This is a genomic window from Frisingicoccus sp. (genome assembly GCF_048388605.1).
Taxonomy (GTDB): domain Bacteria; phylum Bacillota; class Clostridia; order Lachnospirales; family Lachnospiraceae; genus Frisingicoccus.
Window position 1 is genome coordinate 1 of record NZ_DBGCTU010000027.1, and the last position, 56,267, is coordinate 56,267.

Consider the following 56,267-nt stretch of genomic DNA (forward strand, 5'->3'; position numbering starts at 1 on the left):
ATTAAAAACTCAAAATTCCTAAAACCATTGATTTTGCAAGGCATTTCGCCTGCTCAATGCTCGGTTTTCATGTATTTTCCCTTGTTTTTGCCCTTACGAGCCGAAACAAGGGAAAGTTTTTATGCCCCGCCGACTACCTTGTCCAGCAGCCTTGCGGAAGTACGCTTCGCTTCCTTTGTAGCGTGAGCGTAAATGGACATTGTGGTATTGACATCGGAGTGCCCTAACAGCTCCTGCACATCGGTGGGCTTTGCCCCGCCCGACAGCAGGTTGCTCGTGTAGGTGTGCCGCAGCATATGGAAGTGGAAATCTTCAAGCCCCTCGACCTGTTTCCTCGCCTTCTGGCATACCTGACCGACCGCCCCGGCGCTTTCAAACATCCCGTCCGGCCTGACGCAGACAAAGGATAATTCCTTGTACCCTTCAGGGACTTCCGCCGTCCTCGGCAGGCTGTAAACCTCGTAGTAGCTGCGGTCTTTTTCCTTCACTGCGGTATAGTAGTTCAGGTGGTAAAGCTCGCCATATTTGAAACGGTTTTTGTGCTGCTCCACCTTCGCCGCCCGCAGGATTTCCGCCAGCGTGTCACAGAAGTCCACAGTGCGGACTTTGCTCCGCTTAGTCGTCCCTATCTCGGTCTTGTGCCTTGTGCCGTTGTACCGCATACTGCGGCGCACCGTCAGGTACTGCTCGTCCAGATTGATGTCCTGCCAAGTCAGGCCGCAGACCTCGCCAATGCGAAGCCCCGTGTAGTAGGCGATCTGTACGGGCAGCAGCGCAGGGTTTTTCCTGTCTTTCAGATAGCCGGTCAGCTTCAGGTATTGCCCGTGGGTAATGGTCGGTCGGGAAACCGCCTCGGCTTCCTCCCCGCAGAAGATGTCCGCTTCCTTTTTCCGTCCCCGCAGCCGTACATACTGCATCGGGTTGAAGGTAATCAGCCGTTTCGGGAACACCGCAAAGCGGAACGCCCCTTGCAGCACCGCAGAGAACTGGAGCATATATCCCTTGCTCATAGGGGGAGAGGCCGTCCCGTCCGGGTTTGTGCCGCCGTAGCTCATAAAGTCAATAAACGCCTGCAAATGGTCGGCTGTGACCGTTTTCAGCCTGCGGCTGCCTATCGGGTATTTCTTGATTTTTTTGACCGCCGCCGTGTATGCCATGACCGTCCCGTTGCTCAGGCTGCTGGGCTTTAAATCTTCCTCAATCCACAGATCCAGCATTTCGCCTACGGTAATGTTTTCCGCCTTGCCTACAAACCTTTTGGCTTCGTAATCTTCCATCGCCTTGCGGAGCAGGGCTTCCGTTTCGCTCTTGCTCTCCGTGCCCGCAAACTCCTTCTGTACCTGCCTGCCGCTTTCATCTTCGATATAAAAGCGGTAATACCACTTCCTGCCTTTTTTCCTTACAGAACCTTTTGCCATAGATAAAAATTCTCCTTCCTATCCGTGGCAATCGGGACTTATGACTATGGTGTGCGTAAAATAAGTTGTGTCACTTCCGCCGGTTGGTTTCAACCGGCATATTTTTTTGTCAAGGTGCCACGGAATTTTCTTTTTCGGACAGCCGTGCTTCGGCTTCCGCCACTATCCCGAAGAGGTCGCCCATGGATACCTTTGTGCGTCCCTCATCGTAGATATGTAAAATCCCGTCAAGAAATCGCTTCATATCTTCGATAGGCTGTTCCATTTCCTTGCGGTATACCCGCTCGGTAATCGCTCCAGACTCAATCGCATACCGCCTGAGCGATTGCTTCAAGCCTTCGTCCTCCGCCACACGGTCAACCTCTGCCATGGCGTCTGCGAAGTGGCAGGTCAGGACTGTGTAGAGGTCAATCAGCTTTCCGAGAAAGGTTGTCATAAGCTGTTGGTGCCCGTCCCCTTTGACGGCGAAAGTAACCGTATCCAGATACTTCCTGATGTGCTCTGTCAGCTCGTTTTCACAGAGCGTCGGGACGGAATACTCTTTTTCTTCCGAAAGGCCGGTCAGCCATTCGGGAGTGGTCAGCAGCGCTTCCGCAAGCCCGTTGATGACCATGCTTCTTGTGGGATTTACCCCGTCTGTTTCATACCGCTGAATGGTGGACTTGTTCACGCCTACACGCCTGCCGAGTTCGGGCATGGAGATTTTCAGTTCGTTTCTCCGTTCCTTGATCCGCAGCCCTACCTCTTTTGCGGTAAGCATTTTCCTGTCATTCAAGGCTTTCACCTCCTAACGAGTACTATCATAGCACAAACAGATTGAATTTGCAACCCTATTTTGCATATTTCTTTGTAAAAATTTATTGAATGGGCTTAAAACGAGTTGACAAACAATAGCAAAATAAGTATAATAACAATGCAGAAGTTGCAAAATGAGTATTTCAAGAAGGAGGTCGAGAGAATGAACACAGTCAAAATGGGATTTACCATAGAGGAAGCGGCGGAATGTACGGGTATCGGCAGGAACACCATGCGGAAGCTGGTGGAATGGGAAAAGCTGCCCGTACTGAAGGTCGGGCGCAAGACCATTATCCGCAGGGACACGCTGGAGCGGTTTATGACCGTCAATCAGGGGAGAAATCTTCTGAAGCCCGATGATGTCCGAAAGGTGGAGTAAACCCGTCCTCAAAGCCCTCGGCGTTTGAGAGCGAAATACACCCCTCGCACAAACCTGCGGTTTGTACTCCGGGTATTTCGCCCCTGCGGGGAGCCTGTATCACAGCTTGCAGGGCTGCCGCCGTCGCTGTGATACAGAGAAAATTGCGGTGCAATTTTCTTTGGCTGCTCCTTTGTCAAATGCCGTCGGAACAGCCGCAACCGGCAAGCCGGTTGCAAAATGAGAACGCATTTTACCAAACAGAAACGGAGATGATTTATGACACGCCACAGCTTTATCCAGATGTCAAAGCTGTCCAATGTCAGGGGAAGAATATCGTATATCACAAGCCACGCCAAGCAGGAAAACCTCTATGCCACCTACCGCACCGCAGACCATTCCTTTTGGAGCAACCTCGCAAGGGAAAGCCAGCAGGAGTTTCAGAGAAGCGGCGCAGAGGGGAAGTGTATTGAAGCAAGGGAACTGATTATCGCCCTGCCCGAAGCCTATACGCAATACGAGCCGCAGCAGGTGCTGGAAGATTTCACGGAGGAATTCCGCAGGCGGTATGATGTGGAATGTGTGTCGGCGCTCCACCACAACAAGCGAAAGACCAATTACCACATCCACCTCATCTTCAGCGAACGGCGGCTGCTTGCCGAGCCAGAGGTTAAGATTGCAACCCGTAGCGTATTCTTTGACGAAACGGGCAAACGGGTACGCACCAAAAAAGAAATCACGGGGGAGGACGGGCAGATACGGAAGGGCTGCACCGTTATCCCGAAAGGCGGTATTTACGAACAGCACCTTTTCACGGTAAAAGACGGGCGTTTCAAAAGCGAGCCGTTTTTAGAGGAAGTCAAGAGGAATTATACCGCCCTTATCAACCGGCATATCGCTGATCCTGAGCAGCATTTACGGGTGTTCAATCCCGACAGTATCTATCTCCCTACCAAGAAGATCGGCAAGAACAATCCCAAAGCAGCCGAGATAGAAGCGGACAACGCCGCAAGGCAGGAGTGGAACAGGACGGCGGATATGGCGCTCTTATCGGGAATAGCGGAGGCAAAGATACTGGAAGTCAAAAAAGAGGAAATCCACCAGAAAGCAAGCCAGTCCATTAAGGCACATGGTTGGCTGCCCAGCCTGTTCCGCAGTATCGTAAACAAAGCGAAGGAGTTTTTGCAGAACCTGATCCGCCAGACAGAGCTGCCGCCCAAGCCGGTGCTCAATCTGGATATGGCGGAGTTTCGCACCATGCAGAAACTGATGATACGGGTGCAGGACAGGGCAAGGGAAATCCGCAGCTTGCAGGAGGAAGTCCCCAAGCTGAAAACGCAGCTTGCCGAAACAAAGGGTATTTTCAAAGGCAGGGAGCGGAAAGAGCTGGAAACAAAAATCCAGAGGACGGAAGAAAAAATCTCCGCCATGCTGGAAGAACTGCCCGAAATCTTAAAAGAGGACGGCTATCCCGATGTACGGGCGTTCATGGCGACTTACCGCAAGGCGGAAGCCGTGGTGGAGCAGTACAACCGTGAGCTTGTCGAATGGGAGCGCAAAGTCAGGGAAAAAGGAAAACCCGCCGAAAAAGAACAGGCAGCGCCGCCCCGGCGGGAGAGCGTATTGAAGCGCCTGCGCCAGCTTCAGGCGGAGGGCAGAACGCAAAAGTCAAAGTGCAAAACCCACGACATGGAACGATAGCTTTCACATTGAAAACAACACCGCAGGCTTCCTGCGGTGCATACATAGAAAATGCGCCCCGTGGCTTCCTTCCACAGGGCGCATGGTTATATATGGATTTATTTGCTGTATTTTCTCTTGCGGCTGTAAACGGCTGTGCCGGTCAGGACAGCGCCCGCAGCAAGCATTACCGCAATCCAAAGGGCGATATTGCTGTCGTCGCCGGTCTGCGGAGAGCTTGTATCGGTATCTTTCGGCGGCTCGGCCGGAGTTTCAGGCTCGGATGGTTCCGGTTGCTCCTCTGGATCTGTTGATTCTTTTTCAACGGTAATGGTTTCTCCGGCCTCAACCGTGGTCCCGTTGATATTCATATTCTTTCCTGTGCTGTTTGTTACTTCCACACCTTCCGGAAGATTAACAACCGCATCCTCAGAAACGGACTGAAAATCTATCTTATCCCCGGTTTGGAGATTTGCTGCGGCCTTTTCCACAGTCTGCTTACCGATCACCACTTTTGTTTGACCGCCAGAGGTTACGGCAGCCTGTGTATCGCTGTCTATGATATCTGCCGCGATGCTGGAGGAGAAGCTTCCGCCGGTTACTCCAACAACATTCCCAGCTTCGGCCCATTCATCCTCCGTCTTATCCGTATTGTTAAACGAATACGCCTTGACCGCCGTTACATCAGCCGCGGCATTAAAATCGCCGCTTTCTATTTTTACTGTTCCCAATTCCTGGTACCCGTCACGATTGATGATGGACACAGCCGCACCATCCGCAACGGGGCCGTCACCCTCTGTTTTTTTCTGAGGCTGCCCTGTTACAGTGATCGCGCTCTCACCTGTTACCGTGAGATCACCTGCGCAAAGCTGTACGCCTACATGTTTCGCATTGATCGTCGAATTGTCGATTATTACCTTACCGTCCGACGGGAAGTAAATGCCAAAGCCGTTTTTCACATTGAGGACGGAATTGTTTTTAAGAGTCACCGTATTGCCTGTTTCCGTGCCGTTTGTAACAATGCCATACGCATTGCCGGGCACTGTCAGTTGCACATTGTCAAGCACAAGCCCTCTGTTGTTCATATTATCCGTGTCCGGCGCGCCGACCAGGACAGCTCCGTCCGCACTTTCATCCGTAACAACAACACTGCCGTTTTTTACCGTCAGTGTTACATTGGGGTAATTTACATCTATTGCCGCGTTGCTTCCCGTATAGGTGTATGTGTGACCGTTTAGATTCAGGGTTCCGTTTTTCTGACCGGAAGCTATTTGGTCAGAGCCTGCATAATCGTGCAGTAATGTGATGTTGCCGTCCGCTGAACGCCCTGCCGCATTTGCTAAATTTCCATAAATATAGCTGCTGCCGTCCGCTTCTTTTACGGAGAATCCGCCGTTCGGTATTAAAGTGCGTGCACTGTCAGTATCCAACAGTTTTGCTCCTGTTCCAAGTTCGATTCCAAGCGGTTCTTCTCCACTTATGTTCTGGAAAACAATATCTCCTTCAAATTTAACAACCTGATTATAGTTACTGTTTCCACTCCCGGTTACCACTTGATAATTACTGCTGCTCAGCACAGACTGCTTGCTACCGCTGTTTTTTATTGTCACCGTATTATCACATGCACTGCCATAGCTCTGTTTCAATTTAATCGCATACCCGTTTAAAGCACTTGTATTATTGGAAGTAACACTGTATCCGTTTAGATCGATGGTGATATTGTGTTCATCTAAGGATATTCCGTAATTATAATCCGATGTCGAAACATAGTCCTTTAAAAGCTTTAACGTATAGCCGTCCTGCATGGCATTACGTGCTTCCTGCACGGTTTTATACCCAGTTTCTTGTCCCTCTGGCGTGATGACCAGAAACGCATCACCCTCCGATGCGAAGGCCGTAAGGGGCAAACAGGAAAAAGCCAGCATAACAGCCAGCAACACCGCAAGCCCTTTCTTTGTTTTCATGTGTTTTACCTCCCTGATTTCTTAATTTTTACTGTCCGGCGACACACAAAAAAGGCGCATCCCACCCGTATGGAAACGGGCAGAATACGCCTTCTGTTTTTGTGCGGTTTTCAGCTTGGCAGGAAAAAAGGGCAGAGCTACGCTTTGCTTGCTTGCTTGCTTGCTTGCTTGCTAACATTGTCGCAATTGCCGCCATTTTTGTCAAGCCCCTTTCCGAACATAAATATGCATATAAAATTTTATCACAAATCTCGCTGAATTTCAACCTCTTTTTGAGAAAAAATGAGGTGTGCTATCAACAATTCAGGTCGAATCATCTATTCCGCCGTGTAGACATTTAGAGGTCAAAAAAGCGTGATTTTAAGCCGTTTCCAGAGCCTAAACTTTGAGGGGCAAGGTGTTTGTACCTTACCCCTCGTTTTTGCGTCTGAAAGCGTTACAGGCTCATTTTTGCAGCTTTATCATTACCTCGTCTATAAGGTCTGTATATCTGCCCTGCGCCAGCAGCTTATTGCGGTAAGCAAGCAGGGCGTTAAAAACATACCGTCTTTCTTCTGCCGTCAAATAAAGGTGGTATTTCTTCTTTCTCATACGAAGATCACCTCGGCATTGACGGTTTCCGTAACCGCCAACCGGAGGGCGTTCATTCTCTGCACCCACTCCATTTGATTGTCGGTTTTCAGCGTTTCGGTAATGCCCTCACGCTCTGCCCGCTGCTTCATAAGACGGTCAAACAGCTCCTGCACCTGTTCCTCAACATCGGCAAGGTAGGATTGCAGCTTGCCGTTTGTCAAAAGGCTGGTATAAAGTGCCTTTTTATGCTCACGGATATACCGCAAATGCCGCTGCCCCCATACGCCGATAGACCGTTCCTCTTTTTCGGCTGGTAATTCCAAGCAGGGGATATAATAATCGCCCCGCAGCTCATACCAAAGACCGTTTTGCTCGTTATAGATGTACTGTTCCATTTTGTAATCCTCCAAAATCATATATTCGCACATACATCACAGTTTCCCGATTGCCACATCTTGTTATATCGTGTTATCAGTTTTTCCTGCCCTTGCTTTTGCCCTTATAACTTCTCGGAGCAAGGGTAAAACGGTGTGAAATCGTATAAAGGGATAAGGCGAGCAGAGTGCGAAAAATCCTTTATTTTCAACGGTTTCGGAGGTCTTTATTAAATCCCTATGAGGTGGTATAACCACCTACATAATTTGAGGTTTCAAATTTGAATTGGCAGCGGTCCTTTGGATGAATATTATGTTCCTCAAATCGGAGAACGCAGAAAAGAAAATATGTCACCAGAGGAAGCGGAAGAATTTGAAAAGATTCTGCGGCAGTTAGAGAGTGGTTTCGGAGAAAAAGATGAATACCTGCAGCGATTAGGTGAAATATGTGATAAAGCGGACGGATATTATGAAGAGGAAGTTTTAAAGGACGAGGCAGACGTAAACGGAGATTTGTATGAAAAGGTTTGGAGGGAAGTTGCAGAGTTACGGAAATCCGGAAAACTGCTGGAAAGGCTTGGGAGAATTTCCTGTCCGTTGGTGCTGATTCAGGGAGCGGTTGATCCACATCCGGCGGAGGGTGTTATTCAACCATTAAAAGATCGCAATGTGGACATAAAATCCTATGTACTTGATAAATGCGGTCATACTCCGTGGAGAGAAAAATATGCCAGAGAAGAATTTGCAAGGGTTCTGTTTTCCGAACTGGAAGGATGATGAGGATGAGCCAAAAAGGAGATATTATTAATTTGCTGAAGAGTAATGGAACAATGACTCAGGGGGCTTTGGCTGAAACAATGTATGGAGATAAGAATCATGGCCCTAATATATATGCGGCGCTTATAGCGCTTGTCAATACAGGCGTTGTCCTTCGCACCGGAAGTAATCCGTCATATTATTCTCTATCGGGCGTTGAGGCAGTTATTCCTGAAAGGGTAAGTAAATCTGCAAAGAAGGAATATCGGGATGTTTCAGTGGATGTGATTACAAACGCTTCGATTGAAGAAGCCGAGAAGTTAGTGCAGAATACAGATAATTACGGGCCGGAAAATGATTTGATTTCCAGGTGCTTACATAAGTTTCCATTAAACACGGACCCGGACCTCGTGGCGATGAAGGTAGGACTGGTTGACATAACAAACTCAACTCATCTGTCACAGCATAAAAGTAAAATCAGTATGGTTGAGCTTGCATCCGTAATAGCGGCCATTCCGGATATGGATGAACGAATCGCGGTCGGCGATCCGGAGGTCGTGAATGAGATTGCAAGAAGTAATGGAAACATTAATCTGTTTTCATTTGCTTCAAAATACTGTTGCTATCACAATAGGAACCTTTATGGAAGAGACGACTACTCGATTTTAGATACGGTGCTCAAAGAATACCTGCCTCGTTATTTTTCCGATGTAACAAAGAATCAGATTCAGAAATGGCAGGATAGTTTTCAATATAAAGAGTACAATGATTACATTACAAGAAAGCTTGACGAGCTTGGAATTACTGTAGAAAATCGTAAAAGGAAATTCGACCATTTTGTTTGGTACAAAAATAGATGATTGCGAGGAGGGTATGCTTATGCAAAAGAGAAAGAATGATTTGAATTTTGATAAATTTATAAAATTCCCGATGCCGGAGAAGATATTTAACGGGCCGAAAATAAAAGTCAGGGAAGACGGACAGGTTTTCATCAGTCCATCAGTTATTGAATCTATAAGGAATAATGATGAAGAGATGTGGGCGGATTTCCGGCATACGGAGGATTATAAAACTGTTGCAATAAAACTGGATGGAGATAAAAGTTTTAAGTTTCCGAAAGGCGGTTCGATGAAATTTAAGAAATGGAAGGAGATTCTTCAGAAGTTTGGATATTCGATACCGGCCGTGTACTGGCTGGAATGGAATCCGGAAGAAAATCTCTGGCTTGGCCGGCTTCAGGAAGTATCCGAATCCCCGGATATCGGGAGAATAGGATGATAAAACGTCAGAAAGAGATGTCCGAGTACGAATATGCACAGCTGGACAAAATGGTATACCAGTTATATTTAGTCTATGGAAAGGGTCTGGAATTTGATGAGTGCCGAAGCATTGCATTTTTAAAATATGTTGAGGTGCGGAAGGAACTGCATGATTTTTACAATGAGGATCTGCTGTGGCTCTATTCTAAAAATCGGATTATAGATGCGTTCAAGGAGGCGCAAAGGGAGAAAAATCGTCAGATCCGCCTGGAAGCAAAGTTATCAATGAATCAGTTGATTGGCGAATCGGGAGAACCGGTTTATACAATTTTATTTCCTGCCAGGGGAAATTTTGTCAATTATGTTTGTTTGTGGCACGACATGCGGCAATTAGGAAAAATGTGTTATACGATTTTGCTCGCCTTATATTGGGGCAGTGAGGACTGGGAGATTGTGGATTGGCTGAAAATATCGGCTCAGGCTTATTTTAATATAAAAGATTTTCTCAGAATGAAATTGAAGGCGTACGTGGAAATATGAGGAAGATAACAAAGAAAAGTATCCGGGATGAAGATATCGATATCGGGCGGGTCTCGAAGCGTTTGGAAGAAATTGCGGATGCAATTAAAATGAATAATAAGAATAATCTGACCGATATCAATGTCATCTGCGAAGAGATTTTCGGTCAGATATTGAATCGATTGTATGATATCCATCTTGTGTCACTGTCCGCGAAGGTATCAGGAAATTTTATAGCAGTGGATTTGATCGATTATGAAAACAGAATCGCATTTCAGGTGACATCAAGGGATGATAGAGAAAAGATTGAGAAAACGATTGAAAAGTTTAACAGTTCTGATTTGGTCGGGCATATCGATATTCTGAATATTCTTGTGTTAAATTCCAATATTCATCATTATAGAGAACCGGGTATTATTCATTTGAAAAATGGAAAAGAATTTTCCTATTCGAAAAACATTTTGAATTTTAACAAACTGATTGAAGAGATAGCTAAGAAAAATGCGGAGAAAAACGGATTTATTGTGGATGTATATGATATCATCAATATGGTATACGATTCCGGGCGGCTGCGTTATTTCAGTATAAACAGGAAAACGGAAATGCTGATGCGATCGGAGAGTGATGACTTTGGTGAAACCAGATTGTGGAAGAAAGGGTACGGCGATATTCAGCTGACAGCCTATATCCCGCTGTCTTATGAGGAAGAGTTATGCTGTATGATGGAAAATCGCCGGCATAATATATCCGGCGTATATCCCACATTTAATCAGGATAAGCTGCTTGAAGATTATTTTGTTTCGGAAGAAGAATTTGAAAATAAGCATAATGTCGGCCGTTTTGAGGATGAAGAAGATATTTTTATGCAGATTGAGAACATGCGCATATGTGTCAATGCCCATACGGCCCATCACATCTATAAATTATTTGAAGAACTAAAAGATGAATATATCGAGGCTCAGAATCAGATTGCTTCTGTTTTAGGCGCTGAAGGGCTGAAAAAAGTTGGAAAGAAGTACCTGCTTATGACCATCGATGGAACGGCGTGGAGAGAAATACTGTTTTTTGCGGAAAATCATACCCATTCGGGCACCCCGCATGTCAGATTCCCCGCATGGGCGCGCTTCGTCAAGCTCCACGCGATAAGGAATAGTTGTTTTAAAGAGGATGGCGAAGAGGAATGGAATATATTTAATCATTGCACGAGAGACAGAGTAACATTGTCCCCGAATGTCTATGGAAAAATTCGCGGGGATATATTGGCAGAAATCTCTGTCGATTTATCTGAATTTGAGAATGATAAGCTGAATTTATATTGGGCACCGGGGTACAAGTTTGATACAAATTGCATGGATTGTTTCGACAATGTTGTCAAATGGAAAGCGGATTATACGAAAGAGTGGATTGAAAACAAACTGTTAAAAAAGGCCCATGATTTTTGGGTCGAATATCATAGTGGCCTTGTATGACGAGGCGCAGATATTGCCGCTGCCGGATATGTATGGGAAAAATTGATACAACGCCTTTGATTACCCATACATATCCTCTTGAGCATATTGCAGAGGCCTATGATTTGTTTGAAAACAGGCGGGACAATGTGATCAAAGTGGCTATTAAATAAAATTTTTTCTAATTTAAAAGCCAGATGAAAAAGTTTAAGTACCCTGCGAAGGCTACCCATAGCAGGTATGGCAGCATCAGATATTCGGTGGATCTTGATATTTGGCGGAAGAGAACGGTTGTTTTGAGAATCAGCAGCCACAATAAAATCAGCCAGATAAATGCAAACAGGTACAGCTTCAGATTAAAGAAGATCATCGGCCAGAAAAAATTAAATACAAGCTGAATACCGTATGCAGTTAAAGCTGCGGTGTTTGGCTTCCCGGATGTAAGCACCAGATAGGATGCGATTCCCATAAGGATATATAGAATCGTCCATACTACAGGGAACAGCCAGCCGGGAGGGGCCAGAAACGGTTGATTAAGAGATTCAAACATTTCCATGCTGTTTCGGGTTAAAAGCGCAGATAAGCCTCCGATTGCAAGCGGTATGGCAAGACAGGCAATCAGTTTTTTCCATTGAATTTTCAAAAAATCACCCCTTACTACGGTTATGATTCGTGAGAGCTTTTTATTCGATTTTATTATGAAGATTGTGTTTGCGAAAAATACGCGAATGAGGTTATAAAATATGAGAGAAATTGTGTATCAGGAATTTCAGCTGTATTATCCACACCTGGTGGTGCTGCTATGGCGGCAACAATTCCAGCAGATATTGCCCAATATTACGGTTATATGTTGCGAGTTACACAAAAGTTATTGTATTTGTATGGTTTTCCAGAAATTGATGTTATGGAAAAAGGAAAGAAGTTTGATACAGAGACATTGAATATACTTACCCTTTGTTTGGGAGTAATGTATGGTGTGGCAGGGGCAAATAATGCTCTCAAAGCAGTAGCGAAAGCACTTGGTAATGGCGTGCAAAAGCAGTTAATGAAAAAAGCTTTAACTAAAGGAACAATTTATCCGGTGGTAAGGAATGTCGCAAAATGGTTTGGGGTTCGGATGACGAAAGAGGTTTTCACAGGCTTTTTTAAACATGCAATACCTGTTGTTGGTGGAGTTATTGGAGGTGGCTTGACCTATATGTCATTCAAACCATGTTGTGATAAGTTGAAAGCATTTTTGCAGGATACTCTTTTGAGCAATCCGAATCATGAGTATACAGAAGAAGAGAATGAGATTATTATTGATGCTACAGATACAGAGATGACAGAAAGTACAGAGAGAGTCGAGGAATAAATTGAAAAGAAGAGCTGTAAAATTTTAAGTTGAATTTTACAGCTTTTCTTCGTATAATAAATTTGAGAAGATGCAAATTTGCAAATTAAGTAAGGAGATTGATGTATATGGCTAATATTCTACCAGTTTCTGATTTGAGAAATTATAATGAAGTTTTGAAAAATTGTCGGATAGGTGAACCTGTGTTTCTTACCAAAAATGGAAGAGGACGTTTTGTAGTTCTTGATATCGAAGATTATGAGCGGGGGCGGGAAGAGAAGAAATTACTCATGAAACTGCAGGAAGCAGAGGAAGCAGTGAAAGATGGGGAAGGCTGGTTGAGCTTAGATGAATTGAAAGCAATTATGGGAGAATAAAAAGTATGTTGAAATTACGGATTAACCCGTTAGTCGTAGTTGATTTAAAAGGGATACGTGATTATATTGCAGAAGATAATGAAGAATACGCAGCAAAGACGATTAATGAGATTTATGGTAAGTTTGAAAATATTCAGATGTTTCCGGGAATAGGTGCGGATCTTTCTCAAAGGCTTAGTTTCAAGACAAATTACAAGTATGCAGTCTGGAAAGATTATGTCATTATTTACAAAGTAGGGAAAGAATATGTGGAGATTTATCGGGTGATAAATCGGTATCAGGATATTATGCGAATTTTTGAGTAGTATTTTAATATTTAGAGGAAGAAGTGAGAAAATGACTTTGCGGAAAGAAGTACTTGCGTTTATAAAAAAGGAATATGGTGTGGAAGCCGAGTATCCCTGGGCCAGATATCCGGAGAATGAGGTATTCCGCCATGAGGATAATCAAAAATGGTTTGCGCTTATCATGCCTGTTAAGAAAAAGCACCTGGGGATGAAGGGCGAGGGTTATGTGGATATTATCAATGTGAAACTTGATTCGATGCTGATCGATATGCTGAGGCAGCAGGAAGGGTTCCTTCCGGCCTATCATATGAATAAATCTAACTGGATAAGTATCCGGTTGGACGGAAGTGTCGGCTTGGAGCAGATATACAATCTGATCTCTCAGAGTTATATTGCAACGGCCGGTAAGAAAAATAAGGCAAAATTGTAAGATAATTCCATAAAAACATGAAAATGTAAATATACAATAATTGGAATATGAGGCAATTTGACCTAAATTTAACGAAAAATTAACCAAAATCTTTTTTTCGAATCTGAAAAAATTATTGAAATGGCCAAAAATAAATTTGAAGAAAATCAGAGGGTTGACTTTAAAAAATCAGGTTGCTATAATGTCCACAACAAAAGCGATGGAGCGAAGGGAGAAAACCTTCGTTCTTTTTTTAGGAATGCAATGGAGCATCGAGAGATCGGGGCTCCATTTTTTTTTAATAAAATTAAAGAGAGGGATGGGATGGATGGAAAATACTTTTTTAAGGATTGAGCATATTTCCAAACATTATGGAGAATTTCATGCGCTTGAGGATATTAATGTTGAAATCGAAGAAGGCGAATTTGTATGTCTTCTCGGCCCGTCCGGCTGTGGCAAGACAACACTTTTGCGAATTATCGCCGGATTGGAAAAACCGACGGAAGGAAGAATTTATCTGAAGGGCCGGGATGCGACGGATTTTCATCCGAGTAAACGTAATTTCGGTATTGTTTTTCAATCCTATGCCCTCTTTCCCAATATGACCGTGGGACAAAATGTGGCCTTTGGCTTAAAAGGAAAGGGATTGAAAAAGGATGAAATACAGTTAAAGGTTCTGGATGCCCTTGAAAAAGTAAATATGAAAAATCAGATAAAGAAATATCCCGGCCAGTTATCCGGGGGCCAGCAGCAGAGGATAGCGTTGGCCAGAGCATTAGTCCTTTCTCCGGATTTTCTTCTTTTAGACGAGCCTCTGTCTGCTTTGGATGCGAAGGTACGGCAGAAGGTTCGGAAGGAGATTAAAAATATTCAGACAAGCCTTGGCATTACGACAATTATGGTAACCCATGATCAGGAAGAGGCTTTGACAATGGCGGACAAAATTGTTGTTATGAACAATGCCTGTATACGTCAGATCGGAACGCCGGAGGAGGTTTACAATCATCCGAACAGTCCGTTTGTGGCAGACTTTGTGGGAACCATTAATTTCCTTAGAAATGATTTAAGTATGATGGGTGAAAAGTTTGCTGAGGACATGGCATCAAAACGGTTTATGGTTCAGGCTGTGCGGCCGGAATATATCTCCGTGCTGCCCGGGGAGCGTAAGGACGGGATTTCAGGCCGGGTACAGTTTATAGAGTTTCATGGAAACAACTACCGGGTGATGTTTGAAATACAGTCAGAAGAGGAAAAAGGATTTCGAAAGAATTTGATCCAGGTGGATGTCACCGGTGAAGTTTATGCGAGATTAAACATACGCCCGGGGGATATATATTGTCTTAAATTCCATGAAGACCGGGTTTTTTATTACTTAACAAATCAGGATGTTCAAATCGCACAGGAATTGTTGGGCATTTCTGATGCTATGGATTAAATAGCAGAAGGGAGAACGTGAACATGTCAAATGATCAGGTGCGTAAGGAGAGAACAATTTCATCGGAAACGATTTTAAAAGTATTGACGATGGTCATGCTGTTATCCTTTCTTGTTTTTTTATTGTTTCCGCTGATCACTGTTTTTTCAAAGGTATTTCAGAGCAATTCGGGAGAATTTGTAGGATTTGCTAATTTTGCTAAATATTTTTCGACGCCGTCACTGATGAGGTCCATAGGAAATTCAATTCACGTTTCACTTGTTACGACGGTTATCAGTGTGGGACTGGCTTTTGGCGTGGCTTATGCCATCAGCCGGACCAATATGCCTTTTAAAAAAGGATTTCAGTATATTGCCATGCTGCCCCAGTTTGTTCCGACAATGGTTCATGGCATGGCGCTGGTTTATCTTTTCGGACGCCAGGGGCTTATTACAAAAATGGGTATAGATATCGGACTTTATGGGGAACTGGGTGTGGTTATTGCGGAGGTTCTCTATACATTCCCGCAGGTTTTGATGGTTTTGGTTGTCGCCATGAGCAGTGCGGATAATCGGCTTTATGAGGCGGCTTCCTGCATGGGCGCCGGGCCGGGACGTGTTTTTTTCAGAGTAACGCTTCCGGGAATGAAATACGGATTGATCAGCGCGGTGACCATCGCCTTCACAAAATGTTTTACCGATTTCGGTGCGCCTCAGGTTGTCGGCGGTAATTTCAGTGTTGTGGCAACGGATATTTACAAGCAGGTGCTTGGTCAGCAAAATATGTCTATGGGAGCAGTTGTCGGTGTGATCCTCACCATTCCCGCGATCGTGGCCTTTATTATTGATTCCATATCAAAATCAAAAGCGGACTCAGAGTCGATATCCTCGAAGGCCGTGGCATTTAAGCCGGTGGAGAATAAAAAGAGAGATATCGGATATTTCATATATTCACTGTTTGTTACAGCCTTGATCGCAGTTATGTTTGTTGTGATTGCTCTGGCTGCTTTTGCAAAACGGTGGCCGTATGATCTGACCTTTACCTTGGAGCATTTTGACTTTGATTCAGTTCTCTTAAACAGCGGAATGAAAGCAATTTGGGTCAGCGTTAAAATGTCGCTGCTCACGGCGGTGATTGGAGGCATATTAACATTTTTGTTTGCTTACTTAATTGAAAAAAGTAAACCAATGGCTTTAGTACGTTCGATATGCCGCTTTTTTGCCATGATGCCGATGGCGCTTCCGGGCATGGTTATTGGCCTGGCCTATGTTATGTTTTTTAATAAGACCGGGTTCACTATACCGCTGATTGGGCTGGTTATTCCGAATCCGTTCCATTCATTGTATCGGACTTTGGCGATTATGGTAATTTCCAATATTGTACATATGTTTTCCGTAACATATATTACGGCGACAACCGCATTGAAAAAACTGGATTCGGAATATGAAAATGTGGCGGATTCTATGGCGGTTCCTTTTTATCAGGTGTTTTTGCACGTAAGTATGCCAATGTCCCTGCCGGCGATTTTAGAGATTATTATGTACTATTTCGTTAATACGATGGTAACGATTTCAGCCCTTGTATTTTTGTATACAGTCCGGAATCAGCCGATGGCTCTGGCTATCCTGAATATGGATGAAAATGGTGACTATGCAGCGGCGGCTGCCATGTCGCTGGTTATTTTATTGATCAATGTGATTGTTCGCTCCATCTATGAAATCTTTAATTACATATGCAGGCGGCGCGCAGAAAAATTCAGCAGACCATAATCGAAAGATTGTGATAGATATCATTTCAATATGAGGAGGATAAGATTATGACAAAAAGAATGACAGCTTTGATTTTAGGTGTAGTGTTAAGCCTGACCGCTTTGGCCGGATGCAGCTCCGGCAGCGCTTCCGCAGAAAAATCCGGCACATCTGAGGCTGCAGATGCAGCGGCGGAATCGTCAGCGGAGCCGGGGGAGGTAGCAAAAAGCGAGAGTGGTTCCCTTGTTATCTATACGGCCCTGGAGGATGATCAGATTGAGCCTTATCTCACATCCTTTAGAGAGCAGTATCCGGATATTGAATTGGAAGTCAGCCGTATTTCCACAAGTACACTGATAAGTAAGGTGATCGCGGAAAAGGACAATCCGGTTGCGGATGTACTTTGGGGTGTTGCGGCTTCGAGCCTTTTGTCATTGGATGAATACGATGGAGTGATTCAGCCGTATACGCCGGAAGGTGCAGATCGGATCTTGCCTCAGTTTAAGGATACGGAGGAAGAACTTCGCTGGTGCGGCATTGATGCCTATGAAGGGGCAATGCTCGTCAATACAAAGCTTTGTGAAGAACTGAATCTGGATGTCCCTGAAAGCTGGGAAGACCTTTTGGATCCGCAGTATGAAGGACATATCGTTATGCCTGACCCGGCGGCTTCGGGAACCGGCCTTTTAATTGTAAACGGCTGGCTGCAGATGTTTGACGATGGTTGGGATTATATTGAACAGTTGAATAAAAATATGGCTGAATATACGGATTCCGGTTCCAAACCGGCAAAAATGGCGGCAGCCGGTGAAGCGGTTATCGGCTTATCCTTTGGCTATAGATGTATTCTTCTCCAGGAGGAAAATCCGGATGAAACGGTTGTCGTATTTCCAAGTGAGGGAAGCGGATGGGATGTTGAAGCAAACTGTCTTCTGGCCAAGAAAGAAATGAATCCGTGCGCATATACCTTCATGGATTGGGCCATCAGTGATGAGGCTATGGCAGCCTATGCCAAAGAGATGCCGATCGTAGCCATTGGAACAAACGGCGAAGTTCCGGAGGGTTATAATCAGGATCCGTCCCTGAATCTGTATGCAGACCTTGATTTGTATGCAGCGGCAGCGGATCGCCAGGACATTCTGGATAAATTTATAAACGAGATCACCTCCGGAAACTAAATGTAAGCATGTGAGTATCCCTTTTTCTAAAAAATGAAACGACCTCCTGTGTTTGATGTAAGAATTATATCATGCAGGAGGTTGTTTTCTTTACGTTATTTTTTCCCGAGTTCCCAGAAAGCTACGGCGCTGGCGGCGGCAACATTTAAGGAGTCTACGCCGTGGGACATGGGGATGCGGACCGTATAATCGCAGTCTGCGATGGTGGATGGGGCCAGCCCGTCGCCCTCTGCGCCGAGAAGGATGGCAAGTTTATCTTCAGCTCTCAGCCGGGCGTCGTCAATAGGGACGGAATCATCCCTTAATGCCATCGCTGCGGTTTTAAAGCCAAGTTTTTGCAAAAGCTTCATGCCGGTGTCCGGCCACTCGGAGTCTTCGCTGCCGAGAAAAGTCCACGGTATCTGAAAGACGGTTCCCATGCTGACACGGATAGCCCGGCGGTACAGCGGATTGCTGCATCCGGGTGTGAGCAGCACGGCGTCGATATTGAGGGCCGCGGCCGAGCGGAAAATGGCGCCGACATTTGTGGGATTCATGATATTTTCGAGAATGGCAATACGGCGGGCCCGGCTGCATATATTTTCAACAGAGGGCAGGGCCGGACGACGCATGGCGCAGAGAACGCCGCGGGTCAGCTTAAACCCGGTCAGCTGCGTCAGAATTTCAAATTCCGAGGTGAAAATAGGGATGTCTCCGCATCGGGCGATCACATCGCGGGCCTGTCCTTCAATATGTTTGCGCTCCAGCAGGAGAGAAATCGGCTGACAGCCTGCATCCAGGGCGCGTTCGATAACCTTCGGGCTTTCAGCGATGAAAATACCTTTTTCGGGTTCATGGCGGTTAAGTAATTGATTTTCGTTCAGGCGGGCATAGATATCCAGCTCGGGAGCTTCAAAGTCCGTAACTTCGATAATGTTTGGCGTAGACATTATTTCATTCCTCCGGTTTTCCGTTTCTTTTTTAAAACATTTTATCACATCTTAAATGATACGGCCATGGCCGTGTTCGGAAATACGTAGAAAAAATCCGGTGGATATGCTAAAATGAAGAAGCATTTTTCTAAAAAACTTGACTATAAACCCGGTTGATACTTTATTCTGTATAAAAATGACAGAAGGTGATGAGATGACAATTAAAGAGGTTGAGGAGAAGACGGGACTTGCCCGTTCAAATATCCGCTTTTATGAAAAGGAGAAACTGATTCAGCCGACAAGAAATACGGGCAATGGCTACAGAGAGTATTCGGAAGAGGATGTGGAAACCATCAAAAAGATTGCGTACCTGCGGACGCTGGGAATTCCAATTGAGGCGATCCACCGGCTGATCCTCGGAGAAATTTCTTTGCATGAGACGCTTTGCATCCAGATGGAGAAGCTGGATGAGCAGATGGCGGATTTGGAGCAGGCGAAGGTAATATGTGGTAAAATGCTGCAGGACGAGACAGTCAGTTTCGATAATCTGGATGTGGGGGCCTATGTGCCGGAGGTGAAAGCGTACTGGCAGTCGAATTCGAAAATTTTCAGATTGGATTCGGTGGGCTTTCTCTATATGTGGAGCGGTTCCCTTACCTGGGGGATTTTAACTGCTGTGGTGCTGGCCATTGCTCTTTTAGTCTGGCCGAAGCTGCCGGACAAGATTCCGGTTCAATGGAGCGATGGAGAGGTGAGCAGGGCGGTCAGCCGAATCTTTATCTTTGTTTATCCGCTGGCCTGCGGGATCATCCGTTTTCTTTTCAGACCCCTGTGGCAGAATAATCTGAGAATGTACGTTTGGTTTCACAGTGATCTGGTTGCGGATTATCTGGCAAACTTTTTTTGCTTTGTTATTTTGTCCGTGGAAATATTTTCCGTGTTATATATTTATGGCATAGTGAAGTACGTGCAAACTTTATTGGCCATTGATTGTGCCGTGTTTGCGGTTTTATTGGCTTTGGGGATGTACAAGTTGAGGAATAAGCGTTAAAATAAGTTGAAAATAAACATATTGCGGCGATAATGATGAATAGACTGTTGGGGATTTGAATGGAACAGAATAGACAATACACGGTAAAAGAATTGATCGGGAGATTTCTTCCTTATTTTAAACCATATTATAAGACTTTATGTCTGGACTTATTTTGCGCGGCGCTGACCACAATTTGTGAAATGATATTGCCGCTGATCATCAGGCAGATTACCAATACTGCTTTGCAGGATATTGCTTTATTGACAGTAAGAATGATACTTGGTCTGGGATTTCTTTATTTTGTACTGCGGGTGATAGACAGTATTGCCAATTTTTATATGGCAGATATGGGACATGTTATGGGTGCGAAGATAGAGACTGATATGAGACGCAATGCGTACGCGCATTTACAGCAATTGTCAAATACGTATTTTAATAATACAAAAGTCGGTCAGATCATGGGACGTATTACCAACGATCTGTTTGAGGTTACGGAGTTTGCCCATCATTGTCCGGAGGAATTTTTTATAGCGGGAATTAAGATAATTGTATCTTTTATCATACTTGCGGGCATCCATTTGCCGCTTACGGTGATGGTATTTGTCTTTGTTCCGATTATGACGGTCGTATGCCGGATAATCAACAAGAAGATGCGTTCTGCCTTTATTGACCAGCGTCATCAGATTGGTGAATTAAATGCCAAAATTGAGGATAGTTTACTGGGGCAGAAGGTAGTAAAGGCATTTACCAATGAAGATATTGAAACGCAAAAGTTTGAAGAAGGTAATCAGAAATTTTTAGGGATCAAGTCATATACCTATCGGTTGATGGGGCTTTTTTCCACCTCTACCAGGGTGTTTGACGGGTTGATGTATCTGACAGTCATTATAGGCGGCGGTTTTTTCATGAAGTATGGCGTGATTCTTCCCGGCGATATGGTAGCTTATGTTATGTATGTTTCTGCCCTGATTGCTACGGTGAGAAGAATCATTGAGTTTGCGGAACAGTTTCAGAGGGGAATTACAGGTATTGAGCGATTCGTGCAGATTATGGATGCGGATGTGGAGATTTTTGATGAGCCGGATGCGCAGGATTTGGAGAATCCGAAGGGAGAAATTGTGTTTGACCATGTCAGTTTTGAATATCCGGATGACCATAATACGGTATTCCATAATTTGAATTTGAAGATACGCGCAGGAGAAAAGGTTGCTATTGTAGGACCTTCCGGCGGAGGGAAGACGACACTTTGTAATTTGATCCCAAGATTTTATGATGTATCGGGTGGTAAAATTATACTGGATGGAAAAGATATAAAGAAGCTTACTTTGAAGAGTCTGCGCAGGAGTATCGGTATGGTACAGCAGGAGGTTTATCTGTTTTCAGGAACAGTATTTGAGAATATTGCTTATGGTAAACCGGGTGCGACCTATGAAGAAGTAAGGGAAGCGGCAAAGCGTGCCGGAGCAGACGAGTTTATTCAGAATTTAAAGGATGGGTATGACACATATGTCGGTGAGCGCGGCGTGAAGCTATCCGGTGGACAGAAGCAGAGAATCAGTATTGCCAGAGTGTTTTTAAAGAATCCGCCGATTATTATTCTGGATGAGGCAACCTCTGCTCTGGACAATGAAAGTGAGTACGCAGTTGCCAGATCTCTGAATGAGTTGGCAAAGGGACGTACAACACTTACCATAGCACATAGATTGTCCAGCATCAAAAATTCAGACAGGATTCTGGTGTTGACAGAGGAAGGGATCGTGGAGGAAGGAAATCACGATCAGCTTATGGAACGCGGGGGAATCTATTGTCAGTTTTACAGAATGGCAAATGAAATAAAATAGCAAGGAAATCCTGGAACAGGAGGACATTGCCTTGTTTTTGCGGGAGGTTTAATTAAGAATGATTCTTTATTTTACAGGTACAGGCAACAGTGAATTTGTGGCGAAGCGGATTGGGGAAAAGACCGGGGATGAAATCCTGAATTTGTTTGAGAAGATTCGGGATGGGGATTATTCCAGAATAAAATCGGCGAGGCCCTTTGTGTTTGTTGTACCCACCTATGCGTGGCAGATTCCTCATATTGTCAGAGATTGGATTCGGCGCACAAAGTTTGGCGGAAACCGTAAGGCTTATTTTGTGATGACCTGTGGAGACAGCATCGGCAATGCGGGTGAATATATTGAAAAGCTGTGTGCGAAAAAGGGCTTTCAATACATGGGTTGTGCAAAAATCATTATGCCGGAAAACTATATTGCCATGTTTCAGGCCCCGGAGAGGGATGAAGCACTTCGGATTATAGACAGGGCGCTCCCGGCAATCGATGATGTTATCGAGGTCATTAAAAAAGGCGAAGGGATTCCACAGAAAAAAATCACTGTGGCCGGGAAGATCAGTACTGCCCTGGTAAATAAAATATTTTACCCTGCATTTGTCCACGCAAAGCCCTTTTATACGACGGAGGCCTGCATCGGCTGTGGAAAATGCGAAACTGTCTGTCCGATGAATAATATTGATATCATCGATGGCCGTCCGGTTTGGGATGATCATTGCACCCAGTGTATGGCCTGCATCTGCGGCTGCCCGGAAAAGGCGATCGAATACGGCAAAAAAAGTAAGGGAAAGCCGAGATATCAATGTCCGATGTAGATGAAGGGATTGTTATCCTGCGGACTTTAGTTTATAATAATCAGGTAATATAAAGAATAAGAGAGGTTATTCAGATGATAAATGTCAGAGAGTACAGAGGACATATTCGAAATTGGAAAGCACTCTGCGGAGAGCTTGGCATTGATCCGGCATTGTCCAGAGAAGAGCGTGAGGAACAGATTCTTATAAAGGCCTATGAGACCTGGGGATACGATATGGCAAATCATATGCACGGCATGTTTGCCTTTGCATTGTGGGATGAGGAAGAGCAGAAGCTTTTCTGTCTGCGGGATCAGTTTGGAACGAAACCGTTTTATTATTATGAAACCGAAGAAGGCCATCTTCTCTATGGGACGACCATTCGTAAGATCATGGAGCAGCCGGGCTTTGTGAAAAAGCTGAATGAAGAAATGCTCCAGTTATATTTGAGCCTGACCTATGTGGCCGGGGAAAATACATTTTTCCGGGGAGTGAAAAAACTTATGCCCGGCAGGTATCTCATCTGGCAGGATGGCAAACTTAAAATTGAGCGCTATTGGACGCCGGAGTTTCATCCGGATGAAAGCAAAACGCTGGAAGACTGGGCCGATGAGATTCATACAACCATTCAGGAGATTATGCCGGAGGTGAAATCCGAAGATGAGACGGCGGAATCCTTCCTGTCCGGCGGCGTGGATTCCTCCTATGTGCTGGCGATGTCGGATGTGAAGCTGACCGATTCCTGCGGTTATGAAGAGGCCCGCTTTGATGAATCGGGGATGGCCCGGCAGACGGCGGAGATTCTCGGGAGAGAGAATGCCAGATGTCTGATCACGCCGGAGGAATATTTTGAAATTGTTCCTTATGTAATGTACCATATGGAGCAGCCCCTTGGAGATGCTTCAGCCATAGCCTTTGCCATAGCCTGCAGGGCGACGGCGGAACATACAAAGCTGTGTTATTCCGGCGAGGGCGCCGATGAATTTTTCGGCGGTTATAATATGTACCGCAATGCGGAGCGGTATGGGGAGAATCTGAAAACATTTTATGTGGGCAACACCAATATTATGAAGGAGGATGAGAAAAAGCGGATTCTCAAAAAATATGACCCGGATGTCCTTCCGATTGAGTTGGTGGAACGGATCTATGAGGAAACCGAAGGTTTGGACCCGCTGGCTAAGATGTCTGACGTGGATATTCAGATCTGGCTTGAAGGAGACATTTATTTAAATGTGGACAAAATGAGTACAGCCGCTGGGCTGGAGATCCGTATGCCTCTGACGGACAGGCGGATTTTTGATATTGCTTCTCGGATGCCGTCAAGATTTAAAGTCAATGCGGAGCAGAATAAGGTGGCTTTCCGCACGGCTGCGGCCAAAGTTCTCCCGGAAAAGATTGCATTCCGCAAGAAGCTTGGATTTATCGTGCCGATCCGTATATGGATGGCGGATGAACGGTATAATCAGGATGTGCAGGCGAAGTTCCACAGCGATATGGCGGCACAGTTTTTTAATATGGATGAAATCAATGCGATTTTTGACGATTATGTCGGCGGAAATTCGGATAACTGGCGGAAAGTATGGACCATCTATACCTTCCTTGTTTGGTATGAAGAATATTTCGTAAAACGTTGATCGGATAGAGTAAATGAACAGGGTAAAATGTGACAGGTGTTTGGTTGGAGCGCCTGTCATATTTCTATGTACTGTACATGAGAGAAGGACATGGGGCAGAAAGCAGGAGGCAGAAGAAATGTCAGAGAAAAAAATAGTGTTTTTTGATATTGATGGGACGTTGTGGAATTGGCATAATGAGATCCCGGAAAGTACCATTCGGGCGATTCGGAATCTGCGGCAAAACGGGCATCGGGCTTTTTTGTGCAGCGGGCGCAGCCGGGCCTATATTCAGAATCCGGATTTGTTTGCCATTGGGTTTGACGGCGTTGTGTCGGGATGCGGAACGATGATTGAGTATGGCGGCGAGACCATTTTCTATAAAAAACTGGATGTGGATTTGGTAGAACACACGGTAAATACCGTAAGAAAATATGGGATGCGGCCCATATTGGAAGGCCGGGAGTATCTGTATATGGATGAGAGAGAATTTGCCAAGGATAACTATGGAAAAAAGCTGAAAGCGGAGATAGGTCCCCGGCTGCTGACTATTGCGGACGAATGGGGACGGTGGGAGATATCCAAGTTATCCTGCGCAACGGAAACAGCGGACCGGGAAAAGTGTTATGAGGAATTAAAAGACTGTTTTGATTTTATTATACATGATATACCGGTGACAGAATTTGTTCCGAAGGGATATCATAAGGGGACCGGAATAGCGAAGGTGTGTGAAATGCTGGACACGGATATTAAAGATACGATTGCCTTCGGGGACAGCGCCAATGATATTGGAATGTTCCGGGCGGCCGGCATCGGGGTAGCCATGGGCAACAGTTCCGAAGATGTCAAATTGGAAGCGGATTATGTGACAACGCCGGTGATGGAAGACGGCATATGGAAGGCATGTAAACATCTGGAGCTGATATAAAGGGTGACAATTTTGTCACGGAAGGATTCACGGAAGAGTCATGTTGCTCATTTATACTGAAAGAAGATAAGGAGGAATGTGACATGGAAATATTGCGATGTGAAAATCTGACAAAGATATATGGCACGGAGAATACGGAGATCCGGGCCCTTGACAATGTGTCCTTTTCTGTGGAAAAGGGAGAGTTTGTTTCAATTGTAGGGCCTTCGGGCAGCGGAAAATCAACACTTTTGCATATCCTTGGCGGTGTGGACAGGCCGACTTCCGGGAAGGTGTTTATCAATGGAACGGATATCCACGGGCTCAGCGAGGATAAGCTGGCGATTTTCCGGCGGCGTCAGATCGGATTGATCTATCAGTTTTATAATCTGCTGCCGGTGCTCAATGTGGACGAAAATATTGCCCTTCCCCATTTGCTGGATGGGCGTAAACTGGATAAACAGCGGTTGGATGATATTGTGGAGCGTATGGGTTTGTCTGAACGGAGAAATAATCTTCCGAGTCAGCTTTCCGGAGGGCAGCAGCAGAGAGTTTCCATAGGGCGGGCCTTATTCAATCATCCGACAATTATCCTGGCGGATGAGCCGACGGGCAATTTAGACAGGCATACGGGGGCTGAAATTATTCATCTTTTAAGAGAATCCAATCGAAGCCAGAAGCAGACGCTGCTGCTCATTACCCACGATGAGAGCATTGCCCTGCAGGCGGACCGGATGCTCTGTATTGAGGATGGAAAAATCACCAGGGATGAGCGCATCCGGGTATTGGGAGGTGGGACCTTATGAAAAATCATGTGGTGCATTATGTGACTTTCCAATACATGAAGCAGAATCTCCGGCGGACGGTCACCGCTTTTTTAGGCATTGTTTTTATGGTGCTTTTGATGACTTGTGTGTTTGTGGGGAAGGATACGGGAATTTCCTATCTCGAAGATGTGGGTGAGGCAAGGGACGGAAAATGGCATGCCAGTATTTATGATATTAACAGCGAGGAACTTTCGGAAATCGAGTCGATGGAACATGTATCGGACCTGGCAATTTCAAAAAGTATGGGGATGACTGCCTTTAACCGGTCGCAGAATCCGGAAAAGCCTTATCTCAATATCCGGGCATACTCGGAGAAATGTTTTGACTGGATGAATATTGAACTTTCCGAAGGCCGTTTTCCAACGGGCACAAATGAGATCATTCTCAGTGAAAGTGTGCGGGAAGACGGCTCTTCGATTCAAATCGGCGATGAAATTTCGGCGGAATATCTTACGCGGAGTATCACGGGGATCGCCGAGGGCGTCGAATCGACGTTTCCTTTTCAGGATATTACAGTCAAATATGGGGAATCTGTAGAGATACCGAAGGATTTTCCCTATTACATGGAAAATGACAGTTTCAGGGAAGATATCAATTATACGGGAGAAAAGCAGAGTTACCGGGTTGTGGGTTTTATGAAGGCACCCGGATTTGAAAGCGCAGGCTCAGCCTGTTATGAAGCGCTGACATGGATCAGCCCGGAAATTGCAGCGGAAAACGGCGGTTTGTTTAATGTTTCTTTAATGTTTGATCTGGAGGATTCGATGACGGCGCCGTCACGGGAACTGAAAAAGTACAATGAGAACAAAACCGTCGCATATAATGATTATGTGCTGGCATTTTCAGGAAATTCTTCCGATTCCACGATCAATGTTATCGTGCGGGCGATGACGCTTTTCTTTTTGACGGTTATTATCATAGCTTCCATTATTTTGATTTATAATCTTTTCAATATGTCCTTCGAGGAAAGAAGCCGTTACCTCGGAATGCTCTGTTCCGTCGGAGCTACGGGTCGGCAGAAGCGAAGCAGTGTTTATTTTGAAGCCTTTTTTCTGCTTTTGCCGGCATTGCCGACCGGTTTTTTGCTGGGGCTGGCGGTGATACAGGGCGGCATGATGATGCTTCAGCCATTTGTCGGGAAAATTTATGGAATTTATGGGGCGCCGCAGGATGTGCCGGTATCTTTAAATATTTTGCCGGGGAGTGTTTTGCTGGTACTGATTGTCAGCATAGTCACAGTATTCGTGTCGGCTTATCTTCCGGCGCGCAAGATCAGTAAGATCGGCCCGATTGAATGTATACGCGGAAATGAACAACATTCGAAAAAGCTTCATTCTATGGATATGCGTCTCATTCGGCGGCGCGGTGTGGAAGGCATGTTAGCCCGGAATTCGCTGCGGGTTCAGCATAGAAAGACACGGGGAATTGTGCGTTCTATCGTTGTATTTGCGGTGATTCTTGTTGTAACCTCCTTTGGGGTTCGAAATGTGACTCGGATTGTATCTTATCGCATGCAGGATGATTCTTCGATTAATTATAAAATGGATGATTGGGATTACATTTTTGGAACGATGAACGGAGATTTTGCAGATTATGAAGCGGTAAAGGCTGAAATTGAAGCAGACGAAGGTGTGGAATCGGTTTGCGAATGGGGAACGGGCACTTTTATCGGCACTGTTCCAAATGAAGTATTCAGCCGGGAATATTGGGAGGCTCTTCACAAAGTGTTTAATCTGTATTATCATAAAGAATTAACAGATGAAGAATTTAATGAACATCATTCCGGAGGAAGAGGGCTGCTGAATGTGGTTGCCGTGAATGATGAGATGTTCGGTCAGATCGCGGAGGCGGCGGATGTTGATGAAAAAATCATCCGGGATGCGGAGTATCCGGCTATCGTGGTGCAGGACGGCGAAGTTTCAACGGAAAACTGGAGAGTCGGCGGCATGGATGCGGAAAGATATCAGTTTTATCAAATTGAACGGATGACAGATTTGGAAAAAGGTGAAATTATTCCGATGATGCTTTATTGCCCGGATGAAAAGAAGAATGAGGATTTTTCGTTGACGGTAGCAGGATATGCGTCCAATGAGCAGCTTGAAATGTTTCAGTTTCATTCGGAGCAGATGTGGGCCATAATTCGGATGGATACGGGTAAGGCAATCAATGAGATTTTAATGTCGTCGGATGTTGATGATGATAATTATCAGCTTATCCAGAAGCACCTTATGATAAAAATGAATGAGAATGTCACGGATCTTCCTGAGAAGCTCCGGAATATGCCGATGGTTGCACAAGGAAAGTATTTTTTCATGGATGCTGATTATACGAAAACTCTGGCGGATTCTCTGAATGCGATGATCCGTATTTTGCTGTACAGTTTTGTGATTTTAGCTTCGGTGATTTCCATGTTAAGCCTGTACAATTCCATCCGGGGAAGAATTCTCGGAAGGCGGCAGGAGTTTGCTGTATTGAAATCCATGGGGGCAACGAACGGTCAGATACGAAGGATGCTTTACCATGAATGTCGGACGATCATGGGCCGGAGCATTTTGTGGTCGGCAGTGATTGCCGTACCGCTGATTTTCCTTATTCGGGAGTTTCTCATAAAAGTTTTAGGATATATGCGGATTTCCTTTCCATGGGTTATATGTGGGGCGGCGGTGATGCTGGCGGCGGTGATTCTTACGGCGATGACTCAGCGATGTTTTGCTCAGATGAATCAAAGGAATGTGGCTGAAGATATCCGGGAAGAAAGAGGATAGAATTTATGAAAGTTTTACTTGTCGAGGATGATGCGATCATCTCAGAGGGGCTGCAGTATTCTCTCCGGCAGGAAGGATATGAGGTGGCGGCGGCAGTCAGCCAGAAAGAGGCATTGGCGTTGATACAGTCGGAAATCCATTGGGATTTTTGCCTGTTGGATGTCATGCTTCCGGATGGTGACGGTTTTGCCATCTGTCGGGAAATACGAAAGAATAGTCAGACGCCGATACTGTTTCTCACGGCCTGCGATGACGAGGTTCATACAGTGATGGCTTTAGAGCAGGGGGCCGACGATTATATCACAAAGCCCTTTCGTATTCGGGAGCTGATGGCACGGATGAAAGCGATTCTTCGGCGTACAGAGCAGAAAGGACGGCCGGATGCGGCTGTCTGTATCGTAGGAAAAAATCAGGTGAATCTGCAGACGGGAAAGATTTATTGCGGTAATGAGGAAATCATTCTCACAGCCATGGAATATAAGCTGCTGCTTATTTTTCTGAATCACCGGGGACAGACATTGACACGCCGGCAGATTTTAAACAATATCTGGGACGACGTGGGAGATTATGTCAATGATAATACACTCAGCGTTTATATCAAACGGCTTCGGAAAAAACTGGGAGACAGCCCGGAAGGCCAGATTATTAAAACGGTGAGAGGCACCGGATACCGAATGGAGAAATAGGAGGCTGAGAAAGTGTCGGAGAAGATTTTTATGGCCCTGCTTGTCGGGGCCTTTTTCCTGATGGCGGCTGTCTTTCTTTATCAGAGAAAAAAGCGGGAAAAACAAATTGAAGAATTGATCATGTATTTGATGCGTATTCAGGATGGGCCGGAACTGCCGGAATGGACCAGTTACCGGGAAGGGCAGCTTGGTATTTTGCAGAGCGAAATTTATAAGCTGGTGATGCTTCTCCATGAAAAATCCAGCCAGGCGGTAAAAGAGCGGGAATATCTCTCAAAAATGCTTTCAGATATTTCCCATCAGATCAAAACGCCGCTGACATCCATTACGATTATGGCCGATCTGTTGAGAGAGCCGGATTTGCCGGAGGAAAGGCGGATGGAATTTGCCGGGAAAATTGACCAGCAGGTGAACCGGATGACCTGGCTTGTGCGGAATCTGCTGACACTCTCTCAGTTGGAGGCCGATATGCTGAAGCTGAAAAAAGAAGATGTCGAAGTGAGAAGGCTGGTTCAGCGAGCGGCGGAGCCCCTGAGGCTCATGGCAGATGTAAAAAATGTGGAGATTTCCTTGGATATGGACGAGGATATCCATTTAATATGCGATGAACATTGGACCGTGGAAGCGATTTCAAATATCATAAAAAATTGTCTGGAACACACGCCGGAGGGCGGCCGGGTGACTATCCGCGTCGAAGAGAACAATTTTTCCGTCAATATCTATATTCGTGATAATGGCGAGGGCATCGAAAAAGAAGATATTGCCCATATTTTCGAACGCTTCTACAAAGGAAAAAATGCGTCAGAAAACAGTGTGGGTATCGGTCTGGCATTGTCGCGGCAGATCATGGTGCAGCAAAACGGGACAATTGATGTGAAAAGTGAGCCGGGCGTCGGAACCGAATTTCATTTGAAGTGGTATAATATTTAAGTTAGGATCTTAAAAAATCCCTTATTGGATTATTATAAATAGTATTTGGGGAGGAAGTAACTACATGGATAGAAAAGCAATTAATTCCATTCTTAAAATTGGGGAAACCGCAGCAGTTGAATTTAAGCGTTGTGGCAACGGCATCGAATCAGATGTTTATGAAACAGTATGCTCTTTCCTAAATCATTTTGGCGGAGATATTTTTATGGGCGTTCTGGATGATGGAACTGTAGCAGGTGTACCGGAAAAGGCAGCTCCGGATATGGTAAGGAATTTCATAAAGGTTGTGAGTAATCCATTGTTGTTTTCTCCTACGATATATTTGGCACCTGAAATTATTTCATATGATGAAAAGCATACTATCATTCACGTGCATATTCCGCCAAGTGCCGAGGTTCACAGTTATAAGAAGGTGATATATGATCGTGTAGATGATGCGGATGTAAAGGTTACAGCTACTAGTGTGATTGCTCAGATGTATATACGCAAGCAAAATATTTTTACGGAAAAGAGGATTTATCCATATGCGAAGATGAGCGATTTACGTTTGGATTTGCTTCCAAAGATTCGTATGATGGCGAGGAATAATGCTCCTAATGGAAAACATTCATGGACAAGCATGGGAGACGAAGAATTGCTGAAAAGTGCAGGGTTATATGGTTATGATATTGCCACCGGAGAAGAAGGATTTAATTTGGCTGCAATTATGTTACTGGGCAGGGATGATGTCATTCTGAATGTGGCTCCGGCCTATGTAACAGATGCCATTGTTCGCAAAGTAAATGTGGACAGATATGATGACCGTGAAATTATAAAAACTAATTTAATTGAGAGTTATGACATGCTCTTTGAGTTTGGGAGGAAGCATTTGTCGGACAAGTTCTTTTTAGAGGATACAGTGAGAAAAAGTCTGAGGAATATGATTGTGCGCGAAATGGTTGGTAATACATTGATGCATAGGGAGTTTACTAGTAGTTTTACTTCTAAATTTGTGATTGAGCAGGAGCGAATGTATGTGGAGAATGCAAATCGTGCATTGAAAGATGGCTATATAACGGTAGACAACTTGGAGCCAAATCCCAAAAACCCGATTATTGCAGCGTTCTTTCGGAATATAGGTTATGCTGACCAGTTGGGGTCTGGGGTAAGGAATTTATTTAAATATACTAAATTTTATTCTGGACAAGAGCCGGAATTTAAAGAAGGTGATGTATTCCGAATTACAGTACCGTTGAATGATACCTATTCATTTGACTATGGTTTGATTGGTCAAATAAATGAGACTAGTGCGACTAAAAATGAGACCAATGAGACTAAAGTTGAATTAAATGAAGATGAAAAGAAGGTGATATCCTTGATAAAGAAAAATCCAGAAATCACACAAAAGAAACTTCATGAAGAATCAGGAATTTCTTTAGGGACTATCAAGAGGATACTTCCAAGGTTACAGGAAAAGGGCATTATTGAGAGGATAGGAAATAAACGTTCTGGGAAATGGAATATAAAGTAATAGAGTAGTGAAAAAGAGGGAATATGTTATGACTAAAGATAAGGCAAAGCGGTTATTTTTAACAGCGATTATTTTGTTGACGGTGGCGCAGGGGTTGAGTTCATCGGTTTTTTCTAATTATTTTAAAGAGGTCTATCAGATCAATTCGGTGCAGAGGGGATTTCTGGAAATTCCGAGGGAAATGCCGGGCGTGCTGTGTGTTGTTGTCATATCCTTGCTCGGCAGTCTGGGGAATGTTTCGATGGCTTTTATCGCTTATGGGTTGTCCTGCATTGGATTGCTGGTTTTGGGTCTGCTCTCCCCATCCTATGGGTGGATGATGGTCTTTTTGTTTATCGCTTCGCTGGGAGAACATATGATGATGCCGTTGAGAGACAGTATTGCTATTGATTTGTCCCAGGAGGGAAAGACGGGTACTTTTCTGGGCAAACTTAAGGGGCGGATGCTTTTGGCATCAATGCTGACGTCTGTGGCTGTGTTTATCGGTTTTCGCGCCGGTTTTTTCTGGTTTGGCAAAGGCGTGATCCCGTCATTTTGCCTGGCGCTGGCTATTGCTGCTGTGGGAGCGGGATTTATTCTGAAACTGCGGAAGGAATGTCCGGAATTAAATGTACCGCAGCGTCATAAGCAGATTTCAGAAAAAAAATCGAAACATTCATTTAAAAAGAAATATTTGCCCTATTATGTGGTAACTGCGGTGTATGGTTGTCAGAAACGGGTTCGGCTTGTGTTCGGCCCATGGATAATTATTGAGCTACTGGCAAAGGGGGCGGATACCCTGGCCCTTCTCGGCATTGTTTCCCATTTTGCCGGGAGTCTTTTTGCACCGCTCATCGGCCGTTTTTTGGATAAATACGGTGTGAAAAAGTCCCTTGTGCTGGAGGGCTGCGGTATTGCGGCTATTTTTGCGTTTTCCGGATGGGTGGCCGGGAGTATTGTCGGAGTGCCTTTATTTGTTGCCTATCTGGTGTATGTTTTAATTAATCTGACGGATCATTTTAATACGGTACATACATTTTTAATGAAAAAGTTAGCGGATGACCCGGCGGATGTCATGGAAAATCTTTCCTTTGGACTGAGTGTGGACCATGTGATCGCCGTTGTACTTTCCGGTATCCTTGGCATTATCTGGCAGGCGATGGGACCTCAATATGTTTTTTATATTGCGGCCGCGGCGTCCATGGTACAGGTTTGTGTTGCCGGATGGCTGAAAAAGATAGGGGAATAGGGCATGGAGGATAAGCGCATGATTAAAATGCAGACAGATTATTTCAGCCTTTCGCAGATATGTCTGTCCGGCCAGTGTTTTCGCATGAAACAGGAAGATGAGGATGCGGGGCGGTACAGCTTGATTGCCGGGGATAAATATCTGGAGATTGAGCAGCAGGGAAATGAATGTATTTTTTATTGCACTTCGGAAGTTTTTGAAAATTTCTGGAAGAGTTACTTTGATTTGGAAAGAGATTATGCGGATTGCATTGCCCGGATTAATCCGCGGGATACCTATCTGATGAATGCGGCGGAATTTGGTTCCGGCATACGGATTTTGCGGCAGGATTTATGGGAAATGATCGTTACTTTTCTCATTTCTCAGCAGAATAATATCGTGAGAATCCGCCGGTGTATTCAAAATATCTGTGAGGCTTACGGGGAAGAAAAAGAGGATAACCATGGAAGGATTTATTATGCCTTCCCAAAGCCGGGAGCTCTGGCTGGACTGGATGAGGATGCTTTGAAAGCCTGCAATCTGGGGTATCGCAGTAAATATGTGGTTCGGGCCGCGAGAAGCGTTGTTTCCGGGGAAATAGATCTGGAAGCAGTTAAGCAAATGCCCTATAAAAAGGCAAGAGAAGAACTTCTGAGCCTTTTCGGCGTGGGTGAGAAGGTAGCGGACTGTATCTGCCTGTTTGCCCTGCATCATTTGCAGGCATTTCCGATGGATACCCATATGATTCAGGCGTTAAACGCCCACTATAAAAGAGGATTTCCAAACCGGAGGTATAAAGACATTAAGGGCATTATGCAGCAATATATATTTTATTTTGAATTATTTGGGAACAAATAGATGCATTTAGGAGCCAGACCGGTGGAAGGTTTGGCTCCTAAATTGTTACAGGTAGTAGCGCAAATCCCGGCGCAGTGTTTCTTCAATAGAAATCAGTCGTTTGCAGATATCTTTTGAGGTGTCATCTGCGGCGGCATATTGATTCATATATTTGTAGAGGGATTTGATACCCATATTGCAGCCGTCGGTGATCAGGTCTGCGATGGTGGCATCGCTTTTATCCATTCCCATTTTCATGTTGGTTTTCAGCCAGGACATGCTTTTTGCCATCGGTGCGGGCTCCTGATCTTTACTTCCGTGTTTAATGAGCAGTGAGTGAATCTCATTTCCGAGTTTTTCATGATGCTCTTTCGTTTCGGACAATAATTGTTTTAATTCAGACGCTTCAACCCGGTCTAATACTTCATCAATGGATGCGACGGCCATTTTTGTGCCCGAGTCACATTCTTTAAGCAAGCATAACGTATCTTTATTTGTCATGAAATAGCCTCCTCTAAATATTTTTTATTTTTCATGTTTTAGTTTTTGACGATTTGTCCAAAAATATTCCTGCTTGACAAAACGACACAAATGTCGCATAATAAACAAAACGACATGCGTGTCGCATAAAAGAGGTATGAGCACCAAAAAAAATGTGAGGATGGTGCAAAAATAGATGGGGATATAGAAGTATGGGACGTAAAGGAATTCAAACAAAAGCGTTGATAAAAAGTAAGGCATATCAGCTATTTGCGGATAAAGGTTTTTCAAAGATAACTATGAAAGATATATGCGAAGCCTGTAATCTTAGCCGGGGTGGCCTTTATCGGCATTATGGGAGTACACAGGAGATTTTTGAAGAAATTTTAGATGGGGTTGCGGCTGAAACGAATGTCGTTGTTCAGGATGGAATTCAGGGTGGTGTTTCTGCTGTGGAACTTTTGGATAATTTGCTGGAGAGAATGCAGCGGGAAATGCTGGATAAAACACGGTCGTTGAGCTATGCCGTTTATGAGTATTCCTGTACCTGCAAAAGTGATTTTATGTTGAGGATGAATTATGAAGCAGAGCAGAAATGGCAGTCATTGATCATCTACGGTATTCAGCGCGGAGAGTTTCTGGCGGTGGATGCAAAAACAATGGCGGATATGATTTTATACGTGTATCAGGGCATCCGAATGTGGAGCCGGGTTATACCGATGGATGAGGAAACTGTCGGGAATATTATAAAAAAAATTCGAAAGGATTTGGTGAGGGAAGATGAAACAATTTGATTTGAGAAAATGGTCGATGGCGGACGTTGAGGATGTCGCTCATTATGCCAATAATGAGCATATTGCTGCGAATCTGAGAAATATTTTTCCATATCCTTATACTTTGGAAGATGCGGAAGCGTACGTAGGTTCCTGCGTGGAAAACATCGAAGAAGGGCAGATATGCCGGGCCATCGTTGTGGATGGACATGCGGTGGGCAGTATTGGCATATTCTGCGGTTCGGATGTTTATGAAAAGAGTGGAGAGCTGGGCTATTGGCTGGCTGAGGAATACTGGGGACAGGGAATTATGACCGAAGCTGTAAAACGCATCTGCCGTGAAGCATTTGAGAAATTTGACATTGTACGGATTTATGCAGAGCCTTATGCTTATAATATCGGTTCCAGAAGTGTATTGGAGAAGGCAGGTTTCTCACTGGAGGGCATCATGAAAAAGGCTGTCTGCAAGTGGGGAAAATTATATGACTGCTGTATTTATGCCCTGCTTAAATGACGATAAACAGACAGGTAAGCGCACAGAAAGTCAGGCAAAAGGGTTCTGATTTCGATATACTGAGTTTACGGAAGGAGGGAAAAGTATGGAATGGGTGGATAATTTGCAGCGGGCGATTGATTATATCGAGGAGCATTTGGAAGATGAAATTGATTATAATGAGATTGCCAGGCGGGCTTATTCTTCCAGCTTTCATTTTCAGCGGGTGTTTCATGTAATCAGCGGATATACCGTTGGCGAATATATTCGAAACCGCAGATTGACGCTGGCCGGAGTGGAACTGTCGACAGAGAATGCGAAAGTTATTGATGTTGCGCTGAAATATGGATATAACAGCCCGGAAAGTTTCAGCAGGGCATTTACAAAATTCCATGGAATTACGCCTGCGCAGGCAAAGATTGGAAATGTCAATCTGAAATCCTTTTCCAGAATTTCCGTAAAACTCATATTAGAAGGAGGAACGGCGATGGATTACAGAATTGAGAAACGGGAGGCATTTAAAGTAATTGCGAAAAAGGCAAGATATGGGGGCGGCGGCGAAATTGCATCGCAGCATATTCATAAAACATGGGAGAGCTGTATAAAGGATGGAACGATTCAGACGTTGGCCGGCTACATAAATCCCCAAAATATTTTTGGCGGTGCTATTGTGGGAATCAGTTTTGCAAATCCGAATGCGGGAGATTTTGACTATGCGATTGCAGCGGCTTATACTGATGGGCCGGTAGCTGAAGGACTGACAATTGAAGAGATTCCGGCTCATACATGGGCGATTTTTCCGTGTACGGGGAAAATGCCGGAAGCATTTACTCAACTCCTGAAAAAGATTTATACCGAATTTTTCCCGTCCAGCAAATATCAGCTGGCAGAAGGATTTTGCATAGAGGTTTATCCGAGTGATGAAGTTTGTCGGAATGATTTTCATTGTGAAGTCTGGTTTTCGGTAGAAGAAAAATAAATGATAAGAAGACCACCGGTTGAAGTAGCTGAGCGGCTGCAGGACGGTGGTCTTATTTGCATAGAGTAGGACTTCCACGGATTTTGATGACATGATATAATAAAGCTATATGAGAAAATTTCAGAGAGGTAATGATAATGACAAAAGAGGAATTGACTTTAGAGGTCATTGAGCGGCTTCGAAAGGAATACCCGGATGCGGGCTGTACCCTGGATTATGATCAGGCATGGAAATTGCTGGTGAGTGTCCGTCTGGCTGCCCAGTGTACGGATGCCAGAGTGAATGTGGTTGTGGAAGGCTTATATGCAAAGTATCCGGATGTAAATGCGCTGGCGGAAGCCGATGTGGACGATATAGAAAAGATTGTCCGGCCATGCGGTCTTGGGCGGAGCAAAGCACGGGATATCAGTGCCTGTATGAAGGTGCTGCGGGACACTTATGATGGCAAGATTCCAAAGGATTTTGATGCTATTTTAAAACTTCCGGGGGTGGGAAGAAAAAGCGCCAATCTGATCATGGGCGATGTTTTTGGAGAACCGGCGATCGTTACCGATACTCATTGTATACGGCTGGTGAATCGGATCGGGCTGGTGGATGGCATTAAGGATCCGAAAAAGGTGGAAATGGCCCTGTGGAAGCTGGTTCCGCCGGAAGAAGGCAGCGATTTCTGCCACCGCCTGGTATTTCATGGGCGGGATGTATGCACGGCCCGGACAAAGCCTCATTGCGAGCGGTGCTGTCTGAAGGATATTTGCGGAAAACATGGTGTTGAGTAAGAAAATCAGGAGGATGAAGATATGTTAGAAATAGGAACGAAAGCGCCGGCCTTTGAGCTGCCGGATCAGAATGGACAGGTACATACATTGGAAGAGTTTCAAGGGAAGAAAGTTGTATTGTATTTTTATCCGAAGGATAATACCGCCGGATGTACAAAACAGGCCTGCGGCTTCGGGGAATTGTATCCTCATTTTGAGGAAAAGGGCGCAGTGGTTATCGGCATCAGCAAAGACAGCGTGGCCTCTCATAAGAAGTTTGAGACAAAGTATAATCTGCCGTTTATTTTGCTGTCGGATACAGAATTGTCGGCGATTCAGGCTTATGATGTATGGAAAGAGAAAAACATGTATGGAAAGAAAACAATGGGCGTTGTGCGGACAACCTATTTGATCGACGAAGAGGGGATGATCGTCAAAGCCTTTGGAAAGGTGAAAGCGGTGGATAATCCGCAGCAGATGCTGGACCTTTTGTGAATCATGGTTAATAAATTTAAAAAATAATTAATTACAGCTCAATTGCGGGCGGCTTTCTTGTTTGGTATGATGATAGCAGCAGAGGCCAATGCGTAAAAAACGATTGGAGGGCTTAAAAATGAAAATAGGCGAAGTCATACGAAAATACAGAAAAGAAAATCATTTGACCCAGGAAGAAATGGCAAATGATCTGGGGGTAACCGTGCCCGCTGTGAGTAAATGGGAAACGGGAAATTCTTATCCGGATATTGCGCTTTTGGCGCCGATTGCCCGCCTGCTTGGGATTACCACGGATATGCTGCTTTCCTATAAGGAAGATTTGAGCGATAAGGAAATTAATCGATTGCTTGAAACAGTCATTCAGAAAATCAAATCCGAGGGATATGCCGCGGCCTATTTGTGGGCGGAAAAGAAAATACAGGAATATCCCAATTGCGGGAAGTTTATCCTTATGATGGTTCAGACTTTAGATAATTACCGGTATATCGTGCGGGTTGAGGAACCGGAGCAGTATGACAAAAAGATATATGATATTTACATGCGGTTCCTGGACAGCAGCAATGATTCATTTTCCCAGACAGCGGCGATGTCCTTGTTTTACTTTGCTATGCAGAGGCAAAACTATGATGTGGCCCAGAAATGTATTGATAAAATTCCAAAGAAATCCGTGAATCCGAAGCAAATGCAGGCCATGCTTTTTCAGGCCCGGGGAGAACGGGAGAAAGCCTATAAAAGTTTTGAGGAGCTGGCCTATTCGGGTTATGGGGATATCAGTATAGGGTTAAACGGTATTCAGGGACTGTCAAGAGCCGACGGGAATCCGGAAAAGGCGGAACGTATGGAGCAAAAGCTGAAAGCTCTGATGGAGATTATGGAAATCGGCGTCTATATTGATACGTCAGGCATGAAAGAAGCCATTGAGACGAAGGATAAAGAGGTCATTTTTGATATTTTATCAAAGCTGGTGCTTAATATAAAAAATAAATATTTCCTGGAGGAATCCGAATTATATTCTCATATGTCGTTTTCTGAAAGAGCCCCTGAGAATGTGGGCCTGATGCTCCAAAAAAGTTTTGATGAGGATAAAGAACTGGATTTTATCAAAGAGGATATACGGTATAAAGAGCTGATGGAGGAACTGAAAAACATTAAAGGAAAAGCCTGAGCATGCACCTTGGTATAAACTTCCGATATATTAAATATAGAAATGTATCGGGAGTGTATGATAATGGAAGAAAAAAAGAAGCTGTTAATGAATTCCTGTGATTTTATGGGCGTAAAACCGATTATGATGGATTTGCCCTATCCGCCGATCCAGGTGAAAGAGAAAAATCCGGCATATGCGAATCTGCTCAGTATTGACTGCTGCGGCTCTGTGTCGGAGATGACGGCGATCACCCAATATATCAACAATGAGAATCGACTGTCCTGTGAAAAATGTCCTGTGGCCCGGACAATTTTGGGGATTGCTATTGCAGAGATGCTTCATCTTCAGAAGCTGTCCGAATTGATTTTCCTGCTGGGAGGTTCTATTGATTTTGTAGCGAAATATCAGGATGGCCGGAAACGGATGTGGTCGCCGGAATATTTATCAATTCCGGAAAATATGGAACGAATGTTGACGGCGGATATTGAAGCCGAAAAAGCCGCGATTCATCAATACCGGATGCACATGAAAATGATAAAGGACCCTTACATTTATGCAGTGCTGGCAAGAATCATTAAAGATGAAGAATATCACATCATGCTTCTTCAGTCTTTTTAAGGGCGCGGCGGACATTTGGCTGACTGCTTTTAAAATCTCTCATATTTGTGCATGAAAAGAGAGGAAAATCACGGAGGCTTTGACTATAATGATAGTCACAGGGAGGACAAATTTATGGAATGGATCGAAAGATTAAATGAAACGATTGATTACATCGAGGAACATTTGACGGAAGAAATTGACTATGAAGAACTTGCAAAAATAGCCGGCTGTTCGACCTATCATTTTCAGCGAATGTTTGCTTTTATGGCAGATGTTTCATTGTCCGAATATATCCGGCGGCGGAAATTGTCTTTGGCTGCGGTTGATCTGCAGGGAAGCGATGTGAAGATTATCGATATCGCTTTAAAATATGGTTATAATTCGCCGACGGCTTTTAATCGGGCTTTTCAATCGATTCATGGAATTGCGCCATCCCTTGTGCGCAGCGAGGGGATTTCTGTGAAATCTTTCCCGCCGTTGAAGTTTAAGCTTACTGTGAAGGGAGTCGAAGAAATGAATTATCGTATTGAGAAGAAGGATGCATTTCGGGTTGTCGGTGTGTCGAGGCCGTTGTACAAGGAGATTGAAAAGAACTTTGCTATTGTTCCGAAAATGTGGCAGGATGTAGCCGTGGATGGAACGATTAACCGGCTGGCAGGAATGATGGATATGCCGCTCAAGGGTATTCTGGGTGTATGTGGTTATAATACGGATGAAAGCATGAAATATATTATCGGTGTTGCGAGTTCTATGGACGCGTCGGACGGACTGGAAGAATATGCAATTCCGGCGTTTACCTGGGCCGTTTTTCCGGGGGAGGGTGTTTGCCCGCAGGCTATCCAGGAATTGGAACAGCGGGTTGTCACCGAATGGCTGCCAACCTCCGGCTATGAGTATGACAATGGGCCGGATGTTGAGCTGTATATCAGTCCGGATCCTCAGAACGCTAAGTTTGAAGTGTGGATTCCGGTGGTGAAAAAACAGTAAAACAGAAGAATGGGATAAGTGTGCCGCCACATCCGGAGTTTGATCAACCCCGGATGTGGCGGACTTTTTGTATCATAAAAGTGTTTTTGCCAGGTGACAACGGCTGTATGAAATGGTATAATTTAATGATATGACAAAGACAGGGAAACTTAGAATTCTGAGAAAGAAATACATTGAGAAAGGCGGAAAAGATATGCAGACAGTAATTATCGGAGTACTTGTTATTGTGGTTCCTATGATCGCTTATTGCGTGGGAACGGTAATGAGAGATAATATGTATGCCAAAGAGGCTGGCAGCAACGGGGATGGTGTGCAGGTGCATAAAAATATTCCTGTGACAAAGGATACAAAAATGGGCGAGATTCTTAAGATGGATAAGGGGATGGGAGATTTTTTGATGCAGGCCGGTCTGCATTGCGTGACCTGTGCCTCATCAACGGCAGAATCGCTGGAGGTTGCCTGTACGGTGCACGGCCTTAATGTGGATAAGATGCTGGATTCCATCAATGCCTATCTGGCGGAAGAAGAATAACGGATATTTGGTGTTCAGAGTTAAGAAAATCGTAACATTTCGGGATGTAAAACTACTTGCGAAAATTCCTGTAAGATGATATATTAATAGTAAGCAAAAAAGGGAGTAGCTGAACACCCGAAAGGGTGGGTTTGAAATCGTCAACCGATACTTAACCGTATCCGTATCAAATGAGATAGCAAGACTTTTATTGTGGCAGACGTCATGATAAGAGTCTTTTTTTATCAGACTAGTGAGAATATAGAGACGGACTGCCGCAGGAGCTTGCGCAGAAAGTGAGGAGTAAAATGAGTAACGAATTAATGAATCAGGAAATCAGGGAAGCAATTGAAGCCGGTGAAACAGCCCTTATAAGTCTCAGGGAAGCACAGGCACGGCTAAACAGTGCGAGAAACTGGGGTATTTTTGATATGTTTGGCGGCGGCTTTTTCTCAAGTATGATCAAACGTTCCAAAATGGATGACGCCGGTCAGTGCATGGAAAGAGCGAAGCAGGATTTAATGAGACTTCAAAAAGAACTTCGGGATATTCAGGTTCCGATGGATTTAAAGCTTGAGGTCAGCGAATTCCTTTCATTTGCGGACATATTTTTTGATAACATCTTTGTGGATTATATGGTGCAGAGCAAAATTGCCGAAGCCAGGGCCCAGGTGGATGACGCTGTTTTTCGGGTGGAGAGCATATTGATGGATCTGAAAAATCTGCAAAATAATCCGTGGTAACAGGGGCAGTATGTGCTAATATAAGAAAGGTGGTCATTTCATGGGATGTTTAGGTAATATTTTATGGTTCCTTTGTGGCGGCGCTATTTCCGGTTTGAGCTGGTGTCTGGCCGGATGCCTTTTGGAAGTGAGGTATATTAAAATATATTTTTGAAAAGAGTGGATAAAATTATGAAAACGGGAATGGTATTAGAGGGCGGCGCCATGCGGGGCATGTATACCGCCGGAGTACTGGATGTTATGATGGAGAATCAGATGGAGGTGGACGGTGTTGTCGGTGTGTCCGCCGGGGCTGTTTTTGGTTGTAATTATAAATCAAAGCAGATTGGAAGGGTCATCCGATATAATACAAAATACTGTTCGGATGAGCGCTATGTCAGTCTGAAGTCGCTCATTAAAACAGGGGACCTGTATGGCGCGGAGTTTTGTTATAATGAGCTTCCGAATCATTTGGATCCTTTTGATGTAAAAACTTATCAGGAAAATCCGATAGATTTTTATGTGACCTGTACCGATGTACATACGGGGCAGCCGGTGTATCATTTATGCAGCCGGGGAGACGCGGAGGATATTCAGTGGATGCGGGCCTCGGCTTCCATGCCGCTGGTGTCCCGGGTGGTGTCTGTCGGCGGTTATGACTTGCTGGACGGCGGTATATCCGATTCGATTCCCGTTCGCTGGTTTTATAAACAGGGTTATGATAAAATGATTGTCATTTTAACTCAGCCGGAGGGCTACAGGAAAAAGCCGAACCGAATTCTTCCGGTGTTTAAATTATTTTTAAGAAAATATCCGGCGGTCGCGGAGGCGATGGAGCGGCGGCATCGAAATTATAACGGTTCTTTGAGGGCTGTAAAGAAACTGGAAGAAATGGGAAAAGTATTTTTAGTGCAGCCGAGTGAGCCGATCACCATCGGCCGGACGGAGAAAGATCCGGAGAAGCTGAGGGCGGTGTATGAACTGGGACGGCGGGACGCTGCGGCCCGTCTCCCGGAAATGAAAAAATTTCTGGCGCCTGACGGCTTAAAATAAAAATCCTGTATTTCCAAGAACCTGCTTTGTGTGATATACTGTGAAGAGATTTAAACAAGGGAGGAAAATTAATGGAAAGCAGAAGGATTATTCAGGTGGAAGAAAAGGTACCTTTTAATTTATTGGTTCCGCTGAGCATACAGCATATGTTCGCCATGTTCGGGGCTTCTGTGCTTGTACCGTTTTTATTTGGAATCAGTCCGGCCATTGTACTGTTTATGAATGGCGTGGGGACGCTGCTGTTTATTGCGATCACGAAGGGAAAGGCGCCGGCTTATCTGGGTTCAAGCTTTGCTTTCCTTGCGCCGGCCGGAATCGTTATCAGCAAAATGGGATACCAGTATGCGCTGGGCGGTTTTGTGGTTGTCGGTTTCTGCGGCTGTGTGCTGGCGCTGATCATTTATAAATTCGGTTCAGACTGGATTGACATCGTGCTGCCGCCGGCGGCCATGGGCCCGGTTGTGGCGCTGATCGGTCTTGAACTTTCAGGAAATGCCGCGAGCAATGCGGGACTTTTGGATGAGGTCATTGTACCGGCAAATGTGATCGTATTCCTGGTGACTTTGGGGGTTGCCGTGTTTGGAAACATTGTATTCCGCGGATTTTTGTCGGTTATACCGATTTTGATCGCGGTCATTGCCGGGTATGTGGCGGCGCTGGCCTGCGGCATTGTTGATTTTGCGGCGATTGCCGCTGCGCCTTGGTTTGCTATCCCGAATTTTCAGACACCGAAATTCAGTGCGGAGGCAATTGTTACCATATTGCCGGTGATATTGGTTATCGCGTCGGAGCATATCGGACATCAGGTCGTTACGAGCAAAATTGTCGGCCGGGATTTATTAAAAGATCCGGGACTCCATCGTTCTTTGCTGGGCGATAACCTGTCAACTATGATTTCCGGTTTGATCGGATCGGTGCCGACGACAACATATGGTGAAAATATCGGCGTTATGGCGGTGACAAAGGTGTACAGTGTTCAGGTTATTGCCGGAGCTGCCGTTTTATCTATTATCTGTTCCTTTGTGGGCAAGCTTTCCATGTTGATCCAGACAATTCCGGGACCGGTGATCGGCGGCATTTCATTTTTGCTCTATGGAATGATCGGTGCTTCCGGTATCCGAATTCTGGTGGATTCCCAGGTGGATTATGGACGTTCAAGGAATCTGACGCTGACATCCGTTGTTTTCGTGACGGGGCTTTCAGGAATTGCGGTCAAATTCGGCAACATCCAGTTGACGGGAATGGTGCTGGCCTGCATCGTAGCCATGGCACTCAGTCTTATATTTTATGTACTTGATAAATTAAATCTGACAAATGACAGAGATGAAGAATAAATAAGGACTCATGGGTCGCCGCGCTGAATTTATTTGGTGCGGCGGCCTGTTTTTTGAGGATGAAGATATTTTACAAGCCTTATCAGCCGGAAAAATGCTACAATAGTCTCCGGCGAGGAGGACAGCGGATGAAAAAAGAAGTGCGTACGATTGTTTATGATGAAGAACTGGATATGGAAGCTTATTATTTTCAGGGGACAGAAAAGCCTTTTCCAAACCATTTTCATGAGCACTATGTCATCGGGCTTATGGAAAACGGGCTGCGAAATCTTTCCTGCAGGAACCAGCAGTATATGATTGGTGAAAATCAGATTTTACTGTTGAATCCGGGGGATAACCATGGCTGTGTTCAGGCGGATCATCGGGCCATGGATTACCGGGGATTAAATATTCCGAGGGAAGTTATGCTGGATTTTGCCGGGGAGATTACAGGCAAACGGGAGCTTCCCGGATTTTCTGAAAATGTGATTGAGGATGAGACCGCAGTTTGGTATTTTCGCGGCCTTCATCAAATGATAATGGAGGGGGAGAACCGTTTTGGAAAAGAAGAAAATTTGTATCTGCTTCTCTCATTGCTTATGCAGAATTATGGACAGCCTTTTGAGAAATGTATTCCGGAATGTCGGGAGGAAATTGAAGAGGTGTGTGCCTTTATGGAGAACCATTATTCAGAACATATGGATCTGAATCAAATTTGTCATGATGTGGGTCTGAGTAAATCCACTTTGCTCCGGGCTTTTACCAAATCCAAAGGCGTGACACCCTATCGCTATCTGGAAACGATTCGGGTGAATCGGGCAAAACGGCTGCTGGAACAGGGAGTATCCCCGTTGGAAGCAGCTTTGAGCACCGGGTTTTCGGATCAGAGCCATTTTACCAATTACTTTAATCGATTTATCGGTCTTTCTCCCGGCGCATATCGGGATATATTTATGTCTGTAAAAAGATCAGGCGGAGGCAAAAATCATGGAAAATAAATCGATGATCGGGCATATTGCAGCCCTGATTACAATCGTTATATGGGGAACGACATTCATATCAACAAAAATCCTGCTGGTTGATTTTCAGCCCGTGGAAATACTGTTTATTCGTTTTATCATGGGATTTCTGGCACTGTTTCTGGTCTGCCCGCGGCGGCTGCGGGGAACGAATCTGAAGCAGGAATTCACTCTGGCCGGAGCCGGGCTGTGCGGAATTTGTCTGTACTATCTTCTGGAAAATATTGCGCTGACCTACACGCTGGCCCAGAATGTTGGCGTTATCATTTCGGTGGCCCCCTTTTTTACAGCGATTTTATCCCGTGTATTTATCCGGCATGAAGAAAAACTCCGGGTGAATTTTTTTATCGGCTTTGTGGTTGCTATGGCGGGAATCTGTCTGATCAGTTTCAATGGGGCAGAGATGGCTTTGAATCCCATTGGGGATTTAATGGCTGTGCTGGCGGCCTTTGTTTGGGCTGTATATTCTATTTTGACAAAAAAGATTGCCGAATTTGGTTATTCGACCATTCTTACGACCCGGAGAATATTTTTTTATGGGCTATTGTTTATGCTGCCGACTCTGTTTTTCTTTGACTTCCGGTTTGTTCCGGAGCGGTTTAGCCATCCCGTGTATTTGATGAATATGATCTATCTGGGATTGGGCGCATCGGCCCTCTGTTTTGTTACCTGGAATTTTGCGGTGAAGATGCTCGGAGCAGTGAAGACCAGTGTGTATATCTATATGGTGCCGGTGATCACCGTGATTACTTCTGCACTTATTCTGGGCGAACGGATTACGTGGCTGTCCGGAGGAGGCACTCTTCTGACGCTGGTCGGATTATTTATATCTGAAAAAAAGTTTCGTGAGAAAAGAATTCCCGCTTGACTTTGACGCAGCGTCAAGGGGTATGCTGAATTTACACCAGAGGAGGCGGGAAAATGGTTTACAGTATCAGAGAGTTATCGGAGATGGCCGGGGTGAGTGCACGCACTCTGCGCTATTATGATAAAATAGGACTTTTGAAGCCCTTATATGTGAATGAGGCCGGGTATCGGTTTTATGGAGAATCCGAAGTAGCTGTTTTGCAGCAGATTTTGTTTTATAGAGAGCGCGGATTTGAGTTGAAACAGATTCAGAAAGTGATTTATGAAGCAGATTTTGATATTGTGAAAGCATTGGAAGATCATCTTTTGGCGTTGGAAGATCAAAGAAAGCATATGGACACTTTGATTTGGACAGTAAAGCAGACCCTGAAGTCAATGAAAGGAGAATGTGAGATGAAAGACAGTGAAAAGTTCCGGGCATTTAAAGAAAATATGATTCAGGAAAATGAAGAAAAATATGGGAAAGAAATCCGTGAAAAGTATGGAGATTCCGAAGTGGATGCGTCGAATCGCAGGATGTTGAATATGTCCGAAGAGGAATGGAAGCATTTTAAAGATCTGGAGGAAGAGATAAAAAATGCGCTGAAAAAAGGCGTAATGGAAAACATTTCTGCGGACAGCGCCGAGGCGGAGAATATTGTGCGGCTTCATAAAGAATGGCTTTGTATGACATTAAAGCAATATTCACCGGAAATTCATAAGGGAATTGCCTCAATGTATACGGCGGATGAGCGGTTTAAAGCATATTATGATGCCGGGGCGTCCGGCTGTGCCGCACTGCTTGTCAGCGCTGTCAACCGGTGGTGCGATAAACTGTGATACATTTGGAGGCAGGCAGCCATAAAAATATTGTGCAATATTTTAATGTGGTGTATAATAAAGGCAGTAAAATTTCTTCAGGGCAGGGTGAAAGTCCCTACCGGCGGTAAAGTCCGCGAGCCGTAAGGCATGATTCGGTGAGATTCCGAAACCGACAGTACAGTCTGGATGGGAGAAGAAAGTAAATTGCGTATTTATTTTTGATGTGGGAAAGCTCTGAGTATGGAAATATTCAGGGCTTTTTGTTTGTTTAGAAGCACGCTTGATCACAGAAGGGAGCAGGGATTTATGGAAAAATATTATGTGGGATTTGATGCGGGGACTCAAAGTGTTAAGGTTGTCATCTGCAATGAGGCGATGGAATGTGTGGCTTCAGCCAGTAGGCCGACAACGCTGTTTTATCCGAATCCGGGATGGGTAGAGATGGATGTGGATGAATATCTGCGTATAACGAAGGAATGTATGAAGGAATGTTCGGAACAGATGGGGGCGCAGGGGCTTGATGTGAAGGGCGTTCAATCCATTATGGGCGATGGGATCATTTGCGGTATTGCCGGAGTGGACAGCGCAGGTAATGCCATCACGCCATATATCAATTATCTCGATTCCAGGACAGCAAAGGATGTTCAGAGAATCAATGCCATGGATTTGGATATTTGGGGGCGTGAGACCGGAAATGCGGAAGCAAACTGTATGTTTCCGGCGATGTTTGCCCGGTGGTTTCTTAAAAACAGCAATGCCTTTCGGGAAAAGGGCGCTAAATTTATTCACAATGCGCCGTATATTCTGGCTCATTTGGCGGGACTTTCTGCAGATGAAATGTTTGTTGACTGGGGCGCGATGTCGGGCTGGGGACTCGGATATAATGTCTATACAAAAGAGTGGTCGAAGGCGCAGCTGGATATTCTGGATCTGGATATCAAATATATGCCGAAAATTGTCCGGCCATGGGATATTATCGGTCGGCTGACTGAGGAAGCCGCCGAGGAAACCGGTCTTCCGGCAGGAATTCCAATCTGTGCCGGAGCCGGGGATACGATGCAGTCGATGATCGGCAGCGGAATTTTAGAGGCCGGGCATGCGGTGGATGTGGCCGGAACCTGTTCCATGTTTTGTGTATCCACCAACGGCATTGTGCCGGAGTTGAGCCGGAAGGGGAGCGGGCTTATTTTTAACAGCGGTTCTCTGCCGGGAACTTATTTCTATTGGGGATTTATCCGTACCGGCGGTCTGGCCCTGCGATGGTATAAAGATAATATCTGCGGAAAGGAAGAAGACGGCGATTATTATCAGGAATTGAGTGCGGACGCCGGGAAAATCCCGGTCGGCGCAAACGGCGTGCTGTTTTTGCCTTATCTGACAGGGGGTATGGGTGAGATCGCCAATGCCTGCGGGTGCTTTCTGAATATGACGCTGGATACGGATCAGGCGGTCCTCTGGCGGGCAGTTTTGGAAGCAATCGGTTATGATTATATGGAAATTACAGATATTTATCGAGGGGCGGGCGTCGATTTGAGCCGTATAGCGATCACTGAGGGCGGCAGCAGGGACGATTTATGGAATCAAATGAAATCCGATATGCTGGACAGCAAGGTCATTACTTTTAAAAATGCCGGGGGCGCGGTGGTGATCAACTGTATGTTCGGCGCCTATGCCATCGGAGATATTTCAGAGATTAAAGAACGATTGGAAGGTTATCTGGAGATTAAAAAGACCTATTATCCGGAAAAGGAGAATACGGAGAAATATCGGGGACTTTATCAGGTTCAAAAACAGCTTCTTAAACAGAATATGGGGCCGGTATTTGATTTGTTGGAAAAAATCCGTGTGCAGAACCCACTATCGGAAAATTAGTTACTGTGGTAGAATAGGAATGTCGAAATGAATTAGGATGCAATATTGACGGAGGTATAGACATTATGAATCGTAAAAAAGAAATCTGTTCCTGCTATCATGTGACAAAAGGTGATATTGCAGATGCTGTGGCTGACGGGGCAGCCTGCTATAAAGATATAAAAAAGGCGACGAAGGCGGGAAAGGCCTGCGGGAAATGTAAGAAAAAAGTCAAAAAATTAATGAAAAAATTACTTGCGGATTAAAGAGAGGTAAATAAAGATGAGAGGACTTAAAGAAAAAACATTAATACAACTGCAGAAACAGGATGTTGTTTATGTGATTTATTCAAAATGTACCCGTATGCCCTTTGTGTTTTGCGACCCGGAGAGTTATGATGATGAAATTTTTGTCTTCTACAATAAAGAGGATGCGGATCGGGAGTCAGAGCGTCTTTCATCATCGGGAAATCCGGCACAGGTGATAAAGATTGAAAGAAAAAGTTTTCTGGCATTTTATGCCGGATTGTACCTGTTGGGCGTCAACTGTCTGGTCATTAATAAAGGAACAAGTACACAGATTTCTGTACAGCTGAATGAATTGGTTCGGCGGCAGGAGAATCCGAAGCTTCCGGAGGGAAGGGTTAATGTTGAAAACAGAGAATTTCATTTGACGGCGCTTTATTTTATGCAGGAATTGCGCAGCAAGCCGCAAAACGGGCTGACGGAGGAACTCGGGGAACTTCAGGAGGAACTGCTGGCTCATTATAATGAGGGGTCGTTTATCATTGCGGTTCGTGAGGATAAAGGCATTGTTATCTTAAAGCAAAAGGATGGGAGAACGATGCTGCCGATCTTTACAGATGCCCAGGAATTTCAGAAGTTTCAGGCAATGAATCAGGGCTCAAAATTCGGAACGGCGGTTGTAACGCCGGAGAAGATATCCCGGCTTTTGCCAAAGGATGCTGCGGGAATTCTTGTGAATCCGATTGGCGTCAATCTGCCGTTAAAGATCGGCCGGGCAATACAGGCTTGAGGTTTTTGGAGTAGAAATGTTTAAGGGCTTCGATGTGTTCGAAGCCCTTGAAATATTTATTACTGAAGTTCTGATGTACAGTGAGGACAGCGGGTGGCCTCAATATCGATTTCACTCTTGCAGTAAGGACAGGTTTTAGTTGTCGGAGCAGCCGGTGCCTCTTCCTTGTGTCCAATAGACATAAGCTTATTTACAGCTTTTAACAGGCAGAACAGAATAAGGGCCGTGATGAAGAAGTTGATGACTGAGCCGATGAAATTTGAAGCAAATCCGGAAATATCTTCCGCTGTGTAGGTTGCGCCGCTCATGATCATCGAAATAATCGGATTGATGAAATTATCAGTCAGCGATGTGATGATTCCGGAGAAAGCGCCGGCGATCAAAACGCCGATTGCCATGTCCATGACATTTCCGCGCAGGGCAAATGCTTTAAACTCTTCAATAAATTTTTTCATAAGTATCCTCCTTAATCTTTTGATTGAATATTAAAACCCCTCGGCTGAACCGGGGTTGAAAAAACAATTTGAGTCTGCGTTTTACCAAATTTCTGAAGTTTTCCGATAAAAGTTTCCAGTTCGATCGTACTTGGAAAGGCGACCTTCATCAACATGGAATAGGCGCCGGTCACACAATTACATTCAATAACATTTGGAATGTGTTCAATGAATGGATAAAAAATTTTTTTCTGCGTCGGCGGCAGTTCCAGATTAATAAAAGCGATAATATGATATCCAAGTTTAACCGGATTGATCTTTGCGCTGTATCCGGTGATAACGCCTTCCTTTTCCAGTTTTTCAATGCGGGCAGATACGGCCGGAGTGGTGAGGAAAACTTCTTTTGCCAGTTCTTTCAGAGAGACACGGGCATTCTGCTGCAGTAATGTTATAAGTTTTGCGTCAATCTGATCCATAAACCAATCTCCCTTTTTTTTGTAAAAACAGAAAGCCTACTTAATAAAGTATACTTGAACACCTCCTAAAATGCAATAAACTTTTAGATAAGACTTTCAAAAATTAAGTCTTTTTTTGTTGTACTTAAAAAATAAAAGTTGAAATTCGGAGAAACCACTTTATTTTCACAATTTCGGGAAAGTGGTTTACTTTACAAAATTTTGGGTGTATTTTGATGGCATAAAAGGATTATTTGAAATTGTCAGGAGGAAAAATCTAATGAAAAAGATGCGGACGGAAGCGGATTCGATTGGTCAAATGGAAGTTCCGATGACGGCGTATTATGGAGTTCAGGCACTGCGGGCACGGCAGAATTTTCCGATTACCTATCGGCCGTTACATTCGGAATTTATCAAAAGTATGGCAAAATTAAAAAAGGCTTCGGCAATCACAAACAGGGATGCGGGACAGCTGGAAGCCAATATCGCCGAAGCGATGATTCGGGCCTGTGATGAGATTATTGAGGGACAGTTAAAAAAAGAATTTATTGTGGATGCCATTCAGGGCGGCGCCGGAACTTCGGCGAATATGAATGCCAATGAGGTTATTGCCAACCGGGCAATCGAGTTGTTGGGCGGCGTGAAGGGCGATTATTCTCTGGTTCATCCGAATGATCATGTCAATATGGCCCAGTCCACCAATGATGTTATTCCGAGTGCGGGAAAACTCACAACCCTTGTTTTGATGGAATCAATGCAGGTGAAATTGAGAAGATTATATGACAGTTTAATGGATAAATCCAGAGAGTTTGATTCAATCTTAAAGATGGGGAGGACTCAGCTTCAGGATGCGGTTCCGATGCGGTTGGGCCAGTCTTTTCATGCCTATGCCTCCGTGCTTAAACGGGATATTGAGCGGATTGAAGCGACAAAACAGTTTATGCGCATTTTAAATATGGGTGGAACCGCGATCGGCTCCTGCATTAATGTGAGCCCGGTATATCTCGAAAATATCTGTTCAAATATCAGTAAAGTTACCGGGGAGAATTTTGTTATGGCAGATGATCTGTTTGATGCGACACAAAATCTGGACGGATTTGTCAGCGTGTCGGCGGCTCTGAAAACCTGTGCGGTAAATTTATCCAAAATGTGCAATGATCTGCGCCTTTTAAGCAGCGGACCCAAGACCGGATTTGAGGAGATCAACCTTCCGGCCCGGCAGAACGGCTCGTCCATTATGCCCGGAAAGATCAACCCGGTTATTCCGGAGGTTGTGTCCCAGGTGGCCTTTAATATTATCGGAAATGATTTTACGATTACTATGGCGGCGGAGGCCGGACAGCTTGAATTAAATGCCTTCGAGCCGGTCGTTTTTTATAACCTTTTTGAATCTATTGAGACTCTTGGACGTGCAGCGGGAACGCTGAATGATAATTGTATTGAGGGAATTACGGCAAACTCAAAACATTGTGCGGAACTGGTGGATGCCAGCGTGGGCATTTCCACAGCCCTCTGTCCGGCGATTGGATATACGGCTGCCGCCGGAATTGCAAAGGAATCCCTGAAAACAGGCACGCCGGTGAAGCAATTGGTTATCCAAAAGGGACTGTTGTCGGAGAAAGAGGTTGACGTATTGCTGGAACCTTTTGCAATGACCGGCAAACCTTTGGAAATGGTAAGATAAAATTCAATTTATAAAGGGTGGCTGGTATTCACCGGTCACTTTATTAAATCAGACAATTAATCAATGTTTAAATATGTTGTCGAATCTGCACGATGAATGATGATTGAAGCCTTTTTAAAGCCGTGATAATATAAATTTGTGGATATCCCGTATGCGTCCGGCCCGGAGGCAGCGGATGCTCGAAAACAGAAATCTTTTCCCTTAAATTCTCACAGGGGATTCTGTTATCAAATCTTACAGGTTTATTCAAACCAATTATTCAAAACGAATTGAGAAGAAGGAGGAGGTGCCTATGGCACAAAAGTTGCAGGATTATTTTCCCATGATTCAAAGCAGGGAAGAGGTTTTAAACCAAATTAATGCTCATGAACATTTGAAACAAAGTTTTGGCGAGTGGAAGGAAAAGGACCAGAAATATTTTCTGGATATCTGCACAGGTGTTCGCGGGGTTAAGATGCTTTACGATGGATTTTTCAAAGAGGTTATGAATCCGGAATATATTCCGCAGAGGTTGAGTGATTTTCTCTCTCTGGTATTAGAGAAGCCGGTGCGGGTAACGAAGGTCCTGCCGAATGATTCTACACGGCTTACTGATGAGAGTTCTTTATTAATTATGGATATTGTTGTCGAGTTTGAAGATGGAGGTATCGGAAATGTCGAGGTACAGAAACTTGGCTACAAATTTCCGGGACAGCGCAGTGCCTGTTATTCGGCTGACTTGCTGCTGCGCCAGTATAAGCGGCTCAGAGATGAAAAACAGAAAAAATTCAGTTATCTGGATATTCAGACAGTGTATACAATTATTCTGTTTGAAAAAAGCCCTAAAGAATTTAAGGAATATCCCGATGTATATCTTCATGTTCTGCAGCAGAAATCCAATTCAGGAATTCAGATTGATATACCTCAGAAATTTGTTTACATAGCCCTTGACATCTTCCGTAAAAAACAGCAAAATGAAGATGACGGTATACATAATAAACTTGAGGCATGGCTTACATTCTTTTGCAGAGATGAACCGGAGATGATTTTAAAACTCATTGAACAGTATCCGGGATTCCGAAGCCTTTACGAAGATATTTATGAGCTTTGCCGGAATGTGGAGGAAGTGATGCAGTTGTTTTCAAAAGAATTGCTTGAAATGGATCGTAATACGGTAAAGCTTATGATTGATGAGATGCAGGAGGAACTTCAGAAGCAGGGACAGGCAATTGAAGAACAAGGCCAGACAATCGAAGAACAAGGTCAGACAATCGAAGAACAGAGTCAGACGATTGAAGAACAGGGTCGAACAATTGAGGAGCAGAGCGGCATTATTCAGGAGAAAGATAAAGCTCTGGAATTATCTGCGCGGCGTATTGCTGAATTAGAAAGAGAACTTTCGGAGAAATAGGATAATGAATATACAAAAGATAAAGAGGAGCTGTTGCAAAAGCAGATAATCTGCCAAGGCAGCATGAAAGTATATGTTGTATTTAGGAATGGCGATTATAGCCAGCGCGATGGTGTCAACGGTTATGCGCCTTAGTGAAGGTAAGATTAAGAATAATATGGGAATGTTTGTGGCGAATTACGTTGTCTGTTCAATGTTTTCTCTGCTGTTTATGGATCCTCTCGGATTCGGGAAGGCGGCGGCCGGAACGGGAATCGCTGTTGGCCTTGGATTGTTTTCGGGTGTTCTGTTTTTGACCAGTTTTGTTCTTTTGCAGCAGAATATCAGGAAAAATGGCGTGGTCTTAGCTGCCACATTTATGAAGCTGGGAGTGTTGATCCCAACACTTATGGCCATCATTATTTTTCGCGAACGCCCTGGACTTTTTCAGGTATCAGGAATCGGACTGGCGATTGCGGCTATTATCATGATTCACTTTGAGAAGGAAAGTGTGGAGGCTTCCAAGTATCAGTTTCTCCTGATTGTCCTTTTATTTGTCAGCGGTTTTACGGATTCTATGGCAAATATTTATGATAAACTTGGGAACGCAGAATTAAAAGACCATTATCTGCTTTTTACTTTTCTGGCAGCTGGCGTATGTGCGCTCCTGCTCTGGCGCAAAAAATGTCAGAAGTTCTGCGTATGGGATGTTTTGGCAGGCATTTGTATCGGTATCCCGAATTATTTTTCCTCTCGCTTTCTGCTGATGGCTCTTCATCATTTGCCGGCAGTGATTGTGTATCCGGCGTATAGCGTAATGACTATTGTGGTCATAAGTATTGTGGGGGCGGTGTTGTTTAAGGAAAAATTGAGCAGGAAAAAGGCGGCTGCAATCGCATTGATTTTTCTTGCGCTGGTGTTGCTGAATTTATAATTTTTTTTGATGATTGTTATTCGCCTCCAAATGTTTATGGCGGGCATTGATTTTGCTGTATGGAGTATTCATACCCGTCAAAGTTATTTCATACATTATAAAAACAGCGTCTTCGGAGGCTTACCCTTGAAAGATTATATTGAAGAGAGGGCAGTGGAGATTGCCAATTATATTATTGAAACAAAAGCGACGGTACGGCAGACGGCAAAAAAATTTGGAATCAGTAAAAGTACGGTACATAAAGATGTTACGGAAAGACTGCTTGTTATCAATCCGCCGTTGGCCAGACAGGCCAGATCGGTGCTTGATGTAAATAAGTCGGAGCGGCATATTCGCGGAGGTTTGGCGACGCGGGAAAAATACAGGCATATCCGGGATGAAAAGTGTTTATGAAAAATGTGGAAAATCTATGGAGTTTTTTCAGCAGGATGTGTTATAATATAGGCAGGTTTACACTTGATTAAATCAATAATTGGGGGCAGTGATTATGGTAAAAGAAAAAGTGCTTGTGAAAAATCCAATTGGTGTACATTTAAGACCTGCAGGAGATATCGCAGAGGCAGCAATTAAATATAAAAAGTGTGAGGTCTATCTGGCATCCGGCGGCCGTACAGTGAATGGTAAGAGCTTATTGAGTATCCTCAGTCTTGGAATTAAACAGAATACGGAATTTGAAATTATTTGTGACGGTGAAGATGAAGAAGCCGCTATGAAGTCCATTATGGCAGCTTTGGGGCCGGATTTATAAAGATTTGTTGAATTTGAGGTACAGAAGAAAGTGCTGTACCTCTTTTTTAATTTTAATTGTAAAATATTTCCAATGAGGAAACATAAAAAAATCGATATTTTTAAATATCGATTTTTTTTATGAGTTTATTTTTGTAACTATATATGAATATATAGGGGAAGGCGAGGGGGCCTGGCAGTTGGCAATCTGCCAGGCAGATGTTATGAAAAAATCAAATCACTTCATAGTAATGATTAATTACTATGGTTTTATTATAATTGGAAAATGTGTCCAAAATTTGTCTTTCAGATTAAAGAATTCTAAAGTTTCAAAATGATGAATTTATAGTTTATTTATTTTTTCTTAACTATTTTCTTTTATTTAAGTAGTTATAAACAAGAATCATGGCATAGAGCAGACATGGAACCGCAATGGTCAGCAAAATGGATGCTTTGAATAAAGTAAAGGCCAGCGGAGAATCGATTAAAGCAAAAATCAAGGTGGACAGATAAAGTCCGGCCAGAAGTATAATGCCGATGATGGCCAATATACGTTTCATAAAGGTTTTCCTCCTTCTTTTGAATTTCCAATATAGATATGATAGAGCTTTTTTGCTGTCTTGTAAAGAAAAAGCACATGGAAATGAGAAAATATGAATAGAAATGGTAAAAACTGTCTGGAGTTTTTATGGAAAATCAAAAACTGGAAAACCTTTTGAATCTGGCTCTTTCGGCGACGGAGGCGGAAAGAGAAAAATCGTATATTTTAAATGTAGGATATTCCCGGGAAGAAAAAACATGGGAATTGATTGTAAAGTATACGGGGAGTCTTCAGAAGTATGCTGATGAAAGGGTTCAGATTGTCGAGTTATATAATGAGTATGCCATAATCACTGTACCAGAAAATATGGTGATGACGGTTTCTGAATGGCCGGAGGTAGAATATGTGGAAAAGCCGAAGCGGCTTTACTTTCAGACAGCGCAGGGAAAACGGGCTTCCTGTATTTCGCTGGTGCAGGTGCCGCCATTGGAATTGACGGGCC

Annotated in this window: 61 protein-coding genes, 1 pseudogene and 1 riboswitch (1 of these 63 running past the window's edge); of the genes and pseudogenes, 51 read left to right on the forward strand and 11 right to left on the reverse strand. The window is 44.4% G+C overall.

Going from position 1 to position 56,267, the window contains the following annotated elements; genetic code table 11:
• Positions 1 to 119 precede the first annotated feature (119 nt).
• Positions 120 to 1,418 (reverse strand): tyrosine-type recombinase/integrase, encoded by a 1,299-nt coding sequence (locus ACMN7X_RS05890; protein ID WP_418746555.1) that lies wholly within the window; start codon positions 1,416 to 1,418, stop codon positions 120 to 122.
• Positions 1,419 to 1,527: 109 nt separating this feature from the next.
• The gene (locus tag ACMN7X_RS05895; RefSeq protein WP_418746556.1) at positions 1,528 to 2,193 is read right to left on the reverse strand and encodes a helix-turn-helix domain-containing protein; all 666 of its coding nucleotides are present in this window, start codon (positions 2,191 to 2,193) and stop codon (positions 1,528 to 1,530) included.
• Between the two features lie 183 nt (positions 2,194 to 2,376).
• On the opposite strand from ACMN7X_RS05895, the gene ACMN7X_RS05900 reads away from it, so the two are divergent.
• Positions 2,377 to 2,592, forward strand: coding sequence for a helix-turn-helix domain-containing protein (locus ACMN7X_RS05900; protein WP_418746557.1), 216 nt, complete (start codon positions 2,377 to 2,379; stop codon positions 2,590 to 2,592).
• Positions 2,593 to 2,850: 258 nt separating this feature from the next.
• The gene (locus tag ACMN7X_RS05905) at positions 2,851 to 4,272 is read left to right on the forward strand and encodes a MobA/MobL family protein (protein WP_418746558.1); all 1,422 of its coding nucleotides are present in this window, start codon (positions 2,851 to 2,853) and stop codon (positions 4,270 to 4,272) included.
• Between the two features lie 98 nt (positions 4,273 to 4,370).
• On the opposite strand, the gene ACMN7X_RS05910 is transcribed toward ACMN7X_RS05905, so the two are convergent.
• The 3 genes from ACMN7X_RS05910 to ACMN7X_RS05920 all read right to left on the reverse strand — a co-directional run bounded on the left by ACMN7X_RS05910 (position 4,371) and on the right by ACMN7X_RS05920 (position 7,183).
• Positions 4,371 to 6,215 carry a hypothetical protein gene (locus ACMN7X_RS05910; RefSeq protein ID WP_418746559.1) on the reverse strand — a complete coding sequence of 615 codons (1,845 nt, stop codon included), beginning with the start codon at positions 6,213 to 6,215 and terminating at the stop codon, positions 4,371 to 4,373.
• Positions 6,216 to 6,659: 444 nt separating this feature from the next.
• Positions 6,660 to 6,806, reverse strand: a complete 147-nt coding sequence (locus ACMN7X_RS05915) for a hypothetical protein (RefSeq protein ID WP_162990697.1) — start codon at positions 6,804 to 6,806, stop codon at positions 6,660 to 6,662.
• Positions 6,803 to 7,183 (reverse strand): TnpV protein, encoded by a 381-nt coding sequence (locus tag ACMN7X_RS05920; RefSeq protein ID WP_418746560.1) that lies wholly within the window; start codon positions 7,181 to 7,183, stop codon positions 6,803 to 6,805. The genes ACMN7X_RS05915 and ACMN7X_RS05920 overlap by 4 nt, the downstream gene beginning before the upstream one ends.
• 279 nt (positions 7,184 to 7,462) lie before the next feature.
• On the opposite strand from ACMN7X_RS05920, the gene ACMN7X_RS05925 reads away from it, so the two are divergent.
• From ACMN7X_RS05925 to ACMN7X_RS05950, 6 genes and pseudogenes are all read left to right on the forward strand, one after another.
• Entirely contained in the window at positions 7,463 to 7,939 is a 477-nt protein-coding gene (locus ACMN7X_RS05925; RefSeq protein ID WP_418746561.1) for an alpha/beta fold hydrolase, read from the forward strand.
• A 5-nt stretch (positions 7,940 to 7,944) separates the two neighbouring features.
• Complete coding sequence (locus ACMN7X_RS05930; protein ID WP_418746562.1) at positions 7,945 to 8,778, forward strand: hypothetical protein; 834 nt, start codon at positions 7,945 to 7,947, stop codon at positions 8,776 to 8,778.
• A 19-nt stretch (positions 8,779 to 8,797) separates the two neighbouring features.
• The gene (locus tag ACMN7X_RS05935; protein WP_418746563.1) at positions 8,798 to 9,196 is read left to right on the forward strand and encodes a hypothetical protein; all 399 of its coding nucleotides are present in this window, start codon (positions 8,798 to 8,800) and stop codon (positions 9,194 to 9,196) included.
• Complete coding sequence (locus ACMN7X_RS05940; RefSeq protein ID WP_418746564.1) at positions 9,193 to 9,717, forward strand: hypothetical protein; 525 nt, start codon at positions 9,193 to 9,195, stop codon at positions 9,715 to 9,717. The genes ACMN7X_RS05935 and ACMN7X_RS05940 overlap by 4 nt, the downstream gene beginning before the upstream one ends.
• A complete protein-coding gene (locus ACMN7X_RS05945) occupies positions 9,714 to 11,165 on the forward strand; it encodes an SMEK domain-containing protein (RefSeq protein WP_418746565.1) in 1,452 nt (483 codons plus the stop codon). Before ACMN7X_RS05940 ends, ACMN7X_RS05945 begins: the two co-directional genes overlap by 4 nt.
• Positions 11,149 to 11,317 (forward strand): annotated as a pseudogene (locus ACMN7X_RS05950) (alcohol dehydrogenase); the annotation flags it as partial. The gene ACMN7X_RS05945 and the pseudogene ACMN7X_RS05950, both read left to right, overlap by 17 nt.
• Positions 11,318 to 11,325: 8 nt before the next feature.
• Here ACMN7X_RS05950 and ACMN7X_RS05955 read toward each other — a convergent pair.
• On the reverse strand, positions 11,326 to 11,787 hold the full coding sequence (locus ACMN7X_RS05955; RefSeq protein WP_418746566.1) for a TspO/MBR family protein: 462 nt from the start codon (positions 11,785 to 11,787) through the stop codon (positions 11,326 to 11,328).
• A gap of 159 nt (positions 11,788 to 11,946) precedes the next feature.
• On the opposite strand from ACMN7X_RS05955, the gene ACMN7X_RS05960 reads away from it, so the two are divergent.
• From ACMN7X_RS05960 to ACMN7X_RS05990, 7 genes are all read left to right on the forward strand, one after another.
• A complete protein-coding gene (locus ACMN7X_RS05960) occupies positions 11,947 to 12,498 on the forward strand; it encodes a hypothetical protein (protein WP_418746567.1) in 552 nt (183 codons plus the stop codon).
• 107 nt (positions 12,499 to 12,605) lie between these two features.
• Positions 12,606 to 12,854, forward strand: coding sequence for a type II toxin-antitoxin system prevent-host-death family antitoxin (locus ACMN7X_RS05965; RefSeq protein WP_418462606.1), 249 nt, complete (start codon positions 12,606 to 12,608; stop codon positions 12,852 to 12,854).
• 5 nt (positions 12,855 to 12,859) lie between these two features.
• The gene (locus ACMN7X_RS05970; protein WP_418746568.1) at positions 12,860 to 13,159 is read left to right on the forward strand and encodes a type II toxin-antitoxin system RelE/ParE family toxin; all 300 of its coding nucleotides are present in this window, start codon (positions 12,860 to 12,862) and stop codon (positions 13,157 to 13,159) included.
• A gap of 31 nt (positions 13,160 to 13,190) precedes the next feature.
• The gene (locus tag ACMN7X_RS05975; protein WP_418746569.1) at positions 13,191 to 13,571 is read left to right on the forward strand and encodes an MmcQ/YjbR family DNA-binding protein; all 381 of its coding nucleotides are present in this window, start codon (positions 13,191 to 13,193) and stop codon (positions 13,569 to 13,571) included.
• 307 nt (positions 13,572 to 13,878) lie between these two features.
• Positions 13,879 to 14,985, forward strand: coding sequence for an ABC transporter ATP-binding protein (locus ACMN7X_RS05980; RefSeq protein ID WP_418746570.1), 1,107 nt, complete (start codon positions 13,879 to 13,881; stop codon positions 14,983 to 14,985).
• A 23-nt stretch (positions 14,986 to 15,008) separates the two neighbouring features.
• Positions 15,009 to 16,733 (forward strand): putative 2-aminoethylphosphonate ABC transporter permease subunit, encoded by a 1,725-nt coding sequence (locus ACMN7X_RS05985; RefSeq protein ID WP_418746571.1) that lies wholly within the window; start codon positions 15,009 to 15,011, stop codon positions 16,731 to 16,733.
• 47 nt (positions 16,734 to 16,780) lie between these two features.
• Positions 16,781 to 17,890, forward strand: coding sequence for an extracellular solute-binding protein (locus ACMN7X_RS05990; protein WP_418746572.1), 1,110 nt, complete (start codon positions 16,781 to 16,783; stop codon positions 17,888 to 17,890).
• A gap of 95 nt (positions 17,891 to 17,985) precedes the next feature.
• Here the strand turns inward: ACMN7X_RS05990 and ACMN7X_RS05995 are convergent, their stop codons facing one another.
• Positions 17,986 to 18,819 (reverse strand): TrmH family RNA methyltransferase, encoded by an 834-nt coding sequence (locus ACMN7X_RS05995; protein ID WP_418746573.1) that lies wholly within the window; start codon positions 18,817 to 18,819, stop codon positions 17,986 to 17,988.
• Between the two features lie 196 nt (positions 18,820 to 19,015).
• Here ACMN7X_RS05995 and ACMN7X_RS06000 point away from each other — a divergent pair, with 196 nt between their 5' ends.
• From ACMN7X_RS06000 to ACMN7X_RS06055, 12 genes are all read left to right on the forward strand, one after another.
• Positions 19,016 to 19,852, forward strand: a complete 837-nt coding sequence (locus tag ACMN7X_RS06000; RefSeq protein WP_418746574.1) for a MerR family transcriptional regulator — start codon at positions 19,016 to 19,018, stop codon at positions 19,850 to 19,852.
• 59 nt (positions 19,853 to 19,911) lie between these two features.
• A complete protein-coding gene (locus ACMN7X_RS06005) occupies positions 19,912 to 21,675 on the forward strand; it encodes an ABC transporter ATP-binding protein (RefSeq protein ID WP_418746575.1) in 1,764 nt (587 codons plus the stop codon).
• 58 nt (positions 21,676 to 21,733) lie between these two features.
• Positions 21,734 to 22,480 (forward strand): EFR1 family ferrodoxin, encoded by a 747-nt coding sequence (locus ACMN7X_RS06010; protein ID WP_418746576.1) that lies wholly within the window; start codon positions 21,734 to 21,736, stop codon positions 22,478 to 22,480.
• Between the two features lie 74 nt (positions 22,481 to 22,554).
• Positions 22,555 to 24,093, forward strand: coding sequence for an asparagine synthase (glutamine-hydrolyzing) (gene asnB / locus ACMN7X_RS06015; RefSeq protein ID WP_418746577.1), 1,539 nt, complete (start codon positions 22,555 to 22,557; stop codon positions 24,091 to 24,093).
• A 118-nt stretch (positions 24,094 to 24,211) separates the two neighbouring features.
• Positions 24,212 to 25,000 carry a Cof-type HAD-IIB family hydrolase gene (locus ACMN7X_RS06020; RefSeq protein WP_418746578.1) on the forward strand — a complete coding sequence of 263 codons (789 nt, stop codon included), beginning with the start codon at positions 24,212 to 24,214 and terminating at the stop codon, positions 24,998 to 25,000.
• A gap of 83 nt (positions 25,001 to 25,083) precedes the next feature.
• Positions 25,084 to 25,785, forward strand: coding sequence for an ABC transporter ATP-binding protein (locus tag ACMN7X_RS06025; protein WP_418746579.1), 702 nt, complete (start codon positions 25,084 to 25,086; stop codon positions 25,783 to 25,785).
• The gene (locus ACMN7X_RS06030) at positions 25,782 to 28,571 is read left to right on the forward strand and encodes an ABC transporter permease (protein ID WP_418746580.1); all 2,790 of its coding nucleotides are present in this window, start codon (positions 25,782 to 25,784) and stop codon (positions 28,569 to 28,571) included. The genes ACMN7X_RS06025 and ACMN7X_RS06030 overlap by 4 nt, the downstream gene beginning before the upstream one ends.
• 5 nt (positions 28,572 to 28,576) lie before the next feature.
• Positions 28,577 to 29,257, forward strand: coding sequence for a response regulator transcription factor (locus tag ACMN7X_RS06035; RefSeq protein WP_418746581.1), 681 nt, complete (start codon positions 28,577 to 28,579; stop codon positions 29,255 to 29,257).
• A 12-nt stretch (positions 29,258 to 29,269) separates the two neighbouring features.
• The gene (locus ACMN7X_RS06040; protein ID WP_418746582.1) at positions 29,270 to 30,187 is read left to right on the forward strand and encodes a sensor histidine kinase; all 918 of its coding nucleotides are present in this window, start codon (positions 29,270 to 29,272) and stop codon (positions 30,185 to 30,187) included.
• 64 nt (positions 30,188 to 30,251) lie between these two features.
• Positions 30,252 to 31,697 carry an RNA-binding domain-containing protein gene (locus ACMN7X_RS06045; protein WP_418746583.1) on the forward strand — a complete coding sequence of 482 codons (1,446 nt, stop codon included), beginning with the start codon at positions 30,252 to 30,254 and terminating at the stop codon, positions 31,695 to 31,697.
• Between the two features lie 28 nt (positions 31,698 to 31,725).
• Complete coding sequence (locus tag ACMN7X_RS06050; protein WP_418746584.1) at positions 31,726 to 32,925, forward strand: MFS transporter; 1,200 nt, start codon at positions 31,726 to 31,728, stop codon at positions 32,923 to 32,925.
• A gap of 18 nt (positions 32,926 to 32,943) precedes the next feature.
• Positions 32,944 to 33,762, forward strand: coding sequence for a DNA-3-methyladenine glycosylase family protein (locus ACMN7X_RS06055; protein ID WP_418746585.1), 819 nt, complete (start codon positions 32,944 to 32,946; stop codon positions 33,760 to 33,762).
• Positions 33,763 to 33,807: 45 nt separating this feature from the next.
• Here the strand turns inward: ACMN7X_RS06055 and ACMN7X_RS06060 are convergent, their stop codons facing one another.
• Positions 33,808 to 34,242 carry a hypothetical protein gene (locus ACMN7X_RS06060; RefSeq protein ID WP_418746586.1) on the reverse strand — a complete coding sequence of 145 codons (435 nt, stop codon included), beginning with the start codon at positions 34,240 to 34,242 and terminating at the stop codon, positions 33,808 to 33,810.
• Positions 34,243 to 34,433: 191 nt separating this feature from the next.
• Between ACMN7X_RS06060 and ACMN7X_RS06065 the strand changes: the two genes are divergently transcribed.
• The 18 genes from ACMN7X_RS06065 to ACMN7X_RS06150 all read left to right on the forward strand — a co-directional run bounded on the left by ACMN7X_RS06065 (position 34,434) and on the right by ACMN7X_RS06150 (position 49,622).
• A complete protein-coding gene (locus tag ACMN7X_RS06065; RefSeq protein WP_418746587.1) occupies positions 34,434 to 35,015 on the forward strand; it encodes a TetR/AcrR family transcriptional regulator in 582 nt (193 codons plus the stop codon).
• On the forward strand, positions 35,002 to 35,508 hold the full coding sequence (locus tag ACMN7X_RS06070) for a GNAT family N-acetyltransferase (protein WP_418746588.1): 507 nt from the start codon (positions 35,002 to 35,004) through the stop codon (positions 35,506 to 35,508). Before ACMN7X_RS06065 ends, ACMN7X_RS06070 begins: the two co-directional genes overlap by 14 nt.
• Positions 35,509 to 35,593: 85 nt before the next feature.
• Positions 35,594 to 36,466: an AraC family transcriptional regulator gene (locus ACMN7X_RS06075; RefSeq protein ID WP_418746589.1), complete on the forward strand. Its 873-nt coding sequence runs from the start codon at positions 35,594 to 35,596 to the stop codon at positions 36,464 to 36,466.
• Positions 36,467 to 36,603: 137 nt separating this feature from the next.
• Positions 36,604 to 37,242, forward strand: coding sequence for an endonuclease III domain-containing protein (locus ACMN7X_RS06080; RefSeq protein ID WP_418746590.1), 639 nt, complete (start codon positions 36,604 to 36,606; stop codon positions 37,240 to 37,242).
• Between the two features lie 21 nt (positions 37,243 to 37,263).
• Positions 37,264 to 37,716: a peroxiredoxin gene (locus ACMN7X_RS06085; protein WP_418746591.1), complete on the forward strand. Its 453-nt coding sequence runs from the start codon at positions 37,264 to 37,266 to the stop codon at positions 37,714 to 37,716.
• Between the two features lie 118 nt (positions 37,717 to 37,834).
• A complete protein-coding gene (locus ACMN7X_RS06090) occupies positions 37,835 to 38,881 on the forward strand; it encodes a helix-turn-helix domain-containing protein (RefSeq protein WP_418746592.1) in 1,047 nt (348 codons plus the stop codon).
• A 63-nt stretch (positions 38,882 to 38,944) separates the two neighbouring features.
• A complete protein-coding gene (locus ACMN7X_RS06095; protein WP_418746593.1) occupies positions 38,945 to 39,481 on the forward strand; it encodes a ferritin-like domain-containing protein in 537 nt (178 codons plus the stop codon).
• 114 nt (positions 39,482 to 39,595) lie between these two features.
• Positions 39,596 to 40,450: an AraC family transcriptional regulator gene (locus tag ACMN7X_RS06100; protein WP_418746594.1), complete on the forward strand. Its 855-nt coding sequence runs from the start codon at positions 39,596 to 39,598 to the stop codon at positions 40,448 to 40,450.
• A gap of 193 nt (positions 40,451 to 40,643) precedes the next feature.
• On the forward strand, positions 40,644 to 40,982 hold the full coding sequence (locus tag ACMN7X_RS06105; protein WP_418746595.1) for a DUF1858 domain-containing protein: 339 nt from the start codon (positions 40,644 to 40,646) through the stop codon (positions 40,980 to 40,982).
• Between the two features lie 287 nt (positions 40,983 to 41,269).
• Positions 41,270 to 41,704 carry a hypothetical protein gene (locus ACMN7X_RS06110; protein ID WP_418746596.1) on the forward strand — a complete coding sequence of 145 codons (435 nt, stop codon included), beginning with the start codon at positions 41,270 to 41,272 and terminating at the stop codon, positions 41,702 to 41,704.
• 171 nt (positions 41,705 to 41,875) lie between these two features.
• Positions 41,876 to 42,736 carry a patatin-like phospholipase family protein gene (locus tag ACMN7X_RS06115; protein WP_418746597.1) on the forward strand — a complete coding sequence of 287 codons (861 nt, stop codon included), beginning with the start codon at positions 41,876 to 41,878 and terminating at the stop codon, positions 42,734 to 42,736.
• Between the two features lie 71 nt (positions 42,737 to 42,807).
• On the forward strand, positions 42,808 to 44,070 hold the full coding sequence (uraA, locus tag ACMN7X_RS06120) for a uracil permease (protein ID WP_418746598.1): 1,263 nt from the start codon (positions 42,808 to 42,810) through the stop codon (positions 44,068 to 44,070).
• 128 nt (positions 44,071 to 44,198) lie between these two features.
• The gene (locus ACMN7X_RS06125) at positions 44,199 to 45,047 is read left to right on the forward strand and encodes a helix-turn-helix domain-containing protein (protein WP_418746599.1); all 849 of its coding nucleotides are present in this window, start codon (positions 44,199 to 44,201) and stop codon (positions 45,045 to 45,047) included.
• Positions 45,037 to 45,936 (forward strand): DMT family transporter, encoded by a 900-nt coding sequence (locus ACMN7X_RS06130; RefSeq protein WP_418746600.1) that lies wholly within the window; start codon positions 45,037 to 45,039, stop codon positions 45,934 to 45,936. Before ACMN7X_RS06125 ends, ACMN7X_RS06130 begins: the two co-directional genes overlap by 11 nt.
• A gap of 53 nt (positions 45,937 to 45,989) precedes the next feature.
• Complete coding sequence (locus ACMN7X_RS06135; RefSeq protein WP_418746601.1) at positions 45,990 to 46,754, forward strand: MerR family transcriptional regulator; 765 nt, start codon at positions 45,990 to 45,992, stop codon at positions 46,752 to 46,754.
• 69 nt (positions 46,755 to 46,823) lie between these two features.
• Positions 46,824 to 46,938: riboswitch (FMN riboswitch) on the forward strand.
• Positions 46,939 to 47,042: 104 nt separating this feature from the next.
• Positions 47,043 to 48,608 carry an FGGY-family carbohydrate kinase gene (locus ACMN7X_RS06140; protein WP_418746602.1) on the forward strand — a complete coding sequence of 522 codons (1,566 nt, stop codon included), beginning with the start codon at positions 47,043 to 47,045 and terminating at the stop codon, positions 48,606 to 48,608.
• Between the two features lie 65 nt (positions 48,609 to 48,673).
• Positions 48,674 to 48,853 (forward strand): (2Fe-2S)-binding protein, encoded by a 180-nt coding sequence (locus tag ACMN7X_RS06145; protein WP_418746603.1) that lies wholly within the window; start codon positions 48,674 to 48,676, stop codon positions 48,851 to 48,853.
• 16 nt (positions 48,854 to 48,869) lie between these two features.
• Complete coding sequence (locus tag ACMN7X_RS06150) at positions 48,870 to 49,622, forward strand: SseB family protein (RefSeq protein WP_418746604.1); 753 nt, start codon at positions 48,870 to 48,872, stop codon at positions 49,620 to 49,622.
• A 59-nt stretch (positions 49,623 to 49,681) separates the two neighbouring features.
• On the opposite strand, the gene mscL is transcribed toward ACMN7X_RS06150, so the two are convergent.
• A complete protein-coding gene (gene mscL / locus ACMN7X_RS06155) occupies positions 49,682 to 50,077 on the reverse strand; it encodes a large conductance mechanosensitive channel protein MscL (RefSeq protein ID WP_418746605.1) in 396 nt (131 codons plus the stop codon).
• An 11-nt stretch (positions 50,078 to 50,088) separates the two neighbouring features.
• Positions 50,089 to 50,532, reverse strand: a complete 444-nt coding sequence (locus ACMN7X_RS06160) for an Lrp/AsnC family transcriptional regulator (protein WP_418746606.1) — start codon at positions 50,530 to 50,532, stop codon at positions 50,089 to 50,091.
• A gap of 259 nt (positions 50,533 to 50,791) precedes the next feature.
• Between ACMN7X_RS06160 and ACMN7X_RS06165 the strand changes: the two genes are divergently transcribed.
• From ACMN7X_RS06165 to ACMN7X_RS06185, 5 genes are all read left to right on the forward strand, one after another.
• A complete protein-coding gene (locus ACMN7X_RS06165) occupies positions 50,792 to 52,195 on the forward strand; it encodes an aspartate ammonia-lyase (RefSeq protein WP_418746607.1) in 1,404 nt (467 codons plus the stop codon).
• A gap of 292 nt (positions 52,196 to 52,487) precedes the next feature.
• Positions 52,488 to 53,585, forward strand: coding sequence for a PD-(D/E)XK nuclease family transposase (locus ACMN7X_RS06170; protein WP_418746608.1), 1,098 nt, complete (start codon positions 52,488 to 52,490; stop codon positions 53,583 to 53,585).
• 73 nt (positions 53,586 to 53,658) lie between these two features.
• The gene (locus ACMN7X_RS06175) at positions 53,659 to 54,498 is read left to right on the forward strand and encodes an SMR family transporter (RefSeq protein ID WP_418746609.1); all 840 of its coding nucleotides are present in this window, start codon (positions 53,659 to 53,661) and stop codon (positions 54,496 to 54,498) included.
• Positions 54,499 to 54,624: 126 nt separating this feature from the next.
• Positions 54,625 to 54,891, forward strand: coding sequence for a sporulation transcriptional regulator SpoIIID (gene spoIIID, locus ACMN7X_RS06180; protein WP_418746610.1), 267 nt, complete (start codon positions 54,625 to 54,627; stop codon positions 54,889 to 54,891).
• 94 nt (positions 54,892 to 54,985) lie between these two features.
• Positions 54,986 to 55,246 carry an HPr family phosphocarrier protein gene (locus ACMN7X_RS06185; protein ID WP_418746611.1) on the forward strand — a complete coding sequence of 87 codons (261 nt, stop codon included), beginning with the start codon at positions 54,986 to 54,988 and terminating at the stop codon, positions 55,244 to 55,246.
• A 346-nt stretch (positions 55,247 to 55,592) separates the two neighbouring features.
• Here the strand turns inward: ACMN7X_RS06185 and ACMN7X_RS06190 are convergent, their stop codons facing one another.
• A complete protein-coding gene (locus ACMN7X_RS06190) occupies positions 55,593 to 55,784 on the reverse strand; it encodes a hypothetical protein (RefSeq protein WP_418746612.1) in 192 nt (63 codons plus the stop codon).
• Between the two features lie 128 nt (positions 55,785 to 55,912).
• Here ACMN7X_RS06190 and ACMN7X_RS06195 point away from each other — a divergent pair, with 128 nt between their 5' ends.
• On the forward strand, positions 55,913 to 56,267 hold the 5' end (the start) of the coding sequence (locus tag ACMN7X_RS06195) for a S8 family peptidase (protein WP_418746613.1). The gene runs 1,334 nt beyond the window's last position; 355 of the gene's 1,689 nt are visible here — the first part of the coding sequence; it begins with the start codon at positions 55,913 to 55,915; the stop codon falls past the right edge of the window.

Bases quoted from the DNA above. Each gene is read 5' to 3' on its own strand.
- ACMN7X_RS06070 (WP_418746588.1), top strand. From the start codon at position 35,002: ATGAAACAATTTGATTTGAGAAAATGGTCGATGGCGGACGTTGAGGAT.
- ACMN7X_RS06035 (WP_418746581.1), top strand. From the start codon at position 28,577: ATGAAAGTTTTACTTGTCGAGGATGATGCGATCATCTCAGAGGGGCTG.
- ACMN7X_RS05965 (WP_418462606.1), top strand. From the start codon at position 12,606: ATGGCTAATATTCTACCAGTTTCTGATTTGAGAAATTATAATGAAGTT.
- ACMN7X_RS05890 (WP_418746555.1), bottom strand. From the start codon at position 1,418: ATGGCAAAAGGTTCTGTAAGGAAAAAAGGCAGGAAGTGGTATTACCGC.
- ACMN7X_RS06135 (WP_418746601.1), top strand. From the start codon at position 45,990: ATGGTTTACAGTATCAGAGAGTTATCGGAGATGGCCGGGGTGAGTGCA.
- uraA (WP_418746598.1), top strand. From the start codon at position 42,808: ATGGAAAGCAGAAGGATTATTCAGGTGGAAGAAAAGGTACCTTTTAAT.
- ACMN7X_RS06000 (WP_418746574.1), top strand. From the start codon at position 19,016: ATGACAATTAAAGAGGTTGAGGAGAAGACGGGACTTGCCCGTTCAAAT.
- ACMN7X_RS06085 (WP_418746591.1), top strand. From the start codon at position 37,264: ATGTTAGAAATAGGAACGAAAGCGCCGGCCTTTGAGCTGCCGGATCAG.
- ACMN7X_RS06185 (WP_418746611.1), top strand. From the start codon at position 54,986: ATGGTAAAAGAAAAAGTGCTTGTGAAAAATCCAATTGGTGTACATTTA.
- ACMN7X_RS06145 (WP_418746603.1), top strand. From the start codon at position 48,674: ATGAATCGTAAAAAAGAAATCTGTTCCTGCTATCATGTGACAAAAGGT.
- ACMN7X_RS05900 (WP_418746557.1), top strand. From the start codon at position 2,377: ATGAACACAGTCAAAATGGGATTTACCATAGAGGAAGCGGCGGAATGT.
- ACMN7X_RS05930 (WP_418746562.1), top strand. From the start codon at position 7,945: ATGAGCCAAAAAGGAGATATTATTAATTTGCTGAAGAGTAATGGAACA.
- mscL (WP_418746605.1), bottom strand. From the start codon at position 50,077: ATGAAAAAATTTATTGAAGAGTTTAAAGCATTTGCCCTGCGCGGAAAT.
- ACMN7X_RS06140 (WP_418746602.1), top strand. From the start codon at position 47,043: ATGGAAAAATATTATGTGGGATTTGATGCGGGGACTCAAAGTGTTAAG.
- ACMN7X_RS06175 (WP_418746609.1), top strand. From the start codon at position 53,659: ATGTTGTATTTAGGAATGGCGATTATAGCCAGCGCGATGGTGTCAACG.
- ACMN7X_RS05995 (WP_418746573.1), bottom strand. From the start codon at position 18,819: ATGTCTACGCCAAACATTATCGAAGTTACGGACTTTGAAGCTCCCGAG.
- ACMN7X_RS06130 (WP_418746600.1), top strand. From the start codon at position 45,037: ATGGAAAATAAATCGATGATCGGGCATATTGCAGCCCTGATTACAATC.
- ACMN7X_RS05980 (WP_418746570.1), top strand. From the start codon at position 13,879: ATGGAAAATACTTTTTTAAGGATTGAGCATATTTCCAAACATTATGGA.
- ACMN7X_RS06020 (WP_418746578.1), top strand. From the start codon at position 24,212: ATGTCAGAGAAAAAAATAGTGTTTTTTGATATTGATGGGACGTTGTGG.
- ACMN7X_RS05945 (WP_418746565.1), top strand. From the start codon at position 9,714: ATGAGGAAGATAACAAAGAAAAGTATCCGGGATGAAGATATCGATATC.
- ACMN7X_RS06165 (WP_418746607.1), top strand. From the start codon at position 50,792: ATGAAAAAGATGCGGACGGAAGCGGATTCGATTGGTCAAATGGAAGTT.
- ACMN7X_RS05985 (WP_418746571.1), top strand. From the start codon at position 15,009: ATGTCAAATGATCAGGTGCGTAAGGAGAGAACAATTTCATCGGAAACG.
- ACMN7X_RS06050 (WP_418746584.1), top strand. From the start codon at position 31,726: ATGACTAAAGATAAGGCAAAGCGGTTATTTTTAACAGCGATTATTTTG.
- ACMN7X_RS06125 (WP_418746599.1), top strand. From the start codon at position 44,199: ATGAAAAAAGAAGTGCGTACGATTGTTTATGATGAAGAACTGGATATG.
- ACMN7X_RS05960 (WP_418746567.1), top strand. From the start codon at position 11,947: ATGGCGGCAACAATTCCAGCAGATATTGCCCAATATTACGGTTATATG.
- ACMN7X_RS06060 (WP_418746586.1), bottom strand. From the start codon at position 34,242: ATGACAAATAAAGATACGTTATGCTTGCTTAAAGAATGTGACTCGGGC.
- ACMN7X_RS06170 (WP_418746608.1), top strand. From the start codon at position 52,488: ATGGCACAAAAGTTGCAGGATTATTTTCCCATGATTCAAAGCAGGGAA.
- ACMN7X_RS05970 (WP_418746568.1), top strand. From the start codon at position 12,860: ATGTTGAAATTACGGATTAACCCGTTAGTCGTAGTTGATTTAAAAGGG.
- ACMN7X_RS06065 (WP_418746587.1), top strand. From the start codon at position 34,434: ATGGGACGTAAAGGAATTCAAACAAAAGCGTTGATAAAAAGTAAGGCA.
- ACMN7X_RS06025 (WP_418746579.1), top strand. From the start codon at position 25,084: ATGGAAATATTGCGATGTGAAAATCTGACAAAGATATATGGCACGGAG.
- ACMN7X_RS06100 (WP_418746594.1), top strand. From the start codon at position 39,596: ATGGAATGGATCGAAAGATTAAATGAAACGATTGATTACATCGAGGAA.
- ACMN7X_RS05975 (WP_418746569.1), top strand. From the start codon at position 13,191: ATGACTTTGCGGAAAGAAGTACTTGCGTTTATAAAAAAGGAATATGGT.
- ACMN7X_RS05910 (WP_418746559.1), bottom strand. From the start codon at position 6,215: ATGAAAACAAAGAAAGGGCTTGCGGTGTTGCTGGCTGTTATGCTGGCT.
- ACMN7X_RS05905 (WP_418746558.1), top strand. From the start codon at position 2,851: ATGACACGCCACAGCTTTATCCAGATGTCAAAGCTGTCCAATGTCAGG.
- ACMN7X_RS05940 (WP_418746564.1), top strand. From the start codon at position 9,193: ATGATAAAACGTCAGAAAGAGATGTCCGAGTACGAATATGCACAGCTG.
- ACMN7X_RS05920 (WP_418746560.1), bottom strand. From the start codon at position 7,183: ATGGAACAGTACATCTATAACGAGCAAAACGGTCTTTGGTATGAGCTG.
- ACMN7X_RS06080 (WP_418746590.1), top strand. From the start codon at position 36,604: ATGACAAAAGAGGAATTGACTTTAGAGGTCATTGAGCGGCTTCGAAAG.
- ACMN7X_RS06110 (WP_418746596.1), top strand. From the start codon at position 41,270: ATGAGTAACGAATTAATGAATCAGGAAATCAGGGAAGCAATTGAAGCC.
- ACMN7X_RS05915 (WP_162990697.1), bottom strand. From the start codon at position 6,806: ATGAGAAAGAAGAAATACCACCTTTATTTGACGGCAGAAGAAAGACGG.
- ACMN7X_RS06055 (WP_418746585.1), top strand. From the start codon at position 32,944: ATGATTAAAATGCAGACAGATTATTTCAGCCTTTCGCAGATATGTCTG.
- ACMN7X_RS06150 (WP_418746604.1), top strand. From the start codon at position 48,870: ATGAGAGGACTTAAAGAAAAAACATTAATACAACTGCAGAAACAGGAT.
- ACMN7X_RS06045 (WP_418746583.1), top strand. From the start codon at position 30,252: ATGGATAGAAAAGCAATTAATTCCATTCTTAAAATTGGGGAAACCGCA.
- ACMN7X_RS05935 (WP_418746563.1), top strand. From the start codon at position 8,798: ATGCAAAAGAGAAAGAATGATTTGAATTTTGATAAATTTATAAAATTC.
- ACMN7X_RS06190 (WP_418746612.1), bottom strand. From the start codon at position 55,784: ATGAAACGTATATTGGCCATCATCGGCATTATACTTCTGGCCGGACTT.
- ACMN7X_RS06030 (WP_418746580.1), top strand. From the start codon at position 25,782: ATGAAAAATCATGTGGTGCATTATGTGACTTTCCAATACATGAAGCAG.
- ACMN7X_RS06005 (WP_418746575.1), top strand. From the start codon at position 19,912: ATGGAACAGAATAGACAATACACGGTAAAAGAATTGATCGGGAGATTT.
- ACMN7X_RS06090 (WP_418746592.1), top strand. From the start codon at position 37,835: ATGAAAATAGGCGAAGTCATACGAAAATACAGAAAAGAAAATCATTTG.
- ACMN7X_RS06115 (WP_418746597.1), top strand. From the start codon at position 41,876: ATGAAAACGGGAATGGTATTAGAGGGCGGCGCCATGCGGGGCATGTAT.
- ACMN7X_RS06095 (WP_418746593.1), top strand. From the start codon at position 38,945: ATGGAAGAAAAAAAGAAGCTGTTAATGAATTCCTGTGATTTTATGGGC.
- ACMN7X_RS06160 (WP_418746606.1), bottom strand. From the start codon at position 50,532: ATGGATCAGATTGACGCAAAACTTATAACATTACTGCAGCAGAATGCC.
- ACMN7X_RS06075 (WP_418746589.1), top strand. From the start codon at position 35,594: ATGGAATGGGTGGATAATTTGCAGCGGGCGATTGATTATATCGAGGAG.
- ACMN7X_RS06010 (WP_418746576.1), top strand. From the start codon at position 21,734: ATGATTCTTTATTTTACAGGTACAGGCAACAGTGAATTTGTGGCGAAG.
- ACMN7X_RS05990 (WP_418746572.1), top strand. From the start codon at position 16,781: ATGACAAAAAGAATGACAGCTTTGATTTTAGGTGTAGTGTTAAGCCTG.
- asnB (WP_418746577.1), top strand. From the start codon at position 22,555: ATGATAAATGTCAGAGAGTACAGAGGACATATTCGAAATTGGAAAGCA.
- ACMN7X_RS06105 (WP_418746595.1), top strand. From the start codon at position 40,644: ATGCAGACAGTAATTATCGGAGTACTTGTTATTGTGGTTCCTATGATC.